Source organism: Micromonospora sp. WMMD1076 (assembly GCF_029581475.1).
Taxonomy (GTDB): domain Bacteria; phylum Actinomycetota; class Actinomycetes; order Mycobacteriales; family Micromonosporaceae; genus Micromonospora; species Micromonospora aurantiaca.
This window is the reverse complement of sequence record NZ_CP120862.1, coordinates 5,624,363-5,681,419: the sequence shown is the minus strand read 5'-3', so window position 1 is coordinate 5,681,419 and position 57,057 is coordinate 5,624,363. Positions and strand designations below refer to the sequence as shown.

Genomic DNA, 57,057 nt, shown 5'->3' with positions numbered 1-57,057 from the left:
GCCGGGTGGCGTGAGGACGCGGACCGGTGCCGTCGGGCTGCGCGCCCGGACCGGCGGGCCGCGCGTCGCGTGGATCCGGGCGGACGGGACCGTCCTGCTCGGGACGGCGCGCGTCGGGGCGTGGACCGTCGGCGGGCGGCATCGGGTGCCGGGGCGGTACCGGCCGGTCCACGGGTGGGCGGTGCCGGTCGTCCGGCCGGTACGCGTCGGGCTCCGGCCGGGGGCGGGGCTCGATGATGGGCCATTCGCCCTGGTGCGGGCGGGGGCGATCGGCCGGCGGGCGCTGCCAACGCTGGTCGGTGCCCGGCCGCACGGGGGCGGAGGCCTGCGGGTCAGCCGGACGGTGTCCCTGCGCGCCGTACCGGTCGGGCTCGCTCTGCTGCGCGGGCCGCCCGTTCTCGGGTGCCCGGCGCTGGGTCTCCGGGTACGCGGCGGCCTCGCGGCCCGGCGCACGATCGTCCCATCGGCCACCGGCCGGGTCGCGCCGGTCCGCCGGGGGACGTGGGCCGGGCTCGCGCCAGCCGTCACGCCCGGGCTCACGTCGGCCGTCGTGGCCCGAACCGCCCCAGCCGGGTTCACGCCGGCCGTCGTGGCCCGGCTCGCTCCAGCCTGGTTCGCGCCGGCCGTCGCGGCCGGGCTCACGCCGGCCCGGCTCGCCCCGGCCGGCAGTGCTCCGCTCCGACGGCGGCACGGCCTGGTCACGCCCGTCAACGCCGGGACCGCGCCGACCACGGGCAAGATCGACCTGTGGCGGCTCCACGAAGGGGCCGCGACGACCATCGGGCAGGGGTTCGCGGCGTCCGCCGGGGGAGTGGTCCTGGCGAGCGTCGGGTGGCGTGCCCCATCGTTCACCGGAAGCCGCCGGACGGCCGTCGGTCGGGGCGTGCCTGCGCGGAGCGGGGTGCGGGGTCTCGTTCGGCTCCGGCATCCAGCCCGGTTGGACGGCCTGGCGCGGTGGGCCGTCGGGGCGTACCCAGCGTTGGTCGAGCCGCTCCGGGTGCGGACCGGGGCGGTGGGGCCGGCGGCCGTCCGCGTCAGGGCCGTCGGGATGCCCGCGCCGCTCGTCCGGCCCCTCGGGGCGCTGTCCGCCGGAACCGGCGGAACCGATCGGGTACGCCCCGCGCGAGGCGGCCGGCCCGTCCAGGTACGTGCCGCGTGGTCCTGCCGACCCGGCTGAGTGCCCGCCGCGCGGTCCTGCCGGTCCGCCCTGATGCACGCCACGTGGCGCTGGCGTGTCCGAGTGCCCGCCGTGTGGCCCTGGCGGTCCGTCCGGACGCCCGCCGCGTGGGTCTGCCGTTCCGTCCGGATGCGCGCCGCGTGGCCCGGCGGGGCTGCTCGGGTGCACCCCGGGCGGGACCGCGGGACTGATCGGGTACGCATCGCGCGGGGCCGCCGGGCTGACCGGGTATGTGCCGTGCGGACCGGCCGGGCTGGTCGGGTATGTGCCGTGCGGACCGGCCGGGCTGACGGGCTCACCGCCGCGCGGGCCGGCCGGACTGACCGGATGACCGCCGGCCGGGCTGACCGGGTAGGCGTCGCGTGGACCGGCCGGACCAGCCGGGCGTCCGCCCCCGTGCCCCGGGGGCCGGGCACCGGCGGGGCTCACCGGGTACGTGTCCTCGTCGGGCGCGGGGCTGACCGGGCGTACCTCGGCGCGGCCGACAACGGGGCGCGGACGCGGCGTCAGGTTCTCGATGCCGATGTCACCCGGGTAACGCTGCCCGGGGAACTGCGGCTGCCACTCGTGGGTGGGCTCGGCGGCCCAGGCCGGTTCGGCCGGCTCGCGCCAGCTGCCCCAGCCGCTCATCGGCAACCCCTCCCGCCGCTCGCGCGGGACGGCCCCGGGGCCGGCTCGCGTCGCTCGCTCACGGCGGTGTCACCTCATTGGAAATTCTCGCGCCTGGGCGCCGGACGTGCCGGTACAGTCGCCCGGTCCAGCACGTCGTGGCTGCGGAAGGAGGGTAACGGCGTGGGCTCGGTCACCGCCACTGTGGCACCACCCACCGGCGCACACGTTACCCCATGGTTTCGGACATTCGGCGCGATCGCGGCGGCCGGGTTCCGGCGGCACGCGACCTACCGCCAGGCGGCCGTGGCGGGGTTGTGCACCAACACCGTGTTCGGCTTCCTGCGGTGCTACATCTTCCTCGCGGCGACGGGTGCGGCGGGCACCGTGGCCGGCTACGACAGGGCGCAGCTCGCCACGTTCGTCTGGGCCGGCCAGGGGCTACTGGCGGTGATCGCCATCTGGGGCTGGACCGACCTGGCCGACCGGATCCGTACCGGCGAGGTGGCCGCCGACCTGCTGCGGCCGGTGCACCCGGTGACCAGCTACCTCGCCACCGACCTGGGCCGGGCCGGGTTCGCGTCGCTGGCCCGGCTGGTGCCGCCGCTGGTGGTCGGCCCGTTCTTCTTCGCGGTGTACGTGCCCCGGCACTGGGCCACGGTGCCGCTGTTCCTGCTCTCCGCGCTGCTCGCGGTGGTGGTCTGCTTCGGCTGCCGCTACCTGGTCAACGCCACGGCGTACTGGTTACAGGACGTCCGGGGCCCGATGATCCTGTGGACGCTCGGCTCCGGCGTGCTGGCCGGCCTCTACTTCCCGCTGGGCTTCCTGCCCGGCCAGATGGAGGCGGTCCTGCGGTACACCACCCCGTTCCCCAGCATCCTCCAGGTGCCGCTGGACGTGCTCGTCGAGCGGGAGCCGATGTCCACCGGTCTCACCCTGGTCGCGGTGCAGGCCGGTTGGGCGGTGCTGCTGCTGGCGCTGTGCCGGCTGGTGCAGCGCCGCGCCGAGCGCCGCCTGGTGGTCCAGGGTGGCTGAGCGCGCGAGCGCCCCCAGGGTGGCTGAGCGCGTGAGCGCCTCCAGGGTGGCTGATCTGGCTGAACTACGCGCGTACCGGGCGCTGCTCGGTGCGCAGGCGCGCTCGCAGGCGGCGTACCGCACGTCGTTCGTGGTGGACCTGGTCGGCAACGTGGGCGCCACCGTGTTCGACGTGGTCACCGTCCTGGTGATCTTCGGCGTGACGCGGGAGCTGGGCGGCTTCACGCTGCGCGAGACGCTCGTCGTGGTCGGCCTGTCGTCGTGCGGCTTCGCCACCGCCGACCTGCTGGTCGGCAACATCGAACGGCTTCCCCGGTACGTGCGCACCGGCCTCTTCGACGCCGTGCTGGTACGCCCGCTCGGTGCGCTGCCGCAACTGCTGCTGATGGACCTGCCGCTGCGCAAGCTGTCCCGGGCCGTGTTCGGGCTCGCAGTGCTGCTGTTCGCGCTCGTCTCGGCCGGGATCGACTGGACGCCGGGGCGGATCGCGCTGGCGGTGGTCGCTCCGACGGCCGCTGTGGTCTTCTTCGGATCGGTCTTCGTCATGACCGCCACCGTGTCGTTCTACTGGGTCGACTCGGGCGAGCTGGCGAACGCGGTCACCTACGGCGGGCGCGACTTCACCTCGTACCCGATCACCGTGTACGGCGGCTGGTTCCGCGCGCTGTTCGCGTACGGGATGGGGTTCGCCTTCGTCAGTTACCACCCGGCGCTGGCGCTGCTGGGCCGCGCCGACCCGCTCGGCCTGCCGCCCTGGACGGGCTGGGCCGCGCCGGGCGTCGCTGTGGTCGCGGCGGCGCTGGCCGCCCTGGCCTGGCGCGTCGGGGTCCGTCACTACCGGAGTACGGGGTCATGAGCGTCATCGAGATGGACGGTCTGCGCAAGGAGTTCACGGTCCGGGTGAAGGTCGGTCCGCTGCGGCGCGAGAAGCGGACGGTGACCGCCGTCGGCGGGGTCGACCTGCGGGTGGAGCGCGGCGAGATGCTCGGCTACATCGGCCCGAACGGCGCCGGGAAGTCGACCACGCTGAAGATGCTCACCGGCGTGCTGACGCCGTCGGCGGGGCGGGCCCGGGTGTGCGGGCTGCGCCCGGTGGCCGACCGGACCCGGCTGGCGCTACGGATCGGGGTGGTGTTCGGGCAGCGTTCGCAGCTCTGGTGGGACCTGCCGTTGCGGGACTCGTTCGACCTGCTGCGACACGTCTACCGGGTGCCGGCCGGCGACCACGCGGCCCGGCTGGCCCGCTGCCGGGACCTGCTCGACCTGGACGGGTTCCTGGACACCCCGGTCCGGCAGCTCTCGCTGGGTCAGCGGATGCGCGGCGAGCTGACCGCGGCGCTGCTGCACGGCCCGGAGGTGCTGTTCCTGGACGAGCCGACGATCGGCCTGGACGTGGTGAGCAAGCAGGCGGTACGCGGCTTCCTGGCCGAGCTGGGCCGGGCCGGGGACACCACGCTCGTGCTCACCACGCACGACCTGGCCGACATCGAGCGGCTGTGCCGGCGGCTCGTGGTGATCGACCACGGGCGGGTGGTGCACGACGGGTCGATCGCCGAGCTGCACCGCCGGTACGGCTCGCGCCGCATGGTGGTCGCCGAGCTGGACGCGGCGCTGCCCGAGCCGCCGGTGCTGCCCGGCGCGCCGGTGCAGCGGGTGGAGGCGGACGGGCGGCGGCTGGTCTTCGCGCTGGAGCGGGCGAGCGTCGCCGAGGTGGTGGCCGGGCTGGCCGGACTGACCACGCTGCGTGACATCTCGATCATGGAGCCGGACGTCGAGGAGGTGGTGACCCGGCTCTACCGGGCGCCGGCCGCGGGCGTGGCGTCAGCGGTCACGGGTGCTCCATGACGAGTACGGCGAAGGTGCCGGGGGCCAGCGCCTCGTACCGGTGCGGGGTGTCACCGGGGAAGGTCGCGTAGTCGCCCGGCTCCAGCTCGACCAGGTCGGTTTCGGGGCCGACGCGCATCCGCCCGGCGGCCACCACGGCGTGCTCGACGCTGCGCGGGGTGTGCGCTTCGGCGAGCCGTACCGCGCCGGGTTCCAGCCCCATCACGTAGACGTCCCGGGAAGCCGCCCCGGCCGACCCCGACGCCGGGCCGCCCGATCCGGATGCCGCGCCGGGTGACGACCCCGGCCGCGTGCCGGACGGCGACCCGGTCGCCGTGCCCGCCGGTTCCGGTGCCGCGCCGCACGGGACCGGCGGACCGGTCGACGACGGCGGGGCCGGTCGGGGCGTGCGGGCCGGGGAGGTCCCGTGCTGATCGCCGTGATCCTCGCGCTGGCCGCCGGCACCTACGGCTTCCGTGTCGCCGGGGTGCTGCTGCGGGACCGGCTCGACCTGCCGGAGTGGTCCCGTCACCTGTTGCCGGTCGGTGCCGCCACGTTGCTGGCCGCGCTCGCCGCCACCGCGGCGCTCACCGAGGCCGGCGGCTTCGTCGGCTGTGCCCGGCCCGCCGGTGTGCTCGTCGGCCTGCTGCTCGCCTGGCGCCGGGCGCCGTTCGTGCTGGTCGTGGTCGCGGCGGCGGCCACCACCGCGGTGCTGCGCCTGCTCGTGGTGTCCTGACAGCGGCATCGTCCGGCCCCGTACGACATCGGCCCCTCACCGCCGGGGGCGGAGAGGGGCCGGTCCGGGGCCGGTCCGGTCAGACCTTGTCGCCGATGTTCACCCGGGGCGCGGGAGCGCGCATCCGGCGGAACGTGATCGACCGCATGATCGCGTAGAAGTAGAGCGAGCCGAGCTTCTCGGTGCTCTTGGGGAAGCGCTCGCGGACCAGCCGCTTGATCTTCCGGGAGATCAGGATCGAGTCGATCAGCACGCCGAGCGCCAGCGCGCCCCAGAGCACGTTCGACAGCAGCCGCACGATCGGCGGCATGGCCTGGTTGGAGCCGAACAGCACGATCAGCGCGCCACCGAAGAACCAGGTGCCGATCGTACGCCGGGAGTCGACCACGTTGCGGGCCAGCAGTCGCTCCGGACCCCGGTCACGGGGGCCGCCCTCGCGGCGGAAATCGGCGGCGGCCTCGGCCCGGGCGGCGCGGCGCTGCGCGCGGGCCTCCTCCTTGGTCAGCGGCTTGGCCGGCCCGGTCGGCCGGCGACCGGCGACCGGACGCTTCGGCGTGACCTGCCCGAGTTCCTTCTTGCTGGGCGTGTAGCCCCGGGGGCGGGCGGCGGACTCCTCGTCGGTCGTCACAGTGGTGACGGAATCCTCGACGAGGTCGGCGGGCTTGCGGCGAAACAGCGACGGCACGCGGCAAGGGTAGCCAACCGGCCGCGCCCGGTGCACATCACGGGTGCACCGGGCGCGGCCGGTTCCGGTCGCGGCGTCGCGACAGGGGCGCTGTCGCGGCGCGGAACGGGACGGTCAGGGACGCTCGACGTGCGCGCCGAGGTCGGCCAGCTTGGCCTCGAAGTCCTCGTAGCCGCGGTTGATCAGGTCCACGCCGTACACCCGGGAGGTGCCCTCGGCGGCCAGCGCCGCGATCAGGTGGCTGAACCCGGCCCGCAGGTCCGGGATGACCAGGTCGGCCGCGTGCAGCTTGCTCGGCCCGGCGATCACCGCGGAGTGCTTGAAGTTGCGCCGGCCGAAGCGGCACGGGGTGCCGCCGAGGCAGTCCCGGTAGACCTGGATGTTGGCACCCATCGTGTTCAGCGCCTCGGTGTAGCCGAGCCGCTGCTCGTAGACCGTCTCGTGGACGATCGACAGGCCCCGGGCCTGGGTGAGCGCGACCACCAGCGGCTGCTGCCAGTCGGTCATGAAACCGGGGTGCACGTCGGTCTCCAGCGCCACCGCGTTCAGCTCACCGCCCGGGTGCCAGAACCGGATGCCGCCCTCCTGGCCCGGGCTGCCGCCGCGCGGCGGGCGCAGGTCGGTGACCTCGTACTCGCCGCCGACCGACCGGAAGATGTTCAGGAAGGTCATCATGTCGGCCTGCTGGGCGCCCAGCACCTCGACGTGACCGCGGGTCGCCAGCGCCGCTGCCGCCCAGCTGGCCGCCTCGATCCGGTCCGGGATCGGCCGGTGGGTGTAGCCGTGCAGCCTCTTGACGCCCTGGATCTCGATCACCCGGTCGGTGTGCACCTTGATGATCGCGCCCATCTTCTGGAGCACGCAGATGAGGTCGATGATCTCCGGCTCGACCGCCGCGTTGCGCAGCTCGGTGACGCCCTCGGCCATCACCGCGGTGAGCAGCACCTGCTCGGTGGCGCCCACGCTCGGGTACGGCAGCGCGAACTTCGTGCCGTGCAGCCCGTTCGGAGCGGACAGGTGCAGGCCCTCCGGCGTCTTCTCGACCGTGGCGCCGAACTCGCGCAGCGCCTGGAGGTGGAAGTCGATCGGGCGCGGGCCGATGTGGCAGCCGCCCAGGTCGGGGATGAAGGCGTGGCCGAGCCGGTGCAGCAGCGGGCCGCAGAACAGGATCGGGATCCGGCTGGACCCGGCGTGCACGTTGATCTGGTCGGTGCTGGCGCTCTCGACGTTCGTGGGGTCGAAGACGAGTTCGCCCTCCTCCTCGCCGTCGCTGACCTTCACGCCGTGCAGGCCGAGCAGACCGCGGACCACCTCGACGTCACGGATGCGCGGCACGTCGAACAGCCGGCTGGGTGTGTCGCCCAGCAGGGCGGCCACCATCGCCTTGGACACCAGGTTCTTCGCGCCGCGCACGCGGATCCGCCCTTCGAGCGGAGTGCCTCCGTGTACGACCAGGACGTCGTCGGTCAACGCAACCTCCAGCGCGTTGGGTGCTGCCGTGTCTAGTGATGGGTGCACGAAGTTCATCGCTACCCGGAACGCGGTCATGGGAAAACGGGCCGCGTGTGTCGTCGCCCCGGCAGCATAGCCCTCCGTGACGGGAATGGAATCGGTCACATCGCCAGCGAGGGCACGAACCGGGGTGTCCGGTGCGTTTCCGTGCCAGCGGGATCACCGATGGTGATCAGGCTCCCGGAAGGGCGAGCATCTGGTCCAGCGCCGACCGGGCGTGTCGGGCGGTCTCCGGGTCGACGGTGATCCGGTTGACCACGCGCCCGGCGACCAGTTCCTCCAGCGCCCAGACCAGGTGCGGCAGGTCGATCCGGTTCATCGTCGAGCAGTAGCAGACCGCCCGGTCGAGGAACATGACCTGCTTGTCCGGGTGGGCCAGCGCGAGCCGGCGTACCAGGTTCAGTTCGGTGCCCACCGCCCACGCCGAGCCGGCCGGGGCCGCCTCGATGGTCTTGATGATGAACTCGGTCGAGCCGACCAGGTCGGCGGCGTTCACCACCTCGTGGCGGCACTCCGGGTGCACCAGCACGTTCACGCCCGGCACCCGCTCGCGTACGTCGTTGACGCTGTCGAGCGTGAAGCGGCCGTGCACCGAGCAGTGCCCCCGCCACAGGATCATCTTCGCGTCGCGCAACTGCTCCGGGGTCAGCCCGCCGTTGCGCTTGTGCGGGTCGTAGAGCACGCAGTCGTCGAGCGAGAAGCCCATCTCCAGCACCGCGGTGTTGCGGCCGAGGTGCTGGTCGGGCAGGAACAATACCTTGCGGCCCTGCTCGAAGGCCCAGTCCAGAGCCCGCTCGGCGTTCGACGAGGTGCAGACCACGCCGCCGTTGCGGCCGACGAAGCCCTTGATGTCCGCCGAGGAGTTCATGTACGTCACCGGCACGGTCTCCGCCGCGATGCCCAGATCGGTGAGCGTGTCCCACGCGGCCTCGACCTGCGACAGCACCGCCATGTCGGCCATCGAGCAGCCGGCGGCGAGGTCGGGCAGGATCACCTTCTGCGCGTCCGAGGTGAGGATGTCCGCGCTCTCGGCCATGAAGTGTACGCCGCAGAAGACGATGTACTCCGCGTCCGGGCGGGCCGCGGCCTCCCGGGCCAGCTTGAACGAGTCGCCCGTCACGTCGGCGAACTGGATCACCTCGTCGCGCTGGTAGTGGTGCCCCAGGACGAACACCTTCGTGCCGAGTGCGGCCTTCGCGGCGGCGGCACGGGCCACCAGATCGGGGTCGCTCGGCGCCGGGAGGTCACCCGGACACTCCACGCCACGCTCGGTGGCGGGGTCGCTGCCGCGGCCGAGGAGCAGCAGCGCCGTGGCGGTGTTGGACGGCTCAACCCAGGTCGAAGTCACGTCCCCATGGTCCCACAGCGCGACCACCGCGCAGCCGTCCCCGATGTGGCCTGCCACACTGCTGCGCATGCGCGTGCTGCTCTGTCCGGACAAGTTCGCCGGCACGCTGTCGGCCCCCGACGTGGCCGCCGCGGTGGCCGACGGCTGGCGTGACGTCGCGCCCGGCGACGACCTGCTGGCCCGGCCACTCGCCGACGGCGGGCCGGGGTTCGTCGACGTGCTCGCCGGGGCGCTCGGCGGACGCCGGGTGCCGGTGCCCACGGCCGACCCGCTGGGCCGCCCGGCCGCCGGTGAGATCCTGCTCACCGACGACGGCACGGCGTACCTGGAGAGCGCGCAGGCGTGCGGGCTGCACCTGCTCACCGCCGCCGAACGCGACCCGAAGGCCACCACCTCGTACGGGCTGGGGCTGCTGGTCGCCGCCGCGGTCGAGGCGGGCGCGCGGACGGTGGTGGTGGGGCTGGGCGGCTCGGCCACCAACGACGGGGGCGCCGGGATGCTCGTCCCGCTGGGCGTCACGCCACTGGACGGCGCCGGCCGGGCCCTGCCGTACGGCGGCGCGGCGCTCGCCGAGGTGGCCGCGCTCGACGGGGAGCCCCGGCTGCGCGGCGCGACGCTCGTCGCCGCCACCGACGTGGACAACCCGCTGCTCGGGCTGCACGGCGCGAGCAGCGTCTTCGGCCCGCAGAAGGGCGCCGACCGGGCCGACGTGCTGCTGCTGGACGCCGCGCTGACCCGCTGGGCGGAGGTGCTGACCGACCGGCTGCCGGGCTGCCCGTCCGGGCTGGGCGCGCTGCCCGGCGGCGGTGCCGCAGGCGGCCTCGGCGCGGCGGTGCTGGCGCTCGGCGGCCGGTGCGAGTCCGGTATCGGCCTGGTCACCCGCGCGGTGGGGCTGGACGCCGCGCTTGACGCCGCCGACCTGGTGATCACCGGCGAGGGCTCGTTCGACCACCAGTCACTGCGCGGCAAGGTGGTCGCCGGTGTGGCCGGGGCGGCCCGGGACCGGGGCGTGCCCTGCGTGGTGCTGGCGGGACGGGTGAGCACCGGGCGGCGGGAGGCGGCGGCGGCCGGTGTCACCGAGGCGCACAGCCTCGTGGAGCACTTCGGCGGCGCGGAGCACGGGGGAGTGGACGCGGCGATGGCCCGCCCGGCCGCAGGGCTGCGCGCGCTCGGCGCCCGCCTGGCGCGGCAGTGGAGCCGCTGACCGGTTCCGCTGGTCACGCTGCCGGGTGGTGACGCCGGAGGCGGCGTACGATCGAAGACGGACCACACCGGGAATCACTGGCGGACGTGCGGCGTTGGCCAGGACGTCCGGACCTCATACCGCGCAGGGAGACTTCCACGTGACCACGCCAGCGCAGACCGAGTCGACCGAGGCCAAGGCCCCCAGCACCGTCGTCCTCACCGACGTCGCGGCGCAGAAGGTCAAGGCCCTGATCGAGCAGGAGGGCCGCGACGACCTGCGGCTCCGGGTCGCCGTGCAGCCAGGTGGCTGCTCCGGCCTGCGGTACCAGCTGTTCTTCGACGAGCGCTCGCTCGACGGTGACGTCGTCACCGACTACGACGGTGTCGAGGTCGTCGTCGACCGGATGAGCGCCCCCTACCTGGCCGGCGCCACCATCGACTTCGCCGATCGGATCGACGCCCAGGGCTTCACCATCGACAACCCGAACGCGGGCAACTCCTGCGCCTGCGGCGACTCCTTCAGCTGAGTCGACGATCGACCGACAACGGCGGGCCGTCCCCGAGTGGGACGGCCCGCCGTTTCGTCGTACCCCTGCGTGTGACGTCCGGATGTGCGCTGATCGACCGGTTGGCGACCGACCGCCGTCCGCACGGCCCGGGGGCCGGTAGGCTGACCGCGCCGTGCTCCCGACCCCGAGGGTTGACATGAAGATCGCCGTGACCGGCTCGATCGCGACCGACCACCTGATGAGCTTCCCCGGCCGATTCGCCGACCAGCTCATCGCCGACCAGCTCGACAAGGTCTCGCTGTCCTTCCTCGTCGACGAGTTGGTGCTCCGCCGCGGCGGCACCGCGGCGAACATCGCCTTCGGCATGGCCCAGCTCGGGCTGCGCCCGGTGCTGCTCGGCGCGGTCGGCGCCGACTTCGCCGACTACCGCTCCTGGCTGGAGCGCCACGGCGTCGACTGCGACTCGGTGCACGTCAGCGAGGTCGCGCACACGGCACGCTTCGTCTGCACCACCGACACCGACATGTGCCAGATCGCCTCCTTCTACGCCGGGGCGATGAGCGAGGCCCGCAACATCGAGCTGGCCCCGGTGGCGCAGCGCCTCGACGGTCTGGACCTGGTTCTGGTCAGCGCCAACGACCCGGCCGCGATGATCCGGCACTCCGGCGAGTGCCGGGACCGCGGCTACTCCTTCGTCGCCGACCCGTCCCAGCAGCTGGCCCGGATGGACGGCGAGGACGTGCTCGGCCTGATCGACGGCGCCGACTACCTGATGACCAACGAGTACGAGAAGTCGCTGCTCCAGAGCAAGGCCGGCCTGACCGACGAGGAGCTGCTCGACCGGGTCAAGGTGCGGGTCACCACGCTGGGCAAGCAGGGTGTGGAGATCGCCGGCCGGGAGATCGGCACGATCCGGGTGCCGATCGCGCGGGAGATCCAGGCGGTCGACCCGACCGGTGTCGGCGACGGCTTCCGGGCCGGTTTCTTCGCCGCGCTCGACTGGGGCGTCGGCCTGGAGCGGGCGGCCCAGGTCGGTTGCCTGCTGGCCACGCTCGTGCTGGAGAACTTCGGCGGCCAGGAGTACGAGGTCCGCCGCGACCTGTTCGTGAAGCGACTCGCCGAGTCGTACGGTGACGCGGCCGCCGAGGACGTCCGGCCGCACCTGCTGTGACCGGCCCGGCGGCCCCGGCCGGAGGGGTGGACCCGGAGGTACGCCCCGGCGGCGGCGGTCCGGTGCTCGTCGCGTTCGCCGGGCTGCCGGGCGTGGGCAAGACCACGCTCGCCGCCCGGGTCGGCGCCGCCCTGCGCGCCCCGGTCCTGCCGGTCGACCCGGTCGAGCGGGCTCTGCACCGCTACGGCCTCACCGGCGACGTACCCGGCATGGCCGCCTACGGCGCGGTCGCCGGGCTGGCCGAGGTGCAGCTCGGCCTGGGACTCAGCGTGGTGGTCGACGTGGTGAACCCGGTCGCCAGCGCCCGGGGCCTCTGGCACGACGTGGCCGAACGGGCCCGCGTGCCGCTGCGGGTGATCGAGGTGCACTGCGGCGACGAGGCGGAGCACCGCCGCCGGGTCGAGGCCCGCCCGCCCGGGGAGCACGGCACCTGGGAGCAGACGCTGCGCCGCCGGGCCGAGTACGAGCCGCTGATCGGTCCGCGCCTGGTGGTCGACACCGCAGTGGCGGCCGACCCGCTGCCGGGCATCCTCGCGTACCTGCGCTGACGCCCGGTCGTCCGGCGTTAACAAGGGCCCCTTCCTCTACCCGAGGCGTTAAGAAGGGGCCCTTCCTTACACCCGGACGTCGTAGGCGGGCCCGGGGTGCGCGGCGAGGAACTCGTGGCCGCGCATCCGGCACCACGCCGGGATGTCAACGGCCGCGGCCGGGTCGTCGGCGAGCACCCGCACCACCGCGCCGGCCGGGAGGCCGGGCACCAGCCGGGCGAGATTGATCACCGGTAGCGGGCAGCGCTGCCCCCGGCAGTCCAGCACCTCGTCCGGCTCACTCCTCGCGCTCACAGGTCCGTCACCCCCGCCTCCGCCCGCAGGTCCGCCACGATCCCGGGCAGCTCGGCCAGGAACCGCTCCACGTCCGCCTCGGTGGTCTCCCGGTGCAGCGACACCCGCACGTTGCCGTGCGACAGCACCCCCATCGCCTCCAGCACGTGTGACGGGCGCACCGTCGACGACGTGCACGACGAGCCGGAGGACACCGCGAACCCGCGCCGGTCCAGCGCGTGCAGCAGCGCCTCGCCGTCGACGTACAGGCAGGAGAACGTCACCAGGTGCGGCAACCGGTCCACCGGGTCGCCGACCACCTCCACGTCCGGCACCTCGGCCGCCACCCGCGCCCGGATCCGGTCGACGAGCGGACCCAGCCGGGCCGCCTCGGCCGCCGCGTCGGCCGCCGCCGCCCGCAGGCTCGCCGCCGCCGCGACCACCGCCGGCAGGTTCACCACCCCGGGGGTACGCCCCGACTCCCGCTCGTCGGCCGGGTACGGCGACTCCCACCGGGTGCCCTTGCGCACCACGAGCAGTCCGACACCGGGCGGCCCGCCCCACTTGTGCGCGCTCGCGGTCAGCACCGACCAGCCCGACGGCAGCGGGGCCCGGCCGGCCAGTTGCGCCGCGTCCACGTACAGCGGCACGCCCGCCTCGGCGCACAGTTCCGCCGCAGCGGGCACCGGCTGCACCGTGCCCACCTCGTGACTGGCCCCGATCAGCGCGGCGAGGGCCACGCCGGGCGCGGCCACCGCCGCCGCCCAGGCGTCCAGGTCCACCCGGCCCGACCGGTCCACGGGTACGGACACCGCCGCGCCGCCGCCTGCCGTGTGCCGCTCCGCGGCGTGCAGCACCGCCGAGTGCTCGATCGCCGAGTGCACGAGCGCCGCCCCGGCCCGCCGCCGCCCGGCCAGGCCACCGAGCACGGCGGCGTGCGCTGCCGCCGTACCGCTGGGGGTGAAGGACAGCTCGTCGGCGCGGACGCCGAGCGTCTGCGCGGCGGCCTCCCGCGCGGCGTCGAGGAGCTGGCGGGCCCGGCGGGCCGCCGAGTAGAGCCGGGCCGGGTCCGCCCAGCCGTCGTCCAGTGCGGCCAGCATCGCCTGCCGCGCGACCGGATGCAGCGGCGCCGCGCTGGCGGCGTCCAGGTAGACCGGGGAGACGCTCATGGGGTTCCACGCTATCGCCCGGTTACGCCCAAGATCCCCCCGATGGGGGTGGACAGCGACCCCAAGACGGCCTGGCCGGTCATGGTCGAGTAATCTGCGACCGTCGGTGACGCCTTTGCCGTCGGTGTCAAGAAGAACAACCGCCGCGGCGCGCTAGGGAGGCAGGACCAGGTGGTCGCAAGGAGTTCGGAGGTACGGCGCTCGGCCGTACGGCACAGCGCTTCCCCGGGGGCCGGTGGACGCCGGCGGCGTGGTGCTGGTCGAATCGCCGGGCTCGGTCTCGGCGCGGCGGCGCTGCTGGTCTCGCTCACCGGCTGTGACGTCGGCAAGGCGTTCGGCGGGTTCGGCTGGCCGCAGGGCGGCATCACGCCCGAGTCGCACCGCATGTACGACCTGTGGATCGCGTCCTGCATCGCGGCGCTCGCCGTCGGCGTGTTCGTGTGGGGCCTGATCTTCTGGTGCGTGGTCCGCTACCGCAAGCGCGGCAACGAACTGCCGGTGCAGACCCGCTACAACCTGCCGATGGAGTTCCTCTACACCATCGCGCCGATCCTCGTGGTCTCCGTGCTCTTCTACTACACGGCGGTCGTGCAGACCGACGTGAACAAGCAGTCGAAGAACCCGGACGTCACCGTCGAGGTCGTCGCGTTCAAGTGGAACTGGCAGTTCAACTACCGCGACGGCCAGGGCCCCGAGGCCAACACCGTCGCCTCGGTGCTCGGCACCAGCGAGGTCATCCCGGTGCTGGTGCTGCCCAGCGGCCGCTCGATCCGCTTCGAGGAGACCAGCCGTGACGTCATCCACTCGTTCTGGGTGCCGGAGCTGCTGTTCAAGCGGGACGTCATGCCGGGCAACGTGCGCAACACGTTCGAGGTCTCCAGCATCGACCAGGAGGGCGCGTTCGTCGGCCGCTGCGCCGAGCTGTGCGGCAGCTACCACGCCTTCATGAACTTCGAGCTGCGGGTCGTCTCGCCGGAGAAGTACGACCAGTTCCTGGCGGCCAAGAAGGCCGGCAAGTCGACCCAGGAGGCGCTCGGCGCGATCGGTGAGGATGAGTACGCCACCGAGACGAAGCCGTTCGACACCCGGCGCGACGTGAACAACTTCAACCCGTCCGACGCGACGGCCGGCGCGGGAAGCTGAGGGGTCCGGCATGAAGACCGAGTGGAAGATCTTCCTGACCATCGCCACGTTCCTCCTCGGCGCGACGATCCTCTACGGCGCCTGGACGTACGCCGACAGCGGCGGTCACGTCGAGTGGATCGGCACTGTGGCGCTGCTGCTGTCCTTCCTGCTCTGCGCGATGTGCGGCGGCTTCTTCTGGTTCGTCTCCCGCCGTATCGACCTGCGCCCCGAGGACCGGCCGGACGGCGAGATCGCCGACGGCGCCGGTGAGGTCGGCTTCTTCAGCCCGGGTAGCTACTGGCCGTTCGGGCTGGCGCTGGCCGCCGCGGTCGCCGGTCTCGGCCTGGTGTTCTGGCAGTTCTGGCTGCTGGGACTGGGCCTGGTGGCGGTCGTCCTCGCCACCTGCGGGCTGCTGTTCGAGTACTACTCGGGCACCCGCCGTACCGCCGAGCACTGACAGACACACCGCCGCAGGCCCGCGCCCCGTCCCCGGGGCCGCGGGCCTGTCGCGTCCCACCCTCCCGCCCTCCCGCCCTCCAACCCCGTCGATCATGAAGTTAGCGGCGTTGACGGTCCCTTTTGTCCCCGTCAACTTCATGATCGACGGCCGCCCCTGGTGACACGGCGGACTGACAGCCGGCCGGCCGAGGGCCAGGAAAGGGCAGGGTCAGGCGGCCTGGGGGTGGGACGGCCGGCGTGGTGTGCGGCGGCTCGTCAGGCGGGCCTCGCGGAACGTGAACGTGGCGATCACCATTGCCGCGCCGCAACCGGTGCAGATCAGCTCCGGGCAGTCGGCGCCGTGCCCGTCGCCGCACGGCGGCGCCTCGAACAGCACGACGCCCTCGCAGGTGTCACAGTGCAGCTCGCGGTCAGACACGGGAGGCTCCTCTCGCTCCGGGCACCGGCCGGGGCGGGAAGCCGGCGGCCGGCGGACCGGAGACCGAAAACGGAAAGACCGAAAACGGAAAACAACTCCCGTGTAGTTTGGCACGCGGGTACGACAACACCCGTGCCAGGCCGCCGTCAGGCGGCGCGTGCCACCTCGAGCCAGCGCTCCAGCGCGGCCGCGGCGGCGCCCGAGTCGACCGCCTCGGCGACCCGGTCCAGGTTGGCCCGCAGCGCCTCGTGCAGGTCGCCGTCGAGCGGACCCTGGGTGGCAAGCGCGACAGCGGCGTTGACCAGCACCGCGTCCCGCACCGGGCCGGTCTCGCCGGCGAGCAGGCGGCGGACCACGTCGGCGTTGTGGACCGCGTCCCCGCCGCGCAGGTCGGCCAGGGTGGCCCGGGGCACGCCGAGGTCCGTCGCGTCCAGCACGGCCTCGGTGACGCTGCCCTGCTGCGCCACCCAGACCCGGGTGGGTGCGCCGGTGCTGAACTCGTCCAGGCCGTCCTCCCCGCGCACCACGATCGCCGAGTCGCCGCGGGCCGCGAAGACGGCGGCCATCACCGGGGCCATCCGCTTGTCGAAGCAGCCCACCGCGCCCGCGCGGGGCCGCGCCGGGTTGGTCAGCGGGCCGAGGAAGTTGAAGGCGGTGGGTACGCCGATCTCGCGCCGGACCGGGCCGGTGTGGCGCATGCCGGGGTGGAAGCGGGCGGCGAAGCAGAAGCCGATGCCGGCCTCGGTGACGCAGCGGGCCACCTGCTCCGGCGCCAGGTCGAGGGGTACGCCGAGCTGCTCCAGCACGTCGGCGGTGCCACACGAGGAGGAGGCGGCCCGGTTGCCGTGCTTGACCACGCGGACCCCGGCCCCGGCGACCACCAGGGCCGCCATGGTGGAGATGTTCACCGTGTGGGCGAGGTCGCCGCCGGTGCCGACCACGTCCAGCGCCGTCGTGCGTACGTCTTCGGGCAGGTGCACCGGCACCGCGCGGGTCAGCATGGCCTCGACCAGGCCGCCCAGCTCGGCGGGGGTCTCACCCTTGGTGCGCAGCGCCACGGCGAACCCGGCGATCTGCGCCGGTGTGGCCGAGCCGGCCATGATCTCGCCCATCGCCCACGCGGTGTCGGCGGTGGATAGCTCCTCGCCGCGCAGCAGCGCGTTGAGCAGAAGCGGCCAGGTCCGTTCGCCCATGGCGGGCCTCCCGAGCGGCGTGAGGAATGCGGTTGGGGCGCGCCACGGCCGCGTCGCCGTGGCGCGCGAGGACCGGAGAGATCAGGCCGCGGCGTGGGTGCGGCGCAGCAGCTCCGCCACGGTGCTGCCGGCGATCACCGGGTCCAGCGGGTGGGTCAGCGTGGCGTCGACCTCGGCGTACGCGGCCAGCCAGCGGTCGGCGGCGCGGGCGAGCACCACACAGGTGGGCGGCGCGTCGTCCCGGTCGTCCTTGATCTGGCGGGCGATGCCGATGCCGCCGCCCGGGGTCGCCTCGCCGTCGAGCAGGAGCAGGTCGATCTCGTAGTCGTCGACCAGCCGGATGCAGGCGTCGTAGTCGTCGGCCTCGACGAACTCGATCTCGATCCCGGGCGCCGGCCGGGTGCCCACGGCGAGCCGCATCCGGTCGCGGACCTTCGGGTCGTCGCTGTAGAGCAGGACGGTGCAAAGACGATCGCTCATCGTGACGTGGCTCCCACCTCGTAGCTGCCCGCTGATCGTAGCGGTCGTCACATCCGGGCCGTCGCCCCGCCCGGCAGGCTCGGGGCGTACCCCGGAACGGGCCGTCAGGCGTTCGTCTCCGCGGCGCGCTGGCGGGCCTCCTGGCGGTCCAGCTCGCGGTCGAGCCGGCGGGCCTCGCGCTCGGACTGCTTGACCCACTGGACGACCAGGACGGCGAGCATGGTGACGCTGACGAACTCGCCGCCGGCCCACAGGATGCCGCCCGCGACCACCTGGTCGTTCCAGGGGTCGGACCAGGACAGGTTGAGCGACGGGTACCAGTCGCCGCCGAACAGCGTGGTGCTCTGCATGATGGTCAGGCCGAGGACGGTGTGGAACGGCACCGAGAGCAGCATGAGCAGTGCGCGGCCCGGGTACGGCCAGCGGCCGGGCAGCGGGTCCAGGCCGAGCAGCGGCCAGAAGAAGACGCAGCCGGTGGCGATGAAGTGCGCGTGGACCAGCTCGTGCGCCCACTCGTGGCGCAGGGTGAACTCGTAGAGGTCGGTGAAGTACAGCGCGAACGGGTTCACCACGAAGATGGCGAACGCCACGAGCGGGAAGCTGTAGATCCGGATCGCCCTGCTGTGCACGATCGCGAGCAGCCGCTTGCGGGGTCGCACCGGCAGCGTGCGCAGCGCCAGCGTCACCGGCGCGCCGAGCGCCAGGAAGATCGGCGCGATCATCGACAGCACCATGTGCTGCACCATGTGCACCGAGAGCAGGGCGGTGTCGTACGCGCCGAGGCCGGTGAGCGTGACCAGGGCGATGCCGCCGAGGCCGGGGCCGAGGAACGACACGGTACGGATGGCCGGCCACCGGTCGCCGCGCAGCCGCAGCCGGTGCACCCCGTAGAGGTAGAGGCCGGCGGCCAGGACGATGCCCAGCGTGAGCCAGCTGTCCAGCCGGGTCTCGGTGAGGACCCGGGTCACGGTGAACGGCGGCGGGGCGCCCTCGCCTCCCGCCGCCAGCGTCGCCGGAACAGCCGAGGTGACGGCGCGGATCTGATCGACGTGCAGCACGCTTTTCAGGGTAGGTCAGGCGAAGCGGACCACCACGATCGGGCCACGGAAGGGCTCGGTTTGGCACCCCGCTGATCGTCGGTCCCGGTCAGGGGCAATAATGACCGCGTGACTGCGGCCCCAGCCATTGACAAGAGCCGGATCCACTCCCTGACCCGACCCAACATGGTCAGCGTCGGGACGATCGTGTGGCTCTCCAGCGAACTCATGTTCTTCGCGGCGCTGTTCGCGATGTACTTCTCCATCCGCGCGGCGGCGCCGGAGCAGTGGGAGAAGCACACCGAGGTGCTGAACATCCCGTACGCGACCACGTTCACGGTGATCCTGGTGCTCTCCTCGATCACCTGCCAGATCGGCGTGTTCGCGGCCGAGCGCGGTGACGTCCACGCTCTGCGCCGGTGGTTCACGATCACCTTCGTGATGGGTCTGATCTTCGTGCTCGGTCAGCTGAACGAGTACCGGACCCTGGTGCACGAGGGTGTGAAGATCAACGAAGACGGCTACGGGTCGATGTTCTACCTCACCACCGGCTTCCACGGTCTGCACGTGACCGGCGGTCTCATCGCCTTCGTGATCTTCATGATCCGTACCACGATGGGCCGGTTCACCCCCGCCCAGGCGACCTCGGCGATCGTCGTGTCCTACTACTGGCACTTCGTGGACGTCGTGTGGATCGCGCTCTACGCCATGATCTACTGGCTCCAGTGATCTTGGCGCGTCACGAACCGCGCCGCTGCTCCGTCCCCTGAGACAAGGTCCAACCGGTTAAGGACACAGGTCATGACTTCTGACAACGACCGCCGACGCGGTCTGCTCGCGCGGCTGCGCGGGCGGCCCGTAGCGCGCAGCAGGGGCCGCCGCCGGCTGGGTGCCGCGGTCCGGCTGTTCGCCGCGCTGATGCTGGCCGGCGGTGCCTACACCGTCTTCGCCCCCGGCGTGCAGGCGCAGGACAACCCTCCGTTGACCGCCGCAGGCAACGAGGGCAAGGCGCTGTTCGACGTGAGCTGTGTGACCTGTCACGGTCGCAACGCCCAGGGCGTCGAGGGCCGTGGTCCGAGCCTGATCGGCGTCGGAGCGGCCTCGGTGGAGTTCCAGGTCAGCAGCGGTCGTATGCCGATGGCCCGGCAGGAGGCCCAGGCCATGCGCAAGCCGCCGCAGTTCACCGACGAGCAGGTGCGCCAGCTCGGGCAGTACATCCAGGAGCTCGGCGGCGGCCCGCAGGTCCCCGACGGCGACCTGCGTGAGGGCGCAAACCTGTCCACCGGTGGTGAGCTGTTCCGGATCAACTGCTCGCAGTGCCACGCCTTCGGCGGTGGCGGCGGCGCGCTGTCCTCCGGCAAGTACGCCCCGAGCCTGGCACCGGCCAGCGACCGGCAGATCTACGCCGCGATGCTGAGCGGCCCGCAGAACATGCCGGTGTTCGGCGACAACCAGATCACGCCCGAGGAGAAGGCGGACATCATCGCCTACATCCAGGAGACGCTGAAGCACGACGGCGACCCGGGCGGCTTCAACCTGGGCCGCTACGGCCCGTCGACGGAGGGTCTCGCGATCTTCCTGGTCGGCATCGTCGCGCTGGTCTTCGCGAGCCTGTGGATCGCGGGCAAGTCGTGACCGGACGGATCAATGCTTCCAGTGCTGTGGCGCCGACCCCCGGCGTCACCCGTAGCGAGGTGACGGCATGAGCACCCACACCGAGCACCAGGCCCAGCAGGGCCCGGAGCCGCTCGACGTGAACGACCCCCGGCTCTCCCGGTTCGACATCGTCCAGGAGGGTGCGCGGCGGGACGACATCGAGATCGTCCACTACGAGCCGCAGGTGGTCCCGGGCAGCAAGGCCGAGCGCCGGCTGACCCGTACGGTCGCCCTGATGTTCCTGCTGACCGGCGTCTTCGCGACCGCCTTCCTGGTGGTCTACATCTGGTGGCCGTGGCAGTGGGAGCCGGGTCGCGGTGGCGACAAGCTCTACACGCCGCTGCTCGGCGTGACGCTGGGCCTGGCGCTGCTGGGCATCGGTTTCGGCATCCTGACCTGGGGCAAGAAGCTGCTGCCCAAGGAGGTCTCGATCCAGGACCGGCACGACCAGGCCGACGACCCGGAGGGTCGCAAGATCACCGGCGAGACCATGCTCTACCTGGCCGACGAGATGGGCGTCCGCCGCCGGCCGCTGCTGGGCATCTCGCTGCTCGCCGGCCTGGCGCCGGTGGGCGCGGTGGCAGCGGCCCCGCTGATCGGTGGCCTGATCGAGCAGCCGCACAAGAACAACCAGATGTTCACCACCGGCTTCCAGCCGGGCGAGGGCGGCAAGAAGATCCGGCTGATCCGTGAGGACGGCCGTCCGATCCGCCCGGCCGACGTCAGCGTCGGCGGCCAGCTCACCGTGTTCCCGGGCATCGACGGCGGCGTGAGCAACCTGCACGCCGACTCGCCCACCCTGCTCATCCACCTGCGGGAGGACGACGCGCAGAAGTCGCGCGCCGCGAACGAGCGCAAGGGCCACGGTGACTACATGTGGGGCAACTACGTCGCGTACTCCAAGATCTGTACGCACGCCGGCTGCCCGGCCAGCCTCTACGAGCAGCAGACCAACCGCCTGCTCTGCCCCTGCCACCAGTCCCAGTTCCTCATCACCGACAACGCCAAGCCGATCTTCGGCCCGGCGAACCGGCCGCTGCCGCAGCTGCCGATCGAGGTGGACGAGGAGGGCTTCTTCGTGGCGAAGTCCGACTACACCGAGACCATCGGTCCCGACTTCTGGGAGCGGCCATGAAGCGCCGAAAGTTCGATGCAGCAGCGCTGCCGGCCAAGAGCGCGCGGGCGGTGGACGACCGCCTCCAGGTGGCCACGCCCCTGCGCAAGCTGCTGAACAAGGTCTTCCCCGACCACTGGTCGTTCCTGCTCGGCGAGATCGCGCTGTTCTCGTTCATCGTCCTGCTGCTCACCGGCGTCTTCCTGACGTTCTTCTTCGAGCCGGCGATGACCGAGGTCATCTACAACGGCAGCTACGCGCCGCTGCGGGGCACGCCGATGTCGGCCGCCTACGCCTCCAGCCTGGACATCTCGTTCGAGGTCCGCGGTGGCCTGATCATGCGGCAGATGCACCACTGGTCGGCCCTGCTGTTCATGGCCGCGATCGTGGTCCACATGCTGCGGGTCTTCTTCACCGGCGCGTTCCGCAAGCCGCGTGAGACCAACTGGATCATCGGCTCGCTGCTGTTCTGGGTCGGCTTCCTGGCCGGCTTCACCGGCTACTCGCTGCCGGACGACGGCCTGTCCGGCACCGGTCTGCGGATCGCCTCCGCGATCATCCTGTCGATCCCGGTGATCGGATCCTGGGTCAGCTCGTCGATCTTCGGCGGGGAGTTCCCCGGCACCATCATCATCAGCCGCTTCTTCATCGCCCACGTGCTGCTCATCCCCGGCCTGCTGGTGGCGCTGATCAGCGTGCACCTCGGCCTGGTGTTCAAGCAGAAGCACACCCAGTGGCCCGGCCCCGGCCGGACCAACTCCAACGTGGTCGGCGAGCGGATGTTCCCGCGCTACGCGCTCAAGCAGGGCGGCTTCTTCATGGTCGTCTTCGGCGTGATCGCGCTGCTGGGCGGTGTGTTCCAGATCAACCCGATCTGGCTGTTCGGCCCGTACGAGGCGTGGGTGGTCTCCGCGGCCAGCCAGCCCGACTGGTACGTCATGTTCCTCGACGGCTCGACCCGGCTCATGCCGGGCTGGGAGATCCACATTCCGATCGGCAACGGGTACGTCATCCCGCCGTTGTTCTGGCCGACAGTCGTGCTACCCGGAATCCTGGTCGGCCTGTCGCTGATGTACCCGTTCCTGGAGGCGCGCCGCCTCAAGGACTACAAGCACCACAACCTGCTCCAGCGGCCCCGGGACGTTCCGGCCCGGACCGCCGTGGGCGCCATGGCGCTCGCCTTCTACGTCGTGCTGACCCTCTCCGGGGCCAACGACGTCATCGCGGACAAGTTCCACATCAGCCTGAACGCGATGACCTGGGCCGGCCGGATCGGCCTGCTGATCCTGCCGCCGCTCGCGTACTACGTCACGTACCGGATCTGCCTGGGTCTGCAGCAGCACGACCGGGAGGTGCTGGCCCACGGTGTGGAGACCGGCATCATCAAGCGGCTGCCCGACGGCCGGTTCGTCGAGGTCCACCAGCCGCTCACCTCGGCCGACGGCCACGACGGTCACCCGCCGGCGCTGGACTACGCCGGCTGGGTGGTGCCGAAGAAGATGAACCGGCTCGGTGCCCTCGGCCCGGCGATCCGGGGCTTCTTCTACCCGATCGAGAAGCCGGCCGAGGCGCCGGTCTCGCCGGGGCACCCGCCGGTCGAGGCCCGGCCGGAGCGGGAGGAGATCGGCAGCGGCGAGAGCCGTCGCTGACCCTCCCCGGTACGACTGACAGTGGCGCCAGCCGGATCATCCGGCGGGCGCCACTGCCGTTTCCGCCCCGGTCGTCCCGTTCCCTCCCGCGCACGCCGGGAGGCCGGTGCGCCGACGGCCGTCGCCCCCGGCACGGACGGGTGGAATCGCAGGAATAACCCCGGTCAGCCGGGTATCCGTGCGGTCCGACGTCTCATGGGGGAGGAACGAATGTTGGGAATCAAACGCCTGGGCCTGCTGGCCGCGCTGGTGGTCGTGGGGCTGGCGCCCGCCGCCGCGGCGCAGGCGGCGGCACAGCCGTCGACGCAGGACACGCAGTACCTGCAGGCGGTGCACCAGGTCAACCTGTTCGAGATCACCGCCGGTAACCTGGCCCAGCAGAAGGGCCAGAACGAGCAGGTCAAGGACCTGGGCAAGATGTTCGTGACGGACCACACCCAGCTGGACCAGACGGTGCAGTCGACCGCGCAGCAGCTCAACGTGCAGTTGCCGGCCGACCCGACCGCCGACCAGCAGAAGGTCCTGGACCAGCTGAACAACCTCAGCGGGGCCGAGTTCGACAAGGCGTGGGTGACCGCGCAGCTCGCCGGCCACGTCCAGGCGATCCAGGCCACCCAGACCGAGATCTCGCAGGGCTCGGAGCAGTCGGTGGTGCAGATCGCGCAGGACGCGCTGCCGGTCCTCCAGGCGCACTACGACGCGCTCGTGGCCCTGGCCCAGACCCTGGGCGTCCCGGTTCCGCAGACCAGCGCCAGCGGCACGCCCAGCCCGGGCGGCACCACGTCCCCGGGTGGCACCGAGTCGCCGGCTCCGGGTGGCACCGAGACCGAGGAGCCCGCTCCGGGCACCACGGAGACCCCGGTGCCCGGCCAGAGCTGACGTACCGCACGGTCGACGGTGGCCGGTCCGCCCGCGAGGAGGGCAGGCCGGTCACCGGCTCGTGTCAGTCGGCGTTCGCCAGCCCGATCGCGAACGCCTCCTCCAGGTCGTGCTGCGAGTAGGCCCGGAACGCGATGTGCGACTCGGTGTTGAGCACGCCCGGCACCTTCGAGATGCTGCCGGCGATGACCTGGGCGATCTGCTCGAACTCCCGGACCCGGACCATGGCGATCAGGTCGACGTGCCCGGCCACCGAGTAGACCTCGCTGACGCCGGGCAGGTTGGCCAAGGTCTCGGCCACCTCGGGGATGGAGTCGGTGGCGCAGTCGATCAGCACGATCGCGGTGATCACGGGACGGTTCTCCGTTCGTCGGCGACGAGGCCCATGCTAGAGCCCGCGCCCCTCACCGCGCCGCCGGGACGGTCAGGTCGTCCCCGGCCCGGATCACCTGGCGCAGGCGTTCCCCGGCCGCGACCGTCGCACCAGGCCACACCACCGACCGCTCCACGTCGCCGTGCACCAGCGCCCCGGCGCCGACCACCGAGCCGGTGACCCGGCCGTCCACCGTCGCAGCCGGGTCCACCAGCCCGTCCGGTCCGGCCGCGTGCAGGTTGGCGGCCAGGTAGTCGGCCGGGGTGCCGGTGTCGTAGAACGTGCCCCGGTAGGGCACCACTGTGAGCGCGCCGGCCGCCTCCGCCGGCCGCCACACCGCCCGGACCAGGTCGCCGAACGTGGCGGGCAGGTCGCGGACCAGCCGCCAGGGCAGCAGCGAGAAACCCACGAACTCGTGGCCGTCGAAGGTCCCGGGGGCGTGCGGGTCGTCGGCGGGCCGGCCGAGCAGGCGTACGCCGTGCCCGTCCCACCCGTCCAGCAGCGCGGCGATGTCCGGGCCGGGCGGGGCCTGCGGGTCGGCCAGGTACGCGTCGGCGTTGCCGACCAGCACGCCCCGGCCGTCGATCCAGTCCCGCAGCCGGCCCACGCCCCCGGCGGTGCCCAGTGGAGCGTCCGGCTCGACCGACAGGTGGGCCCGGCCGCCGACCCGCGCGACCACCTGGTCGCCCAGGTAGCAGGCGTTCACCGCGACCCGCTCCGGGCCGGTCAGGCCGAGCCCGGCCAGCCGGACCAGCGCCCGGTCCAGCAGCGGGACGTTCCCCACCGGGCAGAGCGCCTTCGGCACCCGCTCGGTGAGCGGGCGCAGCCGGGTGCCCTCGCCCGCGGCCAGCACCACGGCGCACACCTCGACCCCCGGTGCCGCGGTGCCCGCGTACGGGGTGCTCACGCGGCCGGTCGGTGCTCGCCGGCGCGCGGGCCGATGCCGTAGTACCCGAGCAGGTTGGCGGTGGCGCGGCTGAGCCGGGGCAGGTCGTCGAGCGGGTGGAAGGCGGCCTCGAACACCTCGGCGCCGTCCACCTTCAGCTCGGTGGTCGACGCCGGCACCTCCGCCTCGAAGACCACGTCGACCCAGCCCTTGGCGTGCACCACCGCGTTCGGCACCGCCGGGCGCAGCGCGTCGGGGGACAGGCGGACGCCTGACTCCTCGTACAGCTCGCGGGCGGCGCCCACCACGGGGGCCTCGCCGCGTTGCAGCAGCCCGGCCGGCAGCGTCCAGCTGTAGCCGGGCGGCTGGCGCAGCAGCAGGATCCGGCCCGCGCCGGTGGCCTCCGTGTCCTTGACCAGGGTGACCGCACCGACGATGTACTTCGGTACGGCCAGCCGGACCAGCCGCCGCCGCAGCGGGACCGGAAGCCGGTAGAAGATCTGGTAGCCGATAGCCCGTCCGGTGGCACGCGCGCGGGGGATCATGTCGTCCAGGCTAGTGGTCCCGGCGCGGACCGGCTCCGTCTACTGCCGGTGGTCGACCAGATCGATCAACTGCTGGACCACCGTGTCCGGCTCGACAGTGCGGTCGAAGACCGCCACCAGCAGCGTCTCCAGGTCGGGGTAACCCAGCTCCTCGGACAGCCGCAGCAGCGGCAGGTCGCTGGCCAGGCCCCGGTTGTGCTTGCGCAACGCCAGGCCGATCGAGGCCCGGCCGAGCCGGACCTTGTCGGCGATCGAGATGCCCGGCTCGGTGTGCTCGGCGAACCAGCGGTTGATCTGCATCTGGGCGTGCGGGGACTTCACGAAGCCCAGCCACTCCCGGCGCGGGCCGCGCGGGGCCACGTCCGCCTCGAAGCCGCTCTCCGCGCCGTCCTCGGCGAAGATCTCCACCACGTCGCCCTCCTCCAGTTCGGAGGCGAGCGGCGCGAGCCGGCCGTTGATCCGGGCGGCCAGGCAGTGGTCGCCGCGTTCGGTGCCCAGCTCGTACGCGAGATCGACAGGTGTCGCGCCGGCCGGCAGCACCACCTGCCGCCCGTCGGCGACCACCTGGATCTGCGCCTCGGACAGGTCGCAGCGCAGCGACTCCATGAACTGGGTCGGGTCGACCGTCTCCTGTTCCCAGTCGAGCACCCGGCGCAGCCAGGCCAGCTCGTCCGCCCGGTCGGCGCCGCGGCCCGCGGCCCGGGGGAAGCGGTAGTGGGCGGCCACGCCGTACTCCGCGGAGCGGTGCATCTCGGTGGTGCGGATCAGCACCTCGACGGTGCGGTCCTGCGGGCCGCAGACGCTCGTGTGCAGCGACCGGTAGAGGTTGTTCTTCGGGGAGGCGATGAAGTCCTTGAACCGGCCCGGCATCGGCCGCCAGAGCCCGTGCACGGCGCCCAGCGCGGCGTAACAGTCGGTCGCCGGACCGTCCACCACGATCGCGATGCGGGGCAGGTCGAACGGGGCGGCGTGGTCGCCGGCGACGGTGTCCTTCCAGATCGAGTAGAGGTGCCGGGGGCGGGGGGAGACGTCGGCGTCGACCCGGTTGCGGCGCAACGCCGCCCGGGTGCGGGCCACCACGTCGGCGAGGTAGGCGTCCCAGCCCGGCCGGTCGTGCACGAACCGGGCGATCCGCGCGTGCTCCTCCGGCCGCAGGTGCAGCAGCACCACGTCGTCCAGCTCGCGTTTCAGCGTCTGGATGCCCAGCCGGTCGCAGAGCGGGACCAGCACCTCCTGGGTCTTGCGGGCGATCCGCTCCCGGGATGCGGCCGAGCGTACGCCGAGCGTACGCATGTTGTGCAGCCGGTCGGCCAGCTTGATCACCAGCACCCGGACGTCCTTGCCGGCCGCCACGATCATCTTGCGGACGGTCTCCGCCTCGGCGGCCTTGCCGTAGAACGCCTTGTCGAACTTGGTCACGCCGTCGACCAGGTGGGCGACCTCGCGGCCGAAGTCCTCCTGGAGCGCCTGGAGCGTGTAGCGGGTGTCCTCCACCGTGTCGTGCAGCAGCGCGGCGACCAGGGTGATGGTGTCCATGCCGAGGTCGGCGCAGATCTGCGCCACCGCCAGCGGGTGGGTGATGTACGGCTCGCCGCTCTTGCGGAACTGGCCGCGGTGCATGTTCTCGGCGATCGTGTAGGCCCGGCGCAGCACCGAGGCGTCGGCGCTCGCGTGGATGCCGCGATGGGCGCGGACCAGTGTGGTGACCGGGTCGCCGTCGGCGGCCGGCCAGGTGAGCAGGGAACGCAGGCGGCGGGTGAGCGGTAGTTCGCCCTGGGTCGGGAGCGCGCCACCCAGGGCGGCGCCGTGTCCGGCGTCGACGTCCACGTGGGACACCTCCTCACCCCGGCCCTCGGCCACCGGGAACCGGCGACCGGGAGCAGAGCCCGCGAATCGGGCAGGTCTGCACTCCTTTAACAGACTAAGGGAGTCGAGGTAGTCCGATCGGTCAGTTGGTCATGAGCGTTCGGTCGAGAGTTTGGCGGATCCACCGTTCTCCGCCTTCGTCAGCAGGTCGCGGAAACGCCCCGCGCCGGCCACCGGGGAGGCCCACCCGTCGGTCGCCTCGACCAGCCGGGTCTCCGGTCGTTCCAACCAGGACAGGATCCGCTCGGTCTCCTCGGCGGTAGCGGCCGGCACCGGGCCGTGCCCGGGCAGCACCGTCTCGGCGGTGGCCCGGATCGCCGCGATCGTGGGTCGCGGATGGACACCCGGCGGGGACACCCCGGCCCCGGCGAGCCGGCCGTGCCGCACCAGAGCCAGTTCCCAGCCGCCCCGGGCGGCCGGACGGGCGGCGGCCAGCTCGGCGATGCCGGTCAACGCGGCCAGCCGCTGCATCCGGACCGCCGCGCGCAGCACCGCCACCAGCCGGCCGCGCACCACAGCCGCCTCCTCGTACCGCCGGGCGGCCGACAGCACCTCGATGCGGGCGAGCAGCGCGTCCACCACCACACCGAGGTCGTCGCTGGTGGCGGTGCGGAACGGCGTCGCGGCTCTGTCGTCGTACTCCTCGGGGGTGATCCGGTGCTCGCAGGGCGCCGGGCAGCGACCCAGCTCGGCCAGCGCGCAGGCCGGCATGGTGGTGCGCCGGGAGAGCCGGTGCGTGCACTGCCGCAGCGGCACCGCGTCGTGGAAGCCGGCGGCGGCCAGCTCCGCCGCCTGCCGGGACCGGAACGGCCCCAGGTAGGCCGTGTCGGTGGGCGCGATGTCGCGCACGATCGACAACCGGGGGTACGCCTCGTCGGTGAGCTTCAGCCACACCTGGCGCTCCGGATACTTCGACCGGCGGTTGTACGGTGGCGCGTGCGCCGCGATCAGCCGCAGCTCGCGGACCTCGGCCTCCAGCGAATGGGCGCACTCGACCGCCTCGACGCGCTCGGCGGCGGCGAGCATCTCGGAGATCCGGGCCCGCTTCTCCGCGGCGGTGAAGTAGCTGCGGACCCGGGTGGCGATGTCGCCGGACGTGCCGACGTAGAGCGGCCGGTCGTCGGCGGCCCGGAAGATGTAGACGCCCGGCACCTTCGGCAGCCCGTCGGCGAGGTGCCGCTTGCGGCGCTGGGTGGGGGTGACCGCGCGGGCGAACTCGATCGCCTCGCCGACCGTGTCGACCCGGTGCCCGCCGAGGCGGCCGATCAGCCCGTGCAGCACGTCGACGGTGGCCTTCGCGTCGTCGAGCGCCCGGTGGGTGGGCTGGGTCGCGGTGCGGAAGTAGGCGGCGAGCGTGCCCAGCTTGCGGTTGGGCACCTCGTCGCGGGTGAGCACCCGCCGGGCCAGCGCGGCCGTGTCCAGCACCCGGGGGTTGGGCCAGCGGTAGCCGTGCTTCGCGCAGGCCGCCTTGAGGAAACCCACGTCGTACGGCGCGTTGTGGGCGACGAGCACGGCGTCGCCGACGAACTCCAGGAAACTCGGCAGCACCTGCTCGATCGGCGGGGCGGGCAGCAGCATGGCCTGGGTGATGCCGGTGAGCACGGTGATGAACGGCGGGATCGGCACGCCCGGGTTGACGAGCGTGGCGAGCACGCCCAGCTCGTCGCCGCCGCGGACCTTCACCGCGCCGATCTCGGTGATCCCGCCGCCGTCGGGTGCGCCGCCGGTGGTCTCCAGGTCGACCACGACGAAGGTGGTCGCGTAGAGCGGCAGCGCCGGGTCGACACCGCTGCCCGCCGGGTCAAGGCCGGCCAGCGACTCCTGGACGTACTCCGCTCGTGTCACCCGCGGGACGCTAGCGGCACGGTCCGACACTCCTGTCACTGCCGCCCCAGGAGATACCACGGGGGTACGATGAGAGATCGGCTCACTCACCGGGCGGTGGGCCCGTTCGGGGTGGGAGACTTGCCTCATGCCCCTCAGCGAGCCGTACGACGACCGCTCCTCCGTGGAGGAGCCGGTGGTCGGCGTGCCCGCCGACGAGGACGCGCCGCCCGCGATCGAGCCCGAGCCCGTGCTGCCCGAGCCGGTCCGGCAGCGGATCGTCACGCTGACCGCCGCCGTGCTGCCCGGCCTGCCCGCCGACGAGGTGCCGGTGCCGCTGCGGCGGGTCGCCAAGTTCGCCCCCAACCGTCGCGCCCGCCTCGGCGCGCCCGCGATCGCCGCCCAGCTCACCGCCGACCCGCTGTTCCGGCAGCGGATCACCGCCCGGGTGCTCGCCGACGCCGGCGACCTGGGCGCGGCGGTGGTCGACGGCACCGCGCCGGCCGCCGCCGACCCGGTCGAGGTGGCCGCCCTGGCCTACCTGGCCCGGCCCCGGGGCTGGCGGGAACTCATCGACGCGAGCGGCGAGGCGGTACGCGCCGAGGCCGACAGCGCGGTCGTGGCCGAGCTGGTACGCGAGGCCGAGCAGCGGGCCGCCCGCGCCGAGCACGACCGGGCGGTGGCCCGGGTCGAGGCGGAGAAGCTGCGCGACGAGCTGGCCCGGGTCCGGGAGGAACTGGGTCAGCTCCGCGAGGAGGCTCGCCAGTTGACACGTACCCTGCGGGAGACCCAGGCCCGCGAGCGCAAGGCCACCGAGATGCTCGCCACCGAGCGGGGGCGGGCGGCCCGCGCCGCCGCCGACGCGGACGCCGAACTGCGCCGCGCCCGGGCCCGGCTGGCCGAGGCGGAGGCCGCCGCCGGCGTGGCCCGGGCCAGCGCCAAGGAGGCCCGCTCGGTCGACGACGCGCGGCTGTGGCTGCTGCTGGAGACGATCGGCCAGGCCGCCGTGGGGCTGCGCCGGGAGCTGGCCCTCGACCCGGTGGACAAGCTCCCGGCCGACTTCGTCGCCGACGCGTTCGCCGAGCAGCCGGGCGCCGCCCAGGCCGGCCCGTCGACGCGGGCCCGCGACACCGACGACCCGGCCCGCCTCGACCAGCTGCTCGCGCTGCCGCGGGCGCACCTCGTGGTGGACGGCTACAACGTGACGAAGCGTGGCTTCGGCGAGATGTCGCTGGAGCAGCAGCGCAAACGGCTGATCACCGGGCTGGGCGGGATCGCCGCGCAGACCGGGGACGAGGTCACAGTCGTCTTCGACGGCGCCGAGCGGATCCACGGCCTGCCCCCGGCGCCGCGCGGCGTGCGGGTGCTGTTCTCTCGCAAGGGCGAGACCGCCGACGAGCTGATCCGCCGGCTGGTCCGCGCCGAACCGGCCGGGCGGCCGGTGGTCGTGGTCTCCTCGGACCGCGAGGTCGCCGACGGGGTACGCCGGCACGGCGCGTACCCGCTGGGCGCGGACTCGCTGCTGCGGCGCCTGGCGCGTTCCTGAGCCTGTTCTTCCTGCCGCTTGATCGACTCCAGTTCGGGGACGTGGCGGGGTCGCGCACGTGCTGATCGCGCCACTTCGGCGTACTGGTTCGTTTTCGCGGCGGCTGCTGCCTCGATGTCCGGTTCTGTCGTACCCGAGCGTTAGCGTCGTGGTGACCGACGGTGGTGGCTCCTTCCCCGGCCGCCACCGGCGACCCGTCAGGAGGCGTTGATGCTGATCGACTGCGACACCTGCGGCAACCGTGGTGCCGGCTGCTCCGGCTGCCTGGTGACCGCCCTGTTCGACTCCGGCGCGGCCGATCTCGGCCCGGCCGAGCACCGGGCGATCGAGGTGTTCGCGCGGGCCGGATTCGACGTGGAGGTGCTGCCGTCCCCACCGGTTGCGACACGGGCACCGGCGCCCCGCCGTGGCGGCCGTCGCCGGATCGCCTGACGCCGCCTGCCTGCCCGGGCTGTGTCGACCCTGAGCCCTGACGGCCGTTCGCTGCCTGGCCCTGGCCCTGGCCCCTGGCCCTGGCCCCTGGCCCTGGCCCCTGGCCCTGGCCCTGGCCCCTGGCCCTGGCCCCGGCCCCCGGCCCTGGCCCCGGCCCCCGGCCCCCGGCCCCCGCCCCGGCCCCCGGCCCCGGCGCCGTGCCTTGCCCAACTGATGCCGGGCCACGCTGCCGGGTCGCGCGTCGGGCACGGCGGTCCCGATCGGGAGCCGGGCAATAGGATGGGCGGTCACGGCGGGAGGGGAGCGGCATGACGCGGACGGGGCACGACGGCGGGGTGGGTCGGTGACCCCGCGCGCCTGGGCGCTGCTGACCCTGGGCGGCCTGGTGGTCGCGCTGCTCGTGGCGGTGGCGCTGCTGGTGCCGTGGAGCCGCCCGCCGGCGCCCCGTGCCGACCAGCTCGCGGCACTGCGTGACCTTCCGGCCGAGCAGGTGACCCGGGGCCGGGCGTTCCACGGCGCGCTGCGCCCGGCGGCGTGGTCGGCGCTGGCGGTCGGGCTGGTGGTGGCGTTGCTGCTCGGGCTGACCCCGCTGGGCGGGCGCCTGGTCGAACTGGCCGGCCGGCCCTTCGGCGGGCACTGGGTCGCGCAGGCCGTGCTCGGCGGACTCGCCGTCATGTTCCTCGCCGACCTGCTCACGCTGCCGTTCGCGGCCTGGCGCCGGACCGTGCTGGTCCGCTACGGGCTGAGCACCCAGACCTGGGGCGGCTGGACGGTCGACCTGCTCAAGTCGTACGCGGTCAGCGCGGTGATCGGCGCGCTGGTCCTGCTCGGCTTCTACACAGTGGTCCGGCTCGCCCCGCGCTGGTGGTGGGCGTTCGGCGCGGCCGGTGCGGCGGCCCTGGTGGTGGTGCTGTCGTTCGTGCTGCCGGTGCTGGTCGAGCCGGTGTTCAACCGGTTCACCCCGATGGAGCCGGGCCCGCTGCGCACCGAGCTGACCGCGATGGCCGCCCGGGACGGCGTACCGGTGCGCGACGTGCTCGTCGCCGACGCGTCCCGGCGTACCAGTGCGGTGAACGCGTACGTCTCCGGGCTCGGCCCGACCCGGCGGGTGGTCGTCTACGACACGCTGCTGCGCGAGGCGGAACCGGCCGAGGTGACCAGTGTGGTCGCCCACGAGCTGGGGCACGCCAAGGACCGGGACGTGTGGACCGGCACTGTGCTCGGCGCGCTCGGCGCCGCCGCCGCGGTGGTGGCGCTCTACCTGATCGGCTCGTGGACGCCGCTGCTGCGGCTCGCCGGCGTCGACTCGATCGCCCAGCCGCGGGCGTTCCCGCTGCTGATCGCGTTGGTCACGGTCGCCGGCCTGCTCGCCACCCCGGTGCAGGCGCTCGTCTCCCGCCGGATCGAGGCCCGCGCCGACGCCCACGCGCTGGCGCTCACCGGCGACCCGGCGACGTTCGAGGCGATGCAGCGACGACTGGCCGGGGTCAACCTGGCCGACCCGGACCCGCCGCGCTGGGAGCGCCTCTGGTCGGCGACCCACCCGTCCACCGTGGAGCGGATGGCCGCTGCCCGCGCCTACGCCAGGGAGTCCGGCCGATGAGCCGCACCTTGCTGATCACCAACGACTTCCCGCCGCGCCCCGGCGGCATCCAGTCGTTCGTGCACAACCTCGCGGTGCGCCAGCAGCCCGGCTCGGTGGTGGTGTACGCGTCGAGCTGGCGCGGGGCGGAGAAGTTCGACGCCGACCAGCCGTTCGAGGTGGTCCGGGAACGGACCCGGGTGCTGCTGCCCACCCCGCTGATCGCCCGGCGGGCGGCGCGGCTGGCGCGCGCGTACGACTGCGACACCGTGTGGTTCGGCGCGGCGGCCCCGCTGGGGCTGCTCGCCGCGGGCCTGCGGCGGCGGGCCGGGATCCGCCGGGCGGTGGCGCTGACCCACGGGCACGAGGTCGGCTGGGCGGCGCTGCCCGGCGCCCGGTCGGCGCTGCGCCGGATCGGGCGGGGCGTGGACGTGACCACCTACCTCGGCGAGTACACCCGGGAGCGGCTGGCCCGCGTGCTGGACGGGCTGACCGAGCTGCGGCGGCTCGCGCCCGGGGTGGACGTGGACACCTACCACCCGGACGTCGACGGCGGTCGGGTCCGGTCGCGGCTCGGGCTGGCCGACCGGCCGGTGGTGGTGTGCGTGTCGCGGCTGGTGCCCCGCAAGGGCCAGGACATGCTGATCCGCGCGCTGCCGGAGATCCGTCGCCGGGTGCCGGACGCCGCGCTGCTCGTGGTCGGCGGCGGCCCGTACCGCTCGACGCTGGAGAAGCTGGCCCGGCAGACCGGGCTGGAACGCGACGTGGTCTTCACCGGCTCGGTGCCCTCGGCCGAGCTGCCCGCCCACTACGCGGCCGGCGACGTGTACGCGATGCCGTGCCGCACCCGCAACCGCGGGCTGGACGTGGAGGGCCTCGGGATCGTCTACCTGGAGGCGAGCGCGACCGGGCTGCCGGTGGTGGCCGGTGACTCCGGCGGCGCGCCGGACGCGGTCCGCGAGGGGGAGACCGGGTACGTGGTCGGGGGCCGGGACGTGGCCCAGCTCGCCGACCGGGTGGCCACGCTGCTCGCCGACCGGGATCTGGCCCGGCAGTTCGGCGCCGCCGGCCGTGCCTGGGTGGAGCGGGAGTGGCGCTGGGAGACGCAGGCGCAGCGGATGGCCGCCCTGCTGGCCGGCTGACGCCGCGCGCCGGCCGGGTCAGGAGGCCACGTGCCGGCCGGATCAGGGCACCGCGGGCCGGCCGGGTCAGGAGGCCGCGTCGACGTGGGCGGGCACCCGGCCCAGGTGCGGCGCGGCCGGGCCGGGACGGCCGAAGTGCCAGCCCTGCCCGGCGTCGCAGCCGATCGCGCGCAGCCGGTCCGCCTGGTCGGCCGTCTCCACGCCCTCGGCGGTGACCGTGAGGTCCAGCGCGTGCGCCAGCGACACGAGCGAGGCGAGGATCCGCTCGTCGGTGCCGCTGTCCGGTGCGCGCAGGCCGGTCACGAACTCGCCCGCCACCTTCAGCTCGTCGACCGGCAGGTCCCGCAGGTACGCGAGGTTGCAGTAGCCGGTGCCGAAGTCGTCGATGGCGACCCGGACACCGAGGTCGCCGAGCACCCGCAGGGCCCGCACCGGCTCGACCACTGTGCTCATCATGGTGCTCTCGGTGATCTCCAGTTGCAGCCGGTGCGGCGGCAGGCCGGTGCGCCCGAGCACGCCGCGTACCTCGGTCACCAGGTCGCTGCGATGCAACTGCCGGACGGCGAGGTTGACGCTGACGAACGGCGCGTCGCCGTCCGTGCCCGGCCAGGTGCCCGCCTCGCGGCACGCCTCGGCCAGCACCCAGCTGCCGAGCCGGACGATCAAGCCGGTCTCCTCGGCCAGCGGGATGAAGCTGTCCGGCCGCAGCACACCCAGCTCCGGGTGACGCCAGCGCACCAGCGCCTCCATGCCGAGCACCCGCCCGTCGCGCAGCGACGTCAGCGGCTGGTAGTCGAGGTAGAACTCGCCCCGGTCCAGCGCGGCGGGGATCGCCGCGGACAGCGCGTACCGGGCCAGCTCACGGCGGTTGCGGTCGGCGTCGAACAGCGACCAGCGGGCCCCGCCGGCGGCCTTGGCCCAGTGCAGCGTGCTGTCGGCCGCGCGCATCAGGTCCATCGGCGAGGTGCCCGCGACCGGGCGTTCCACGATGCCGATGCTCGCGGACACGGTCAGCTCGTGGCCGTCGACGAGCGCCGGTTCGCGTACCGCGGCGAGCGCCGCCTCGGCGACCTTCACCGCGTCGCCGGTGCCGGCGGTGCGTTCGACCAGGATCACGAACTCGTCGCCGCCGAGCCGGGCGACCAGGTGTTCGCCGAGCGCCCGGCGCAGGCGCTGCGCCACCGTCACCAGCAGCGAGTCGCCGATCTGGTGGCCGAGGGAGTCGTTGACGACCTTGAACCGGTCCAGGTCGAGGAAGCAGACGCCGACCCGGTCGGCGTCCCGCCCCGGCGCGGTGATCGCGGCGGTCAGCCGTTCGGTGAACAGCGTGCGGTTCGGCAGGCCGGTGAGCGGGTCGTGGGTGGCCTGGTGCCGGAACCGGGCCTCGCTGTCGCGCAGCGCCCGTTCCGCCTGCGCCCGGGCCATCATGGCGGCACGGCGGATGGACTCCTGCTCGTCCAGCGTGCGGTCGCGCAGGGCGCGGGCGTACCCGGTCGCGACCGTGGCGAGCAGCCGGGCCATCCGGTCCTCGACGTCGTCGACGACCAGGTCGAGGTCGCGGACCAGGCGCAGCTGGATCACCTCGACGGTGCGGCCCAGCCCTTCCGCGGAGGCGATGTGCGCCTGCACCAGTTCCGCGCCGACCTGCTGGCCGATCCGCAGGTCGAACGGTTCGGCGCGCAGCGCCTGGGCGAGCCGCTCGGTGAGCCGCTGCAGCATCTCCTCCAGCTGTGACTGCGTCATCGGCAGGTAGCTGGTGCCGGACACCGCCTTGGCCCAGGCCCGGGCGAACACGCCGGGCCGGCAGCGGGTCGCGTCGTCACCCACCGAGCCGCCCGACCCCGCCCATGAAGACGGCCCGCTCGGCGTTCTCCGCCTGGTCGGGGGAGTCCGGCCGCCACTGCGGCACCCACACCACGCCCGGGTCGACCAGCTCGAAGCCGTCGAACAGCGCGGTCATCTCGGCCCGGCTGCGGATCCAGAGCTGGCTGTCGGTACGCCGGTAGACCCGTTCCGCCTCGGCCCGTTCGCCGGTGCCGGCGCGGCCGTCCTCGCTGGCCTGGGAGAGCACCAGGTGGCTCCCGGGCGCCAGCGCCCCGCGCAGCGTCCGGAGGATCTCCTCGGGCCGGTCGGCGTCCGGGATGAAGTGCAGCACCGCCACGATCATCACGGCGACCGGCCGGGTGAAGTCCAGCAGCCGGGTGACCTCCGGGTGAGCGAGGATCGCCTCCGGGTTGCGCAGGTCCTCCTGGAGCACGGCGGCGTGCTCGTTGCCGTCCAGGATCTCCTGGCTGTGCGCCACCGCCACCGGGTCCACGTCGACGTAGACCACCCGCGACTCCGGATCGATCCGCTGGGCGATCTCGTGCACGTTGCCGACAGTCGGGATGCCGGAACCGATGTCCAGGAACTGGCGGACGCCGGCCCGGGCGAGGTACTGCACCGCCCGGCGCAGGAACGCGCGGTTGGCCTGGGCCATCAGCGGCGCCTCCGGCACCGCCTCCACCATCGCGCGGGCGGCCGCCCGGTCGGCCGCGAAGTTGTGCGAGCCGCCGAGGTAGTAGTCGTACATGCGGGCGACGCTGGGGCGCTCGATGTCGATCGTCTCGGGTGCCCAGTCCGGCCGCTGCATGTCCTGCCCCTCGGGTTCGGCGACACGCGGTCGTCACCGCCGCGCGGATCACCCGGGTATTCTGCCCCTCCGCCGTCGCGGTGCAAAGACCGCCGTCGCTATGCGTCCGGCCGTTCACCGTACGCGACAACACGTGGCCGGGAACGCCGAGAGGCCCGCGTCCGTGGTGGACGGGGCCTCTCGCGGCGGTACGCCTCAGAACTTCGGGGCGTCCGGGGCCTCCAGCAGCCCCAGCCGCAGCGCGGTCATCAGCGCCTGCGCCCGGTTGGCGGCACCCAGCTTCTCGTAGAGCTTGGAGATGTGGGTCTTGGCGGTCGACTCGCTGACGAACAGTTGCTTGGCGATGCCGGCCACGCTCATGCCGTCGGCGAGCAGCCGCAGCACCTGGCCCTCACGGGGGGACAGCTGCGGGCCGGACGGCGCCAGCCGGCGCTTCATCGCCTCGGCCAGGTCGGCGGCGGTGAACGCGCTGGGGGAGGAGGCGGCGTGCCGGGCGGCGGCCACCACCTCGTCGGCCGGGGCGGTCTTCGGCACGAACGCGCTCGCACCCGCCTCCAGGGCGCCGAAGAGCTGGTCGTCGCCGGCGTACATGGTCAGCACGACGATGCCCATCGACGCGCTGGACTTGCGCAGGGCGCGGGTGGCCTCCAGGCCACTGCCGTCGGGCAGGCGGAGATCCATGATCACCACGTCGGGCTGGAGCGCGCCGGCCTGACGCACGCCCTCCGCCGCGGTGGCCGCCTCGCCCACGACCTCGAACTGGCGGTCGCGCTCGAACGCGTGACGCAGTCCCTTGCGGATGAGGTCGTGGTCGTCGACCAGGAGAACCTTGGTACGGGTGGCCGGTGTCGGACTGCTGGTCATCCTCGGGTTACTCCCCTTCTGCTGCTGCGGCGCTGCCGCGCACCTTATCGCGCCGGGGCGACGAACCGAGCACCACGGCCACAGTCGTCCCACTCGGCTGTCGCGGCCTGATCTCCAACCGGCCTCGGATACGTTCCGCCCTCTCGGCCATGATCGCAAGGCCATAGTGCCCGTCCGGGCGCTGGTCACCGATGCCGTGACCGTCATCCGACACTTCGATTCGGGTGTACGGGGGATCCACCTCGCACGTGACCCACAGGTTCGACGCGCCGGCGTGCTTGCGCGCGTTCGTCACCGCCTCCTGCGCGATGCGCAGCAACTCGGCCTCGGTGGCGGCGGGGAGCCGGGCGGTGGACTCGTCCAGCGACAGGTGCACCCGCAGTCCGCCGGAGGCGCCGACGGTGCGGGCGTACTCGGCGATGGCGGCCGCCAGGCCGCCGTGCCGGTCCACCTCGCTGCGCAGCTCGAACAGGCTCAGCCGCAGCTCGGTGATCACCCGGGTGACCTCCTGGCGCAGCGTGCGCAGCGAGTCGGCGGTCTCCTCGGCGTCCTCGTGCACGGTGGCGAGCGCGTTGTCGATGCCGTACCCGACCATGACCAGCTCCTGGGCGACCCCGTCGTGGATCTCCCGGGCCAGCCGCTGCCGCTCCTCGTTCGTCGCCAGCGAGCGCACCTCGTCGAAGAGCAGCGCCGCCTCCAGCCGCAGCGCCGCCGGGCCGGTCAGCGCCGTCACCCGGGACACCACGGGCGGCGGGTACGCGGCGGCGGTGTCCGCCTCGATCACCACCAGGCCGACCGTGCGTACGCCCGCCACCAGCGGGACGATCAGCGCGGAGACCTCACCGGAGTGCCGGGACCGGGCCTGCGAGCGGGCCGAGACGGTCGGCTGCTGGGTGGCCCAGGCGTCGGCGATGGCCGAGTCGGCGTCGAGCGTGGTCTCCCAGTCGACCCGGTCCGCGCCGATCTGCGCGAGCACCACGAGCCGGCCGCCGCCGCTGGCGGACAGCACCGCGCCCCGGTCGGTCTTGGCCACCACCCGCAGCTCCTCCAGCAGGTGCTCGGAGATGCCGCCCGGGTCCAGGGTGGCGCCGGGCAGCTGGCGAGCGACAGTACGGAGCTGGGTGAGCAGGCGGGTCGCCTCGGCGTACGGCTGGGGTTTGCCCTCGGCGCGCACCCGCATGACGCGCTGGAGCGTGCCGGCGGTGTAGAGGCCGAGCCCGGCGAGGATCAGCCACTGGGCGCAGATGGCGAGGTAGCCGACCTGACCGAGTTGCGGCCCGCCGTCGACCTGGGTGAACGCGGCGCTGGCCAGCAGCGTCGCCGCCGCCACGGCGAGCAGCGCGGCGCCCTCGCGGAACCGGCGGCTCAGCGCGGTCACGGTGACCGGCACGGCGAGGTACGGCAGCACCGCCGAGGCCCCCACCCCGCCGGTCACGCCGGACAGATGGGTGTCGGCGGCGACCTGGCTGGCGGCCAGCCCGAGCACCAGAACCTCGGCGAACCGGCTGATCGGGGCGAGCAGCCGGTGTTGGGGGGCGAGCACGGCGGGCAGGCCGGCGACGCCCAGCAGCGCGATCCACCAGAGCTGGGTGGCGTCGCGGGTGGCGAACAGGGTCAGGGCGGCGACCAGCGCGAGGAGGACCGCGCGAGCCGCCGCCGCGAGGGGCTGCGTCGACGGCTGGCGGGATATGGAGGCGGGCACGTGACGGATGGTAGTCAGCCCCGGTAGATCTCGGCGATCTCCGAGGCGTACGTCTTGTGCACGACCTGACGCTTGACCTTCAGCGACGGGGTCAGCTCGCCGGTGGCCTCGGTGAAGTCCTGCGGCAGGATCCGGAACACCTTGATCGCCTCGGCCTTGGAGACCGCCTGGTTGGCCTGGTCGATCGCGGACTGCACCTCGGCGCGCAGCGCCGCGTCCTCGCGCAGCTCGGCCATGCTCGTGGTCTCCGGGCGCCCCTGCCCGGCCAGCCACTTCGGCAGCGCCTCCTCGTCGATGGTGACCAGCGCGGCGATGAACGGCTGCCGGTCGCCGACCACCACGCACTGGCTGATCAGCGGGTGCGCCCGTACCTGGTCCTCCAGCACCGCCGGGGCGACGTTCTTGCCGCCGGCGGTCACGATGATCTCCTTCTTCCGGCCGGTGATGCTCAGGTAGCCGTTCTCGTCGAGCTGCCCGAGGTCGCCGGTGCGGAACCAGCCGTCGGTGGTGATCGCCTCGGCGGTGGCCGCGTCGTTGTGCCAGTAGCCCTGGAAGACGATGTCGCCGGCGATCAGGACCTCGCCGTCGTCGTCGATCCGGATGGTGACGCCGGGCAGCGGGCGGCCGACGGTGCCGATCCGGGTGCCGGTGGGCAGGTTGGCGGCGGCGGCCGGCGAGGTCTCGGTGAGGCCATACCCCTCGCAGATGGTCACCCCGACGCCGCGGAAGAAGTGCCCGAGCCGCGCGCCCAGCGGCGCGCCGCCGGAGATGGCGTCGCGGCACCGGCCGCCCATCGCCGCCCGCAGCTTGCGGTAGACCAGCTTGTCGAAGAGGGCGTGCTGCGCGCGCAGCCCGAGGCCGGGACCGCCCGGCAGTTCCTGGGCTTCGCTCCACGCGATGGCGACCTTCTCCGCGCGGTCGAAGATCTTGCCCTTGCCCTCGGCTTCGGCCTTCTGCCGCGCGCCGTTGTAGACCTTCTCGAAGACCCGGGGTACGGAGAGCACGAACGTCGGCTTGAAGTCCTGCAGCTCGGCGACCAGGTTCTTGGTGTCCGCGCAGTGCGCCATGGTGGCCCGGGCGTGCACCACGCCGACCTGGATGAGCCGGGCGAAGGCGTGCGCGAGCGGCAGGAACAGCAGGGTGGAGGCGCCCTGGCGGAACAGGTTCGGCAGCACCGGCACCGCGTTGGCGATGTCGGAGTAGATGTTGCGGTGGGTCAGCACGCAGCCCTTGGGCCGGCCGGTGGTGCCGCTGGTGTAGATGATCGTGGCGACGTCGTCGGCCTTCGACAGCGAGCGGCGGGTCTCCACCTCGGCCCGGTCCACCGACGCGCCGGCGGCGACCAGGTCGTCGACGGCGCCCAGGTCGATCTGCCAGACCTCGCGCAGGTCGGGCAGCCGGTCCCGGACGCCGGCGACCAGGGTGGCGTGCGCGGTGCTCTCCACCACCACTGCGACGGCGCCGGAGTCGCCGAGGATCCAGGCGGCCTGCTCGGCGCTGGACGTCTCGTAGATCGGCACGGTGACCGCGCCGGCCGCCCAGATCGCGTAGTCGAACAGGGTCCACTCGTAGCGGGTGCGGCTCATCAGGCCGACCCGGTCGCCGGGGGAGACGCCGGCGGCGATCAGGCCCTGCGCCACCGCCACGACCTCGTCGCGGAACTGTCGGCAGGTGACATCCTCGCGCGCGTCCGTCCCCGCGCCGGGGCGGACGAACTGCACGGTGTCCGGGGCGACCTCGGCGTTTTCCCAGACCGGGTCGGTCAGGTTGGCCGCGTCGCCGACTGTGACGATCGGCGGGACGGAGAACTCGCGCACCTGCACTCCCTCGTGCTCTACCGGCGGGGGCCGGCCTGGTCGGCTCTGTCGAAACCTACCCGCACACCCCGGTGGGTCTGCCAGGGAGGTTGCCCGCCCGGCCGGTGGGACGCGGTCCGGCGGGTGGAGCGGGACCGGCCGGGAGGCGGCCGGGTAGCCTCCCCCCATGGCGGACACCTCCACCCAGTCGATCATCATCGGCGCGTCACCGGACCGGGTGGCGGCCGTCATCTGCGACTTCCCGAGTTATCCCGAGTGGGCCGAGGCGGTACGCCGGGCCGAGGTGATCGAGGAGTACGAGGACGGCTACGCCAGCCAGGTCCGGTTCACGCTCGACGCGGGCGTGATGGCCGACGAGTACGTGCTGGCCTACGAGTACGCCGAGGACATCTCCCGGGTCGAGTGGCACCTGGTCGCCCCGTCGAAGATGCAGCGCTCCCAGCGCGGGTCGTACGACCTGGTGGGCAACCCGGACGGGACGACCACTGTGACGTACACCCTTGAGGTGGAGCTGTCCGTGGCGATGCTCGGCATGTTCCGCCGCAAGGCCGAGAAAATGATCATGGACGCGGCGTTGAAGCAGCTCAAGCGCCGGGTAGAAGCACCCGGTGCGGCGCAGGAGACATGACCGTCGTCCCGGTAGTCACGCTGGAGGAGCCGAACCATGGGCACCACTGATCCGGGTTCGGCCCGGGAAGAGGCCGAGCGCCTCGTCGCCACACTGCTCGCCGGCGCGAAGATGGCCGCCGCCGCACCCGGCTCCGGCACCTGGGGTCCGCTCGGTGGGATCCTCTCCGGTGTCCTCGGTCACACCCCGCCCGGCGCCGGCCCCGCTCCGGAGACGCCCGCACCCCCCGGTTTCGCCACCGGCTCGCCGGAATGCTGTGTCTGCCCGGTCTGTCGCGGTATCGCCGCGTTGCGGGATCCGAGTCCCGAGTTCGCCGAGCGGCTCGCCACCGGCGCCGGGGACCTGGCAGCCGGGGTGGCCAGCCTGCTGCGCGCGTTCACCCCGGCCGAGCCGGAGCGAACCGCCGACGCCGGCACCGCCGCGCCGGACGGATCGGGGGACCACGTGTGGCGCGAGGCGACCCGTACCGGGCATGATTCTCAGCCGGCACCCGAGCAGGACGTGTGGTCCGCCGCCACCCGGGGGGAGGGCGCGGCCGATTCGGGTGCCACCGCCGACGCCGCCGGGCCGCCGGAGCCGGGCACGAGCCGGCCACCGGCCGGCCGTCCCGTGGTGCCCGCCTCGCGGGCGTCCGGAGAGGTGGGCACGGACGCACCAGGCGACGGGGCCTGACCACCGGACATCCCGGGACCGTATGGCCGGTTCGGCCGGTCCCCGGGCAGCACAGCAGAGGGGAGTGGCGGCGGTGACGCTGACCATCGGAGTCGACGTCGGTGGCACGAAGGTGGCCGGCGGTGTCGTGGACGACGCCGGCACGGTACTCGTGCAGACGCGACGGGACACCCCCGCCGACGACGTGGCCAAGACCCGCGACGTCATCATCGAGGTGGTCACCGAACTGGCCGCCGGTCACGCCGTCGAGGCCGTCGGCATCGGCGCCGCCGGCTGGATCGACGCCCCCCGTTCCACCGTGCTGTTCGCCCCGAACCTGGCCTGGCGGGACGAGCCGCTGCGCACGTACGTCGGCGACGCCACCGGCCTGCCGGTGATCGTGGAGAACGACGGGAACGTGGCCGCCTGGGCGGAGTTCCGCTACGGCGCGGCCCGCGACGCCGACGACTCGATGGTCATGTTCACCATCGGCACCGGTGTCGGCGGCGGCATCGTGCTCGGCGGTGGCCTGGTCCGCGGCGCCAACGGCATCGCCGCCGAACTGGGCCACATGCTCACCGTGCCGGACGGCCACCAGTGCGGCTGCGGCCGGCTGGGCTGCATCGAGCAGTACGCCAGCGGCAGCGCGCTGGTCCGCTTCGCCCGCGCCGCCGCCCGGCAGGAGCCGCACCGCGCGGCCGCGTTGCTGGAGCTGGCCGGGGGCGAGGCCGAGACGATCACCGGCCCGATGGTGACCGCCGCCGCGAAGGGCGGCGACCCGGTCTCCACCGAGGCGTTCGCCCAGGTCGGCCGCTGGCTCGGCACCAGCCTCGCCGACATGGCGCAGATCCTCGACCCGCAGGTGCTGGTGGTGGGCGGCGGCGTGATCGACGCCGGTGACCTGCTGCTCGGCCCGACCCGGCGGTCGTTCGCCGACGCGCTGGCCCAGCGCAGCCGGCTGCCCGTCGCCGAGGTGCGCCCGGCCGAGCTGGGCAACACCGCCGGTGTGATCGGTGCCGCCGACCTGGCCCGGCGGATCTGACATGACTGATGCGGGTGTGCCGCTGCGGGTTCTGTCGTACAACATCCACAGCCAGCGCGACGACACGGCCGCGCTGGCCGAGGTGGTCCGCGCGGCCGCGCCGGACGTGGTGATCGTCCAGGAGGGACCGCGCCGGTTCCGGTGGCGGCACAGGACCGCTGCGCTGGCCGAGTCGTTCGGCATGGTGGTGGCGGCCGGTGGCCTGCCGTCGCTGGGCAACGTGCTGCTGACCAGCCTGCGGTTGCGCGTCGTCGGCACCAGGTGCCAGCGGTACCCGCTGACGCCGGGACGGCACATGCGCGGCGCCGCGTACGCGCAGTGCCGGGTCGGCGGCGTCGACGTGCTGCTGGCCGGCTCGCACCTGTCCACCGACCCGGCCGAGCGGCCCGCCCAGGCGGCGGCGTTCAAGCGCGAGCTGGACGCGTCCACGCTGCCGGTGGTGGCCGGCGCGGACATCAACGAGGGCCCGGACGGGCCGGCCTGGCAGACGCTCGCCGAAGGGCTCACCGACACGGCGCTCGCCGCCGACCGGGCCGACCGGCACACGTTCTCCTGCGCCGACCCGCGCCGCCGCATCGATGCGCTGTTCGTCGACCCCCGGATCACCGTGGTCGACTACGACGTGGTGGACACCCCGGCGTCCCGCCGGGCCAGCGACCACTTCCCGGTCCTGGTCGACCTGCTGCTGCCCACCGCCTGATCGCGCGGACCGCCGGGCCGTGACGCACGGTCAGGCGCCCGGCGGGCGGCAGGACAACCGCTTCACCGCCTTTGCTCTGCCGCCACAGACGCACCAGCTACCCGCCGTGACCGGCCGGTCGCGTCCCGGCCGGACGGTCGCGAGACGTTCGCGCAGCTCCCGGGGGTGCTGCGTCCGTGGCGGCAGAGCAAAGGGCCGACGAGGGTACGCCTCCAGCGCGGCCGGTCCCCTCACGCTCGGTGACTGATCCGGCGGTTACGCCGTGTCAGGGGAGCCGGGCGGGTGGGCGGCGTCCGATCCGGTGGCTGGACAACGGCGGGCATTCTCGGCAGGATTTCGCTCCGACCCGGCACGCGTGCCGCACAAAGGAGAATTCGCGGTGTCCTCCTCCACCGACCCCGGCCGCCCCGATCCGGACCGGACGGACGTCCCGGTCCGCGACGACCGCCCGGTCTCCGACCGGGGCGACACGGTCTGCGTCATCGGCGCCGGCGCCAGCGGCCTGACCGCCGTGAAGAACCTGCGCGAGGCCGGCTTCGGCGTGGACTGCTACGAGCGGGAGACCGGCGTCGGCGGCGCCTGGAACTGGCGGCACGACCGCAGCCCGGTGTACGCCAGCACCCACCTGATCTCGTCCCGGCCGTTCACCCAGTTCCCCGACTTCCCGATGCCCGACGACTGGCCGGACTACCCGCACCACAGCCGGCTGCTGTCCTACTTCGAGCGGTACGCCGACCACTTCGACCTGCGCCAGCACGTCTGGTTCGGCACCGAGGTGGTCCGCGTCGAGCCGGTCGAGGGGGACCGCTGGGACGTGACCACGCGCAGCACCGGCGGCTACGGTCCCGAGCGCACCTCCCGGTACGCCGCGGTGGTGCTCGCCAACGGCCACAACTGGTCGCCCAAGCTGCCCCGCTACGAAGGGCTGGAGGAGTTCCGCGGCGAGGTCATGCACGCCTCGTCCTACAAGGACCCGGCGCAGTTGCGCGGCAAACGGGTGCTCGTGGTCGGCGCCGGCAACACCGGCTGCGACATCGCTGTGGAGGCGGCCCAGCAGGCGTCGCACTGCTGGCACTCCACCCGCCGCGGCTACTGGTACGCCCCGAAGTACGTCCTCGGCCGCCCCGTCGACCAGATCAACGACACGCTGCTGGCGCTGCGGGTGCCGCTGCGCGTACGGCAGTGGCTCTACCACTGGACGCTGCGGCTGACCGTCGGCGACCTGACCCGGTTCGGCATGCCCGAGCCGGACCACCGCGTCTACGAGACGCACCCGATCGCCAACAGCCAGCTCGTCTACTACGTCGGCCACGGCGAGATCACGCCGGTGCCGGACGTGGCCCGGTTCGACGACCGCGCGGTGGAGCTGACCGACGGCCGCCGGATCGACCCGGAGCTGGTCGTCTTCGCCACCGGCTACCTGCCGCGCTTCGAGTTCCTCAAGGGCCGGGTGCTCGGCGACGAGGACGGCTCCGGGCGGCCCCGGCTGTGGCTCAACGCCTTCACCGCCGGTCATCCCACGCTCGCCGTGATCGGCCTGGTGCAGCCGGACTCCGGCACCTTCCCGATCTCGCACTGGCAGAGCGTGCTGTTCGCCCGGCTGCTCACGCTGCGCGCCACCCGGCCGGAGCGGGCCGCCGCGTTCGACCGCAAGGTCCGGGAGGGACTGGGCGAGCGGTATTCGGCGAAGGTCAAGGACAGCACCCGGCACTGGTTCGAGGTCGGGCACGCCGACTACCTGCGCGCGCTCCAGCGGGCGCTGCACGAGCTGGAGGAGGGAACCAGGTGAGCGCGAGGAACGCAGCGCAGCGGAGTCCCGCAGTCGCGAACGAAGGGCGGGCACGGTGAGCGCGAGGAACGCAGCGCAGCGGAGTCCCGCAGTCGCGAACGAAGGGCGGGCACGGTGAGCGCGAGGAACGCAGCGCAGCGGAGTCCCGCAGTCGCGAACGAAGGGCGGGCACGGTGACGGCGGCCGAGCGTGTCCGGGTGGTCCGGTCCTGGGAGTGGGCCCGGCCGGAACGGCCCGCCCGCCGGGAGGTGCTCGCCGCCCTGCCGGAGCGGGAGGAGGCGAAGCCGCCGCTGCTGTTCGTACCCGGGTTCGGGCACGGCGCGTGGGCCTTCGCCGAGCACTGGCTGGGGCACGCCGCCGGTCGCGGTTTCCCGGCGTACGCGCTGAGCCTGCGCGGGCACGGCGAAAGCGAGCCGGCGCCGGAGGCGACGCTGCGGTCGTACACCCATGACGTGACGCAGGTGGCGGCGAGCCTGCCGCGGCAGGCGGTGCTGGTGGGGCACGGCGCCGGCGCCCGGGTCGTGGCGCACGCGATGGCCCGCTACCCGGCGCGGGCCGCGGTGCTGGTGGCGCCGGTGCTCGGCGGCTGGGGGACGTTCGGGACGGCGTTGCGGCGCAACCCGGCCGGCACGGTGCCGGCGGTCTTCGGCGCCGGGCTGCGGCTCAACCGGCGGCAGTTGTTCAGCCGGGAGCTGCCGGACGCCGACGCGCGGCGGCACCTGGCCCGGCTGGGCCGCGCCGGGCGGCGGGCGCAGTGGCAGCTGCTGACCGGCCGGTCGCCGGAGCCCGCGGTGGGCCGCCCGCCGGTGCTGGTGCTCGGCAGCCCGGACGACCGGGTGCTGCCGGCCACGGCGCTGACCGGGGCCGCCCGGCGGTACGCCTCGGCGCCGCTGCTGTTCCCCGGCATGGGACACGACCTGATGCTCGACGCCCGCTGGCGGGAGCCGATCGACGCGATCCTGGACTGGCTGGACAAGGATCCGGCGCCCACCCAGGGGTGAGCGCCGGGGCTCGGGTCACCTGGCGGCGGGGCGGCGGCCGACGAGCGTTCCGCTCTCCTCCAGCGCGCTGAGGTAGGAAGCCGCCCAGGCGTGGATGTCGTTGTGGGCCAGGTGGTCGCGCATCGCGCGCATCCGGGCCGCGACGTCCTCCGGGCCGGCGCGCAGCGCGGCCAGCAGCCCCTGCTTGAGGCCGTCGAGGTCGTGCGGGTTGACCAGGTACGCCTGCTCCAGTTCGGAGGCGGCACCGGCGAACTCGCTCAGCAGCAGCGCGCCCGTGCCGTCGACCCGGGCCGCCACGTACTCCTTGGCGACCAGGTTCATGCCGTCGCGCAGCGGCGTCACCGCCATCACGTCCGCGACCCGGTAGAGCGCCACCAGTTCGGCGCGGTCGAACGGCTGGGTGAGGTAGTGGATCGCCGGTTCGCCGACCCGGCCGAACTCGCCGTTGATCCGGCCGACCTGGTGCTCCACCCGGTCGCGCAGGATCTGGTACTGCGCCACCCGGTCGCGACTGGGCACCGCGACCTGGACCAGCACCGTGTCGCGGACCTTGATGTCGCCGTTGGCGAGCAGCTCCCGGTACGCCTTGAGGCGCTGCTCGATGCCCTTGGTGTAGTCCATCCGGTCGACGCTGAGGATCACGTGCTCGGGCCGGCCGAGATCCTGCCGCAGCCGGCGGGCCCGCTCGGCGACCTCGGGGCGGGCGGCGAGCGCGGACACCTCGGCGGTGTCGATGGCGACCGGGAAGGCGCCGATGCGCACCACCCGGCCGTCCACGCCGATCCGCCGGTCGGTGGCGGGCAGGCCGAGCACCTTGGCGGCGAGCTGGGCGAAGTTGTGCGCGGCCTGGGCGCGCTGGAAGCCGACCAGGTCGGCGCCGAGCATGCCGCGCAGCAGCTCGGCCCGGCGGGGTAGCTGCATGAACAGTTCCGGCGGCGGGAACGGCACGTGCAGGAAGAACCCGATCCGCAGGTCGGGGCGCAGGCCGCGGAGCAGGCCGGGCACCAGCTGGAGGTGGTAGTCCTGCACCCAGACCAGGCCGCCCGGCTCGGCCACCCGGGCCGCGGCCTCGGCGAACCGCTGGTTGACCCGCTGGTACGCCTCCCACCAGCGGCGGTGGTACTCCGGCTGCTCGACGGCGTCGTGGTAGAGCGGCCAGAGGGTGGCGTTGGCGAAGCCCTCGTAGTGGTCGCGGAAGTCCTCGGCGCTGAGCGGCACGGTGTGCATGCGCACGCCGTCCACGTCCGGCAGTTCGGGCGCGGGACCGGTGCCGCCGGCCCAGCCCACCCAGGTGGCGGGTGTCTGCCGTAGCAGTGGGTGCAGGGCGCTCACCAGGCCGCCGGGGCTGCGGCGCCACTCGAAGGCGCCGTCGGGCGCCACGCTGTCGTCGATGGGGAGGCGGTTGGCCACCACCACGAGGGGGCTCTGTCGCATCTCGGGCATTCCGCTCAGCAGGGGACCGGCAACCCGGAGGAGTTGCAAGCCGGACAGCCGGTGCGGGACGTGACGTTCGGCCTATTCCTACTGACTGTAAGTTACACGCTTGTTACGCCCTCGCCCAGGGCGGGCGGCGTCCCGCCATCCGGGCGGCGTCCGGCGCGGCGTCAGACGACCGCGCCGTCGTCCGGGTCGTGGTCGTCCCGGTCGCCCGGGCGCAGCCGCCAGATCAGCATGACGAAGCCGGCCAGGATGCCGGTGAAGCCGAGCAGCGTGACCACCGACGGATCGACCAGCGACACCACGGTGGGGGACAGGAACAGCAGGAAGCCGAGCACGATGCAGGCCACGCCGAGCACCGCGTACTTGGAGAAGCGGGGCAGCGGGGGCGGCGGGGGCGGGGTGTAGTGCTCCTCGTCCGACGCCTCGTCGGGCAGATTCGCACCGAACGTGTCCAGGCCGTCGAGCAGCGAGGGCTCGTCGTGCCGGTCCCGGCTGAGCGAGACACCGGAGACGTCGGCGGCGTACGGCAGCCGGCGCACGTCGGTGGCGGTCGGGCCGGCGGGCTCCTCGACCCGGCCGCCGGCGGCGGTGCCCGGCGCGGGCGGGTCGTCCACGTCCTCGGCGGCGGGCCAGGGGTGGCTGCCGGCGCTCGGCGCGGTGTGGAAACCGGCGATGATCTTCGCCCACTCGGCCTCGATGTCCGGCTCGTCGGCGCGCGGCGGGTCGCCCCCGCCCTCGTCTGCGAGCTGGGTCAGGTAGTCGCGGGCGGTGATCAGGTGCGACCTGTCGACGTAGAGCCGGTCGACCGGGCGGGCCGGGACGGTGGTGGTGCGGGTCACCGGGTTCAGGTCGGCCGAGGGCTGGAGGTAGGCCGCGATGCCACCGGCGGCGAGCACGTCGAGCAGGTGCTCGCCGACGCGTGGATCGACGTCGCCCGCGACCGCGTACTCGGCCGCGTCGAGCCCGTTGTCCCGTCGTCCCCGACGGGGCCCGCCCCCTGACACCGGACACCCCCTTCGCCGATCCCTGCCCGTGCCCTGAATCGTGACACGCCGGGGCCCGGTTCCGGGAGTGCGTTGTGGCGTGCCGCTCGTCGTTCGTACCCTCTTCCCGGACTCCCGTGGGCGCCGCCGGCGCCTCCGGGGCCACGCGGCGACCCGTCCGCCGCCACCGACACGGGAAGGACGCCGGTGCTGTACTGGCTGCTGAAGTACGTCGTTCTCGGCCCACTGCTGAGGTTGATCTTCCGTCCGCAGGTCGAGGGGCTGGAGCACGTTCCGGCCACCGGCCCGGTGATCCTGGCGAGCAACCACCTCTCCTTCTCGGATTCGATCTTCACACCGCTGATCGTCAAGCGAAAAGTCACATTCATCGCCAAAGCCGAATACTTCACCGGTAAGGGTCTCAAGGGCCGGCTCACCAAGATGTTCTTCGTCGGCTCCGGCACCATCCCGGTCGACCGCTCCGGCGGGCAGGCCGCCCGGGCCGCCCTCGACACCCAGCTCTCGGTACTGCGCGCCGGTGGCATCGCCGGCATCTACCCGGAGGGCACCCGGTCACCGGACGGCCGGCTCTACCGGGGCAAGACCGGTGTGGCCCGGCTGGCGCTGGAGAGCGGCGCCCCGGTCGTCCCGATGGCCATGCTCAACTCCGACGCGATCCAGCCCACCGGCCAGATCATCCCGAACCTGGGCCGGGTGCGGATCCGCTTCGGACCGCCGCTGGACTTCTCCCGCTACGCCGGGATGGCCGGCGACCGGTTCGTCGAGCGGGCGGTCACCGACGAGATCATGTACGAGCTGATGGAGCTGTCCGGCCGCGAGTACGTCGACACGTACGCGCAGAAGGCCAAGAGCGCCGCGGCACGGCAGCCGGTCCCGGCCTGACCCCTCAGCCCGTCCGGGCGATCCGGAGCAGCCCGGTGGCGGCGTGCCGGCCGGCGAACGCGCGTACCCGGTCCAGCGTCGCCGCCGCGGCCGGCGGATCCGCCTCGGTCAGCGGCCCGACCGCCAGCGCGGACGCGATCATCTGGTCGGTGACGTCGGTCATCTCCGCGTACCCCTCGGCCGCCGTGGTGAGCAGCCGGCCCGCCCGCGCGGCGTCGCCGTCGCCCCGGGCCAGCGCCGCCTCGGCCGAACGCCCGGCGGCCCGCGCCCAGCGGGTGGCCCGCGGCGAGCGCGCCAGCAGGTCGCGCACCAGCACCGCGGCGTCGCCGCCGAGCAGCGCGGCGACGTGACCGACCGCCGGCACCCACTCGGCGAACGGGATCATCCGGGTCTGCCGCCAGTCCTCGTCCAGCTCGGTCAGCAGCGCCACCGCCTCGTCCCGGCGGCCCTGCACCGCGCGGCAGAGCGCGGCGTGCGCCAGCGTGGAGCGCAGCACACGCTGGAAGCCGCTGCGCCGGGCCGCGACGAGCGCCTGGTCCACCAGGTCCTCGCCGGTGTCCGGGCCGGCCGGGTCGTCGCCGAGCGCCCGGATCCAGCCGGACACGGCCACGATGTGCAGGTCCCACTCGTCGGTCGGGCGCCGGGTCGACCCCTCGGCCATCCGCAGCGCCGACGTCCAGTCCCCGCTGTAGTACGACCGGGCCCACTGGTCGCTGAAGCTCACCGTGAGGGCGTGCTCGCCGGCCAGGTCCAGTGAGCGCTGCTCGTCGACCAGCCGGGCCGATCCGGTCAGGTCGCCCTCCTCCTGGAGCACCCAGGCCAGGTTGTGCACCGCGCGGCGGCGGCTGGTCAGCCGCTCCACCCGGCACTCCTCGGTCACGTCGGCCAGTTCGGCGTACGCCTCCTCGGCGCCGGCCTGGTAACGGACCACAGCGAGCGTGATGCGTGCGTTCGCCCGCGCCTCGCGCAGCTCCAGCCGCTCGGCCAGCTCCGCGGCGGTGCGCGCGGCCACGCACGCCGGCTCGGTCTCCGCGTCGAGCATGTGCGCCCGGGCCAGTTCCAGCAGCACGCCCACCTTGTCCTCGCTGTCCGGCAGCGTGGCGTGCAGCCCGATCGCCCGGTCCAGGCAGCGCATCAACTCCGAGCGGTCGGCCCGCGCGAAGGCGGCAGTGGCCAGCAGCCGCCACGCCTTCGCCGCACCGGGCCGGTCACCCGCGTCCGCCAGCCGCCCGGCCAGGGTCGTGAGCAGCACCGTCCCGCCGTCGTCGAGGAAGCCGTCCCGGTCCCGGTAGAACGCCAGCTCGGCCTGGAACAGCTCAAGCGCCGGGTCCGGGCCGCACTCCACGCTCAACGCGCGGTCCACCAGCGTGGCAGCGGTCTCCAGCGCGTGCAGGTCGTACGCCCGGCGTGCGGCCCGGTGCAGCGCGGACCGGGTCGCGGCGGCGTGCGGGGTCTGGTCCAGCCCGACCGTACGGGCGATCTCGTGCGCGGCCCACCTGTGGTTGGCCAGCACCTCGGCCAGGTCGTGCTGCCGGCCGTCGGCGAGCTGCTCCAGCCAGTCGGCGGTGCGCTGGTGCCGGGCGACCCGCTCGGCCCGGGGCAGCCGCTGATAGCAGACGTCCCGGACCAGCACGTGCCGGAACCGGTACTCCGCCTGGCCGGGCATCGTCGACACGGGCAGCTCGTAGACGAGGTCACGCCGCTGGAGGTGGTGCAGCGCCCGTTCGACCCACTCCGCCGGGCGGCCGAGCGCCAGCGCCACCGGCGCCGCCCAGAACTGCACGCCGACGACGGAGGCGGCCTGGAGCACCGCGCGGTCGGCCGGGTCGAGCAGGTCCAGCCGGTTGGCGATGACCGCCTGCACGGTACGCGGCATCCCGGCGCCGCCGGCCGGGTCGACGAGCGCCAGCCCGGCGGTCCGCTCGGCCAGCCCGCCGTCGAGCAGCATCCGCGCGTACTCCTGTGCGTAGAGCGGGTTGCCGTCGGCGAACTCGATCAGCGGCGCCCGTGCCTCCTGCGGCAGCGTGGCCTGGCCGAGCAGCAGCGAGTAGAGCGTGTCGATGTCCCCGTCGTGCATCGGCGGCACCGAGATGGACATCGCCCCGCTGATCGTGCCGGTCCAGGCCGGGTGCCGCTCGCGCAGTTCCGGCCGGGCGGTCGCGACGACCAGCAGCGGCACGTTGCGGGCCGCCGCGCCGAGCTGCTCGACGAAGGACAGCATCGCCTCGTCGGCCCAGTGCATGTCCTCGAAGACGAGCACAGTGGGGCCGGTCGCGGCCAGGGTGAGCAGGAAGCGCCGCCACGCCGCCTCGGTCTCGGCCGAGGTGAGCCGTTCGCCGGCGACGCCGACGAGCGGGCCCAGCGCCTCGGCCAGCCGTACCGCGTGCGGGTCGGCGAGGTGGCCCAGTCGCTCGCGCAGCCGGTCCCGGATGGTGGCCGGGTCGTCGGCGCCGGTCAGCCCGGCCCAGCTCCGGACGATGTCGGCCAGCGCGGCGTAGGTGACGTTCTCGCCGAACGGCGGGCACTGGCCGGTCAGCCAGGTGACCCGGGTGCCGGGCAGGCTGGCGGCGTGCCGGGCCAGCTCGCGCAGCAGCCGGCTCTTGCCCACCCCGGCCGGGCCGAAGACGGTGAGCAGCTGCGAGGTGCGCTCGTTCAGGGTGCGGTGCAACGCGCTGACCAGCAGGCCCCGCTCGTGGTCCCGGTCGACCATCGGGGTCAGCTCGGCGGTCTGGCCGTCGCGCCGGGGCCGCGCCCGTACGGCCAGCCAGATCCGGCTCACCGACGACCGGCCGCGCAACGTCACCGGTGGCTGGTCGTCGTACTCCATCTCGCGCCGGGTGGCCGCCCAGGTGCTCTCGTCGACCACCACGCCGCCGACCGGGGCGAGCCCCTGCAACCGGCTGGCGGTGTTCACCACGTCGCCGGTGACGAACGCCTGGCCGCCGTCGCGCGCCGCGGCCAGGTCGACCAGGGCCTCGCCGGTGGCGATGCCGACCCGGAACCCGAGCGGCGGGTGCGGTCCGGCCGGCTGCCGGGCCAGGCTGCGTTGCAGCTCCAGCCCGGCGCGTACGCAGCGCAGCGCGTCGTTGTCGGTGGCCACCGGCGCGCCGAACAACGCCATGACCGCGTCGCCGATGTACTTCTCCACCACGCCGCCGTACTGGTGCACCAGCCGGCGCACCGTGGCGAAGTAGACCTGTTGCAGGCTGCGGGCCTGTTCCGGGTCGGCCCGCTCGGCGTATGTCGTGAAGTCGACGATGTCGATGAAGAGCACGCTGACCTGGCGGCGGTCCTCCTGCACCGTGACCGCGTGGTCGCGCAGCGGCTGACCGCAGTTGGTGCAGAAGTTGGCGCCGATGTCGTTGGCATGGCCGCAGCCTGGGCAGGCCGCCGCCAGCGGGCGGCCGCACCCACCGCAGAAACGGTCGTCCGGCCCGGCGGTCCGGGCGCAGTGTCCACAGGTGAGGTCGATGTCCGGCTCCGTACGCGTGAGGTCCCCAGTGTCCCGCGCGGCCGCGCAGTCGGGTACCCGACGGGTCGGCGGGACGTCACGGCTGTTCGGCCGGGTCTAGTCTCCCCTAGCAGGAAGTCCCGTCGACAGGGAGATTGCCGTGCACGTCCGGCTGTCCGCCTCATGGACCGATCCACGGGGGACGGTGTGGGCCGTCGGTGACACGGTCGACGTGGACGCTGTCACCCTCGCCGAACTGGAGGAAAAAGGCATGGTGGAGCAGCCCGCCGGTAGCGGATCGACCGAGACCACGACCACGACGACCCCGCCGAAGAAGACCGACCCGTCGAAGATCGGCCCGGGTCCGAGCTCGCCCCCGGCCGACACCAAGAAGGACTGACCGGGCGTACGACGAACGCGGCGGGGGCCGGCGGGACGACCGCCGGCCCCCGCCGTCGTCGGGTCAGCGGTCGTTCATGCCGGCCCGGCGGCGCAGCGCGGCCACGTCGGTGACCACGATGCGGCGTCCCTCGGTCCGCAGCCAGCCCCGGCTGGCGAACGAGCCGATGGCCTGGTTGACGCTCTGCCGGGAACCGCCGGCCATCTCGGCGAGCTGGCTCTGGTTCAGCTCGATCGTGATCATCGGGGCCTGGCTCTCACCGGCCAGCCGGACCAGCGTCTTGGCCACCCGGCCGGGCAGGTCGAGGAAGACGTGGTCGGCGTTCTGCTCGGTGAGCCGGCGGATGAGCTGGCCCAGCGAGCGCATCACCGCGTCCAGGATGCGCGGGTTGGAGTGCACCAGTTCCATGAACGCGGGCCGGGACAGCGCGAGCGCAGCGCAGTCCTCGATCGCCTCGGCCGACGCCGAGCGGGTGGAGGCGTCCAACAGGGACACCTCGCCGAGCACGTCCGGGGGTCGGATCACCGACAGCACCGCGCGCTCGCCGGTCGGTGCGGTGCGGAACACCGCCACCGCGCCGCGGCGCAGCACGATCAGCGACTCGCCGGGGTCGTTCTCGACGAAGAGCAGCTGGCCCTTGCGGTAGGTGCGCGGTACGGCCGCGGCGATGACACGCTGCCGCACCTCCGGCTCAAGCCCGGCGAACATCTCCACACCCGTGAGCGCGTCACCCGGCTCCGGCAGGCGAGACTCCACGGCTCAACCCCTCCCCGGTCAGAAGTCACGACTCGCACACCGGGTGAAGCTGTCAGTCCCGGTACGAGGCAGCTCAACCGGTTCGGCGCCCGACGGCGGTACACATCAGATCATGACGCTCTCGTCGCGTGCTGTACACCCCCGGAAACACTTCCGTGACCATGCCCGGCCGCCGACGGCACGCCCGCCGACCTCGGCGGACGCCCCGGCGACCGGCGCGTGCCGGTGATGGGCGAGGATGGGGGCGATGGTCTACCGCTATTTCTACGACTGCGAATTCATCGAGGACGGCCGCATCGTCGACCTGGTGTCGATCGGCGTCGTCGACGAGTACGGCCGCGAGTTCTACGCGGTCTCCACCGAGTTCGACGACTCCAGGGCGGTACCCTGGGTGCGGCGCAACGTGCTGGACAAGCTCCCGTCGCCGGCCGACCGGGCCTGGCGCTCCCGCGCGCGCATCCGCGACGACCTGCGTGAGTTCCTGCTGGAGCCGGTGCGGGACCGGCCGGGCGAGCAACTGGAGCTGTGGGCCTGGTACGCCGCCTACGACCACGTCGTGCTGGCCCAGCTCTGGGGCGCGATGCCGGCGCTGCCCCGGGAGATCCCCCGCTTCACCAAGGAGCTGCGCCAGCTCTGGGACGACCGGGGACGCCCCCGGCTGCCGGACGCCGAGGCCGACCGGCACGACGCGCTGGTCGACGCCCGGCACAACCTGGCGCGGTGGCGGGCGATGACGGCGCGGGAGGTTTGACCGGTTCCGCCCAGGGCACGGGAGCGGCATCTACGCCGATCCGAGACAGGAGTGCCCCATGAGCAATGAGCCGACCAACGCCGCGGACGCCCGCCGCCGGGTCACCGAGCTGATCCGGGACGCCCGGATCTGTCTGCTCACCACCACCGGCGTGGACGGGCGTCTGGTCAGCCGCCCGATGGGGTTGCAGGAGGCGGACTTCGACGGCGACCTGTGGTTCTTCGCGTACGCCGACTCGGCGAAGGTGCGGCAGATCCGGGTGAACCCGCAGGTGAACGTCGGTTTCTCCGACCAGCGCCACCACGCCTGGGTGTCGGTGGCCGGCACCGCCACCGAGGAGTGGGATCCCGACCGGGCGAAGGAGCTGTGGAACCCGCTGCTCAAGGCGTGGTTCCCGGACGGGCTGGACACGCCCGGGATCACCTTGATCAAGGTGCACGCCGGGTCGGCGGAGTACTGGGACTCGCCCGGCAGCACGGTGGTCAACCTGCTCGGCTTCGCCAAGGCGGCGGTGACCGGCAAGCCGCCGAAGGCGGGGGAGAACCACGAGGTCAGCTACTGACGGGTAGCCCGTCCGCCGTCCGGAACGACCCGGGGTGCGGTGTCGGCGTACACCTGTGCCGACTACAGTGCGCAGTGACGGCCCGCCCCGGGCCGGCAACGGCGCCGATGGTCTGATCTGACACATATCCTGGGGCTTATCCGGGCTTCACCTGATGCTCCAGGAGGATGAGCAGATCATGCGTATCGGCGTGCTCACCGGCGGCGGCGACTGCCCAGGTCTCAACGCGGTGATTCGGGCGGTGGTCCGCAAGGGCGTCGCCACCTACGGTCACGAGTTCGTGGGCTTCCGGGACGGCTGGAAGGGCCCGCTCGAGGGCCTGACCAAGCCGCTCGGCATCGCGGAGGTGCGCGGCATCCTGCCGCGCGGCGGCACCATCCTCGGCTCGTCCCGCACCAACCCGTTCAAGATCGAGAACGGCGTGGAGCGGATCAAGGACAACCTCGCCGCCCAGGGCGTGGACGCGCTGATCGCGATCGGCGGCGAGGACACGCTCGGCGTCGCCACCAAGCTGCACGAGCTGGGCGTCAACGTCATCGGTGTGCCGAAGACGATCGACAACGACCTCGGTGCGACCGACTACACGTTCGGCTTCGACACCGCCGTCAACATCGCCATGGAGGCGATCGACCGGCTGCACACCACCGCGGAGAGCCACCACCGCACGCTCGTGGTCGAGGTCATGGGCCGGCACGCCGGCTGGATCGCCCTGCACGCCGGTCTCGCCGGTGGCGCCAACGTGATCCTGCTGCCGGAGCGGCAGTTCGACGTCGAGCAGGTCGCCGGCTACGTCGAGAAGCGCTTCCAGCACCAGTACGCCCCGATCGTCGTGGTCGCCGAGGGCGCCCAGCCGCTCGACGGCCAGATGGTGCTGCACAACCAGGAGCTGGACGCGTTCGGTCACGTCCGTCTCGGCGGCATCGGCCAGTGGCTGGCCGAGCAGCTGGAGGCGAAGACCGGCAAGGAGGCCCGCACCGTGGTGCTCGGCCACATCCAGC

At 73.5% G+C, this 57,057-nt stretch carries 53 protein-coding genes and 1 pseudogene (1 of these 54 running past the window's edge); 30 read left to right on the top strand and 24 right to left on the bottom strand.

Features of this window, described 5'->3' with window-relative positions:
* Positions 1-1,969 precede the first annotated feature (1,969 nt).
* Genes O7622_RS25540 through O7622_RS25530 form a run of 3 tightly spaced genes read left to right on the top strand, consistent with a single transcriptional unit; the run spans position 1,970 to position 4,666 of the window.
* Positions 1,970-2,821, top strand: coding sequence for an ABC-2 family transporter protein (locus O7622_RS25540; RefSeq protein ID WP_348774040.1), 852 nt, complete (start codon positions 1,970-1,972; stop codon positions 2,819-2,821).
* Between the two features lie 55 nt (positions 2,822-2,876).
* Positions 2,877-3,677: an ABC-2 family transporter protein gene (locus O7622_RS25535; RefSeq protein WP_282314225.1), complete on the top strand. Its 801-nt coding sequence runs from the start codon at positions 2,877-2,879 to the stop codon at positions 3,675-3,677.
* Entirely contained in the window at positions 3,674-4,666 is a 993-nt protein-coding gene (locus O7622_RS25530; RefSeq protein WP_282310697.1) for an ATP-binding cassette domain-containing protein, read from the top strand. Before O7622_RS25535 ends, O7622_RS25530 begins: the two co-directional genes overlap by 4 nt.
* Here the strand turns inward: O7622_RS25530 and O7622_RS25525 are convergent.
* Positions 4,650-4,883, bottom strand: a pseudogene (locus O7622_RS25525) (cupin domain-containing protein); the annotation flags it as partial. The gene O7622_RS25530 and the pseudogene O7622_RS25525 sit on opposite strands and share 17 nt — an antisense overlap.
* A 189-nt stretch (positions 4,884-5,072) precedes the next feature.
* Between O7622_RS25525 and O7622_RS25520 the strand changes: the two are divergent.
* Positions 5,073-5,381: an AzlD domain-containing protein gene (locus O7622_RS25520; protein WP_282310696.1), complete on the top strand. Its 309-nt coding sequence runs from the start codon at positions 5,073-5,075 to the stop codon at positions 5,379-5,381.
* Between the two features lie 79 nt (positions 5,382-5,460).
* Here O7622_RS25520 and O7622_RS25515 read toward each other — a convergent pair whose 3' ends face one another.
* The 3 genes from O7622_RS25515 to nadA all read right to left on the bottom strand — a co-directional run bounded on the left by O7622_RS25515 (position 5,461) and on the right by nadA (position 8,926).
* Positions 5,461-6,066: a DUF3043 domain-containing protein gene (locus O7622_RS25515; protein ID WP_282310695.1), complete on the bottom strand. Its 606-nt coding sequence runs from the start codon at positions 6,064-6,066 to the stop codon at positions 5,461-5,463.
* A gap of 114 nt (positions 6,067-6,180) precedes the next feature.
* Positions 6,181-7,536 (bottom strand): UDP-N-acetylglucosamine 1-carboxyvinyltransferase, encoded by a 1,356-nt coding sequence (gene murA / locus O7622_RS25510; protein WP_348774039.1) that lies wholly within the window; start codon positions 7,534-7,536, stop codon positions 6,181-6,183.
* A 214-nt stretch (positions 7,537-7,750) separates the two neighbouring features.
* A complete protein-coding gene (gene nadA / locus O7622_RS25505) occupies positions 7,751-8,926 on the bottom strand; it encodes a quinolinate synthase NadA (RefSeq protein ID WP_282310693.1) in 1,176 nt (391 codons plus the stop codon).
* Between the two features lie 43 nt (positions 8,927-8,969).
* On the opposite strand from nadA, the gene O7622_RS25500 reads away from it, so the two are divergent.
* The 4 genes from O7622_RS25500 to O7622_RS25485 all read left to right on the top strand — a co-directional run bounded on the left by O7622_RS25500 (position 8,970) and on the right by O7622_RS25485 (position 12,339).
* Positions 8,970-10,130 (top strand): glycerate kinase, encoded by a 1,161-nt coding sequence (locus O7622_RS25500; RefSeq protein ID WP_282310692.1) that lies wholly within the window; start codon positions 8,970-8,972, stop codon positions 10,128-10,130.
* 139 nt (positions 10,131-10,269) lie between these two features.
* Positions 10,270-10,638, top strand: a complete 369-nt coding sequence (gene erpA, locus O7622_RS25495) for an iron-sulfur cluster insertion protein ErpA (RefSeq protein WP_282310691.1) — start codon at positions 10,270-10,272, stop codon at positions 10,636-10,638.
* Between the two features lie 178 nt (positions 10,639-10,816).
* Entirely contained in the window at positions 10,817-11,791 is a 975-nt protein-coding gene (locus O7622_RS25490) for a carbohydrate kinase family protein (RefSeq protein WP_282310690.1), read from the top strand.
* A complete protein-coding gene (locus O7622_RS25485; RefSeq protein WP_282310689.1) occupies positions 11,788-12,339 on the top strand; it encodes an AAA family ATPase in 552 nt (183 codons plus the stop codon). Before O7622_RS25490 ends, O7622_RS25485 begins: the two co-directional genes overlap by 4 nt.
* Positions 12,340-12,405: 66 nt before the next feature.
* Here O7622_RS25485 and O7622_RS25480 read toward each other — a convergent pair whose 3' ends face one another.
* Together O7622_RS25480 and O7622_RS25475 are read right to left on the bottom strand one after the other, a co-directional pair.
* Positions 12,406-12,633, bottom strand: a complete 228-nt coding sequence (locus O7622_RS25480) for a sulfurtransferase TusA family protein (RefSeq protein ID WP_282310688.1) — start codon at positions 12,631-12,633, stop codon at positions 12,406-12,408.
* Positions 12,630-13,781, bottom strand: a complete 1,152-nt coding sequence (locus O7622_RS25475; protein ID WP_282310687.1) for an aminotransferase class V-fold PLP-dependent enzyme — start codon at positions 13,779-13,781, stop codon at positions 12,630-12,632. Before O7622_RS25475 ends, O7622_RS25480 begins: the two co-directional genes overlap by 4 nt.
* 171 nt (positions 13,782-13,952) lie before the next feature.
* Here O7622_RS25475 and coxB point away from each other — a divergent pair, with 171 nt between their 5' ends.
* Together coxB and O7622_RS25465 are read left to right on the top strand one after the other, a co-directional pair.
* Positions 13,953-14,924 carry a cytochrome c oxidase subunit II gene (coxB, locus tag O7622_RS25470; protein ID WP_282310686.1) on the top strand — a complete coding sequence of 324 codons (972 nt, stop codon included), beginning with the start codon at positions 13,953-13,955 and terminating at the stop codon, positions 14,922-14,924.
* Positions 14,925-14,934: 10 nt separating this feature from the next.
* The gene (locus O7622_RS25465; RefSeq protein WP_282310685.1) at positions 14,935-15,363 is read left to right on the top strand and encodes a cytochrome c oxidase subunit 4; all 429 of its coding nucleotides are present in this window, start codon (positions 14,935-14,937) and stop codon (positions 15,361-15,363) included.
* 210 nt (positions 15,364-15,573) lie between these two features.
* On the opposite strand, the gene O7622_RS25460 is transcribed toward O7622_RS25465, so the two are convergent.
* The 4 genes from O7622_RS25460 to O7622_RS25445 form a co-directional block, all read right to left on the bottom strand.
* The gene (locus O7622_RS25460; protein ID WP_282310684.1) at positions 15,574-15,783 is read right to left on the bottom strand and encodes a hypothetical protein; all 210 of its coding nucleotides are present in this window, start codon (positions 15,781-15,783) and stop codon (positions 15,574-15,576) included.
* A gap of 146 nt (positions 15,784-15,929) precedes the next feature.
* The gene (gene trpD / locus O7622_RS25455; protein ID WP_282310683.1) at positions 15,930-16,976 is read right to left on the bottom strand and encodes an anthranilate phosphoribosyltransferase; all 1,047 of its coding nucleotides are present in this window, start codon (positions 16,974-16,976) and stop codon (positions 15,930-15,932) included.
* An 81-nt stretch (positions 16,977-17,057) separates the two neighbouring features.
* Positions 17,058-17,456, bottom strand: coding sequence for a hypothetical protein (locus tag O7622_RS25450; protein ID WP_282310682.1), 399 nt, complete (start codon positions 17,454-17,456; stop codon positions 17,058-17,060).
* A 104-nt stretch (positions 17,457-17,560) separates the two neighbouring features.
* Positions 17,561-18,496 carry a cytochrome c oxidase assembly protein gene (locus O7622_RS25445; protein ID WP_282314224.1) on the bottom strand — a complete coding sequence of 312 codons (936 nt, stop codon included), beginning with the start codon at positions 18,494-18,496 and terminating at the stop codon, positions 17,561-17,563.
* Between the two features lie 126 nt (positions 18,497-18,622).
* Here O7622_RS25445 and O7622_RS25440 point away from each other — a divergent pair, with 126 nt between their 5' ends.
* From O7622_RS25440 to O7622_RS25420, 5 genes are all read left to right on the top strand, one after another.
* Positions 18,623-19,222: a heme-copper oxidase subunit III gene (locus O7622_RS25440; protein ID WP_120568759.1), complete on the top strand. Its 600-nt coding sequence runs from the start codon at positions 18,623-18,625 to the stop codon at positions 19,220-19,222.
* A 72-nt stretch (positions 19,223-19,294) separates the two neighbouring features.
* Positions 19,295-20,128, top strand: coding sequence for a cytochrome c (locus O7622_RS25435; protein WP_282310681.1), 834 nt, complete (start codon positions 19,295-19,297; stop codon positions 20,126-20,128).
* 67 nt (positions 20,129-20,195) lie between these two features.
* On the top strand, positions 20,196-21,284 hold the full coding sequence (locus O7622_RS25430) for a Rieske 2Fe-2S domain-containing protein (protein ID WP_282310680.1): 1,089 nt from the start codon (positions 20,196-20,198) through the stop codon (positions 21,282-21,284).
* Positions 21,281-22,912 (top strand): cytochrome b N-terminal domain-containing protein, encoded by a 1,632-nt coding sequence (locus tag O7622_RS25425; RefSeq protein ID WP_282310679.1) that lies wholly within the window; start codon positions 21,281-21,283, stop codon positions 22,910-22,912. Before O7622_RS25430 ends, O7622_RS25425 begins: the two co-directional genes overlap by 4 nt.
* A gap of 210 nt (positions 22,913-23,122) precedes the next feature.
* Entirely contained in the window at positions 23,123-23,791 is a 669-nt protein-coding gene (locus O7622_RS25420) for a DUF4142 domain-containing protein (RefSeq protein ID WP_282310678.1), read from the top strand.
* A 64-nt stretch (positions 23,792-23,855) separates the two neighbouring features.
* Here O7622_RS25420 and O7622_RS25415 read toward each other — a convergent pair whose 3' ends face one another.
* From O7622_RS25415 to O7622_RS25395, 5 genes are all read right to left on the bottom strand, one after another.
* A complete protein-coding gene (locus tag O7622_RS25415) occupies positions 23,856-24,143 on the bottom strand; it encodes an Lrp/AsnC ligand binding domain-containing protein (RefSeq protein WP_013287689.1) in 288 nt (95 codons plus the stop codon).
* A 52-nt stretch (positions 24,144-24,195) separates the two neighbouring features.
* Positions 24,196-25,071 carry an NTP transferase domain-containing protein gene (locus O7622_RS25410; RefSeq protein ID WP_282310677.1) on the bottom strand — a complete coding sequence of 292 codons (876 nt, stop codon included), beginning with the start codon at positions 25,069-25,071 and terminating at the stop codon, positions 24,196-24,198.
* Positions 25,068-25,595, bottom strand: a complete 528-nt coding sequence (locus O7622_RS25405) for an NUDIX domain-containing protein (RefSeq protein WP_282310676.1) — start codon at positions 25,593-25,595, stop codon at positions 25,068-25,070. The genes O7622_RS25410 and O7622_RS25405 overlap by 4 nt, the downstream gene beginning before the upstream one ends.
* Positions 25,596-25,634: 39 nt before the next feature.
* Positions 25,635-27,422, bottom strand: coding sequence for an HD domain-containing protein (locus O7622_RS25400; RefSeq protein WP_282310675.1), 1,788 nt, complete (start codon positions 27,420-27,422; stop codon positions 25,635-25,637).
* A 129-nt stretch (positions 27,423-27,551) separates the two neighbouring features.
* Positions 27,552-29,306, bottom strand: coding sequence for a DEDD exonuclease domain-containing protein (locus O7622_RS25395; RefSeq protein WP_282310674.1), 1,755 nt, complete (start codon positions 29,304-29,306; stop codon positions 27,552-27,554).
* Between the two features lie 127 nt (positions 29,307-29,433).
* Here O7622_RS25395 and O7622_RS25390 point away from each other — a divergent pair, with 127 nt between their 5' ends.
* The 4 genes from O7622_RS25390 (at position 29,434) to O7622_RS25375 (ending at position 33,987) form a co-directional block, all read left to right on the top strand.
* A complete protein-coding gene (locus tag O7622_RS25390) occupies positions 29,434-30,831 on the top strand; it encodes an NYN domain-containing protein (RefSeq protein WP_282310673.1) in 1,398 nt (465 codons plus the stop codon).
* Between the two features lie 210 nt (positions 30,832-31,041).
* The gene (locus O7622_RS25385; protein WP_282310672.1) at positions 31,042-31,263 is read left to right on the top strand and encodes a hypothetical protein; all 222 of its coding nucleotides are present in this window, start codon (positions 31,042-31,044) and stop codon (positions 31,261-31,263) included.
* Between the two features lie 343 nt (positions 31,264-31,606).
* Complete coding sequence (locus tag O7622_RS25380) at positions 31,607-32,866, top strand: M48 family metallopeptidase (RefSeq protein WP_282310671.1); 1,260 nt, start codon at positions 31,607-31,609, stop codon at positions 32,864-32,866.
* On the top strand, positions 32,863-33,987 hold the full coding sequence (locus O7622_RS25375; protein ID WP_282310670.1) for a glycosyltransferase family 4 protein: 1,125 nt from the start codon (positions 32,863-32,865) through the stop codon (positions 33,985-33,987). Before O7622_RS25380 ends, O7622_RS25375 begins: the two co-directional genes overlap by 4 nt.
* A 66-nt stretch (positions 33,988-34,053) precedes the next feature.
* On the opposite strand, the gene O7622_RS25370 is transcribed toward O7622_RS25375, so the two are convergent.
* The 5 genes from O7622_RS25370 to O7622_RS25350 form a co-directional block, all read right to left on the bottom strand.
* On the bottom strand, positions 34,054-35,730 hold the full coding sequence (locus tag O7622_RS25370; protein WP_282314223.1) for a bifunctional diguanylate cyclase/phosphodiesterase: 1,677 nt from the start codon (positions 35,728-35,730) through the stop codon (positions 34,054-34,056).
* 76 nt (positions 35,731-35,806) lie between these two features.
* Complete coding sequence (locus O7622_RS25365) at positions 35,807-36,619, bottom strand: SAM-dependent methyltransferase (protein WP_282310669.1); 813 nt, start codon at positions 36,617-36,619, stop codon at positions 35,807-35,809.
* A 195-nt stretch (positions 36,620-36,814) separates the two neighbouring features.
* Positions 36,815-37,483 (bottom strand): response regulator transcription factor, encoded by a 669-nt coding sequence (locus O7622_RS25360; protein ID WP_013287678.1) that lies wholly within the window; start codon positions 37,481-37,483, stop codon positions 36,815-36,817.
* 7 nt (positions 37,484-37,490) lie between these two features.
* Positions 37,491-39,185: a GAF domain-containing sensor histidine kinase gene (locus O7622_RS25355; RefSeq protein ID WP_282310668.1), complete on the bottom strand. Its 1,695-nt coding sequence runs from the start codon at positions 39,183-39,185 to the stop codon at positions 37,491-37,493.
* Between the two features lie 14 nt (positions 39,186-39,199).
* Complete coding sequence (locus O7622_RS25350) at positions 39,200-41,002, bottom strand: AMP-dependent synthetase/ligase (RefSeq protein WP_282310667.1); 1,803 nt, start codon at positions 41,000-41,002, stop codon at positions 39,200-39,202.
* Between the two features lie 166 nt (positions 41,003-41,168).
* Between O7622_RS25350 and O7622_RS25345 the strand changes: the two genes are divergently transcribed.
* From O7622_RS25345 to O7622_RS25320, 6 genes are all read left to right on the top strand, one after another.
* Entirely contained in the window at positions 41,169-41,630 is a 462-nt protein-coding gene (locus tag O7622_RS25345; protein WP_282310666.1) for an SRPBCC family protein, read from the top strand.
* Positions 41,631-41,666: 36 nt separating this feature from the next.
* Positions 41,667-42,302, top strand: coding sequence for a hypothetical protein (locus O7622_RS25340; protein ID WP_282310665.1), 636 nt, complete (start codon positions 41,667-41,669; stop codon positions 42,300-42,302).
* Between the two features lie 73 nt (positions 42,303-42,375).
* Entirely contained in the window at positions 42,376-43,323 is a 948-nt protein-coding gene (locus O7622_RS25335) for an ROK family glucokinase (protein WP_282310664.1), read from the top strand.
* A gap of 1 nt (position 43,324) precedes the next feature.
* Positions 43,325-44,023 carry an endonuclease/exonuclease/phosphatase family protein gene (locus O7622_RS25330; RefSeq protein ID WP_282310663.1) on the top strand — a complete coding sequence of 233 codons (699 nt, stop codon included), beginning with the start codon at positions 43,325-43,327 and terminating at the stop codon, positions 44,021-44,023.
* Between the two features lie 379 nt (positions 44,024-44,402).
* On the top strand, positions 44,403-45,812 hold the full coding sequence (locus O7622_RS25325) for an NAD(P)-binding domain-containing protein (RefSeq protein ID WP_282310662.1): 1,410 nt from the start codon (positions 44,403-44,405) through the stop codon (positions 45,810-45,812).
* 173 nt (positions 45,813-45,985) lie between these two features.
* A complete protein-coding gene (locus tag O7622_RS25320; RefSeq protein ID WP_282310661.1) occupies positions 45,986-46,813 on the top strand; it encodes an alpha/beta fold hydrolase in 828 nt (275 codons plus the stop codon).
* Positions 46,814-46,828: 15 nt separating this feature from the next.
* On the opposite strand, the gene O7622_RS25315 is transcribed toward O7622_RS25320, so the two are convergent.
* Together O7622_RS25315 and O7622_RS25310 are read right to left on the bottom strand one after the other, a co-directional pair.
* Positions 46,829-48,247: a trehalose-6-phosphate synthase gene (locus tag O7622_RS25315; protein ID WP_282310660.1), complete on the bottom strand. Its 1,419-nt coding sequence runs from the start codon at positions 48,245-48,247 to the stop codon at positions 46,829-46,831.
* 170 nt (positions 48,248-48,417) lie between these two features.
* A complete protein-coding gene (locus O7622_RS25310; protein WP_282310659.1) occupies positions 48,418-49,257 on the bottom strand; it encodes a DUF308 domain-containing protein in 840 nt (279 codons plus the stop codon).
* Between the two features lie 186 nt (positions 49,258-49,443).
* Here O7622_RS25310 and O7622_RS25305 point away from each other — a divergent pair, with 186 nt between their 5' ends.
* Positions 49,444-50,139, top strand: coding sequence for a lysophospholipid acyltransferase family protein (locus O7622_RS25305; protein WP_282310658.1), 696 nt, complete (start codon positions 49,444-49,446; stop codon positions 50,137-50,139).
* A gap of 4 nt (positions 50,140-50,143) precedes the next feature.
* Here O7622_RS25305 and O7622_RS25300 read toward each other — a convergent pair whose 3' ends face one another.
* Positions 50,144-53,611 (bottom strand): adenylate/guanylate cyclase domain-containing protein, encoded by a 3,468-nt coding sequence (locus O7622_RS25300; RefSeq protein ID WP_282314222.1) that lies wholly within the window; start codon positions 53,609-53,611, stop codon positions 50,144-50,146.
* Positions 53,612-53,822: 211 nt separating this feature from the next.
* Between O7622_RS25300 and O7622_RS25295 the strand changes: the two genes are divergently transcribed.
* Positions 53,823-53,990, top strand: a complete 168-nt coding sequence (locus O7622_RS25295; RefSeq protein ID WP_282310657.1) for a hypothetical protein — start codon at positions 53,823-53,825, stop codon at positions 53,988-53,990.
* Positions 53,991-54,053: 63 nt separating this feature from the next.
* On the opposite strand, the gene O7622_RS25290 is transcribed toward O7622_RS25295, so the two are convergent.
* Positions 54,054-54,746 carry a Crp/Fnr family transcriptional regulator gene (locus O7622_RS25290; protein ID WP_013287664.1) on the bottom strand — a complete coding sequence of 231 codons (693 nt, stop codon included), beginning with the start codon at positions 54,744-54,746 and terminating at the stop codon, positions 54,054-54,056.
* A gap of 247 nt (positions 54,747-54,993) precedes the next feature.
* Here O7622_RS25290 and O7622_RS25285 point away from each other — a divergent pair, with 247 nt between their 5' ends.
* From O7622_RS25285 to O7622_RS25275, 3 genes are all read left to right on the top strand, one after another.
* Positions 54,994-55,497 (top strand): polyadenylate-specific 3'-exoribonuclease AS, encoded by a 504-nt coding sequence (locus O7622_RS25285; protein WP_282310656.1) that lies wholly within the window; start codon positions 54,994-54,996, stop codon positions 55,495-55,497.
* 58 nt (positions 55,498-55,555) lie between these two features.
* Positions 55,556-56,059: a pyridoxamine 5'-phosphate oxidase family protein gene (locus tag O7622_RS25280; RefSeq protein WP_091050179.1), complete on the top strand. Its 504-nt coding sequence runs from the start codon at positions 55,556-55,558 to the stop codon at positions 56,057-56,059.
* A 178-nt stretch (positions 56,060-56,237) separates the two neighbouring features.
* A protein-coding gene (locus O7622_RS25275) for a 6-phosphofructokinase (protein WP_282314221.1) crosses the window boundary here: on the top strand, positions 56,238-57,057 show its 5' portion. 209 nt of this gene lie beyond the right edge of the window; only the first 820 of its 1,029 coding nucleotides appear in the window; its start codon is at positions 56,238-56,240; its stop codon lies off the right edge, out of view.

Coding starts and splice junctions, on each gene's coding strand:
- O7622_RS25530 (WP_282310697.1), top strand. CDS start 3,674: ATGAGCGTCATCGAGATGGACGGTCTGCGCAAGGAGTTCACGGTCCGG.
- O7622_RS25500 (WP_282310692.1), top strand. CDS start 8,970: ATGTGGCCTGCCACACTGCTGCGCATGCGCGTGCTGCTCTGTCCGGAC.
- O7622_RS25490 (WP_282310690.1), top strand. CDS start 10,817: ATGAAGATCGCCGTGACCGGCTCGATCGCGACCGACCACCTGATGAGC.
- O7622_RS25475 (WP_282310687.1), bottom strand. CDS start 13,781: ATGAGCGTCTCCCCGGTCTACCTGGACGCCGCCAGCGCGGCGCCGCTG.
- O7622_RS25465 (WP_282310685.1), top strand. CDS start 14,935: ATGAAGACCGAGTGGAAGATCTTCCTGACCATCGCCACGTTCCTCCTC.
- trpD (WP_282310683.1), bottom strand. CDS start 16,976: ATGGGCGAACGGACCTGGCCGCTTCTGCTCAACGCGCTGCTGCGCGGC.
- O7622_RS25450 (WP_282310682.1), bottom strand. CDS start 17,456: ATGAGCGATCGTCTTTGCACCGTCCTGCTCTACAGCGACGACCCGAAG.
- O7622_RS25435 (WP_282310681.1), top strand. CDS start 19,295: ATGACTTCTGACAACGACCGCCGACGCGGTCTGCTCGCGCGGCTGCGC.
- O7622_RS25430 (WP_282310680.1), top strand. CDS start 20,196: ATGAGCACCCACACCGAGCACCAGGCCCAGCAGGGCCCGGAGCCGCTC.
- O7622_RS25425 (WP_282310679.1), top strand. CDS start 21,281: ATGAAGCGCCGAAAGTTCGATGCAGCAGCGCTGCCGGCCAAGAGCGCG.
- O7622_RS25420 (WP_282310678.1), top strand. CDS start 23,123: ATGTTGGGAATCAAACGCCTGGGCCTGCTGGCCGCGCTGGTGGTCGTG.
- O7622_RS25405 (WP_282310676.1), bottom strand. CDS start 25,595: ATGATCCCCCGCGCGCGTGCCACCGGACGGGCTATCGGCTACCAGATC.
- O7622_RS25390 (WP_282310673.1), top strand. CDS start 29,434: ATGCCCCTCAGCGAGCCGTACGACGACCGCTCCTCCGTGGAGGAGCCG.
- O7622_RS25385 (WP_282310672.1), top strand. CDS start 31,042: ATGCTGATCGACTGCGACACCTGCGGCAACCGTGGTGCCGGCTGCTCC.
- O7622_RS25375 (WP_282310670.1), top strand. CDS start 32,863: ATGAGCCGCACCTTGCTGATCACCAACGACTTCCCGCCGCGCCCCGGC.
- O7622_RS25370 (WP_282314223.1), bottom strand. CDS start 35,730: ATGACGCAGTCACAGCTGGAGGAGATGCTGCAGCGGCTCACCGAGCGG.
- O7622_RS25365 (WP_282310669.1), bottom strand. CDS start 36,619: ATGCAGCGGCCGGACTGGGCACCCGAGACGATCGACATCGAGCGCCCC.
- O7622_RS25360 (WP_013287678.1), bottom strand. CDS start 37,483: ATGACCAGCAGTCCGACACCGGCCACCCGTACCAAGGTTCTCCTGGTC.
- O7622_RS25345 (WP_282310666.1), top strand. CDS start 41,169: ATGGCGGACACCTCCACCCAGTCGATCATCATCGGCGCGTCACCGGAC.
- O7622_RS25340 (WP_282310665.1), top strand. CDS start 41,667: ATGGGCACCACTGATCCGGGTTCGGCCCGGGAAGAGGCCGAGCGCCTC.
- O7622_RS25330 (WP_282310663.1), top strand. CDS start 43,325: ATGACTGATGCGGGTGTGCCGCTGCGGGTTCTGTCGTACAACATCCAC.
- O7622_RS25315 (WP_282310660.1), bottom strand. CDS start 48,247: ATGCGACAGAGCCCCCTCGTGGTGGTGGCCAACCGCCTCCCCATCGAC.
- O7622_RS25285 (WP_282310656.1), top strand. CDS start 54,994: ATGGTCTACCGCTATTTCTACGACTGCGAATTCATCGAGGACGGCCGC.
- O7622_RS25280 (WP_091050179.1), top strand. CDS start 55,556: ATGAGCAATGAGCCGACCAACGCCGCGGACGCCCGCCGCCGGGTCACC.